The sequence below is a fragment of the Sphingobacterium ginsenosidimutans genome, assembly GCF_039536865.1.
Classification (GTDB): Bacteria; Bacteroidota; Bacteroidia; order Sphingobacteriales; family Sphingobacteriaceae; genus Sphingobacterium; species Sphingobacterium detergens.
Map to the genome: position 1 here is coordinate 880747 of NZ_BAAAZK010000007.1, position 57671 is coordinate 938417.

At 38.5% G+C, this 57671-nt stretch carries 56 protein-coding genes and 2 tRNA genes (2 of these 58 only partly in view); 31 read left to right on the forward strand and 27 right to left on the reverse strand.

The window, feature by feature from the left end; all coding sequences use genetic code 11:
- From gdhA to ABFX33_RS15990, 3 genes are all read left to right on the forward strand, one after another.
- Positions 1-74, forward strand: the 3' end of a protein-coding gene (gdhA, locus tag ABFX33_RS15980; protein WP_346086841.1) for an NADP-specific glutamate dehydrogenase. Its footprint begins 1258 nt before the window's first position; only the last 74 of its 1332 coding nucleotides appear in the window; its start codon lies off the left edge, out of view; the stop codon is at positions 72-74.
- A 101-nt stretch (positions 75-175) separates the two neighbouring features.
- Positions 176-421, forward strand: a complete 246-nt coding sequence (locus ABFX33_RS15985) for a hypothetical protein (protein WP_108634281.1) — start codon at positions 176-178, stop codon at positions 419-421.
- Positions 422-429: 8 nt separating this feature from the next.
- Positions 430-768 carry a hypothetical protein gene (locus ABFX33_RS15990; protein ID WP_257090853.1) on the forward strand — a complete coding sequence of 113 codons (339 nt, stop codon included), beginning with the start codon at positions 430-432 and terminating at the stop codon, positions 766-768.
- Between the two features lie 47 nt (positions 769-815).
- Here ABFX33_RS15990 and ABFX33_RS15995 read toward each other — a convergent pair whose 3' ends face one another.
- Positions 816-3188 (reverse strand): endonuclease MutS2, encoded by a 2373-nt coding sequence (locus tag ABFX33_RS15995; RefSeq protein WP_346086842.1) that lies wholly within the window; start codon positions 3186-3188, stop codon positions 816-818.
- A 20-nt stretch (positions 3189-3208) separates the two neighbouring features.
- Positions 3209-3967, reverse strand: coding sequence for a DUF4296 domain-containing protein (locus ABFX33_RS16000; RefSeq protein ID WP_346086843.1), 759 nt, complete (start codon positions 3965-3967; stop codon positions 3209-3211).
- A 72-nt stretch (positions 3968-4039) separates the two neighbouring features.
- Between ABFX33_RS16000 and ABFX33_RS16005 the strand changes: the two genes are divergently transcribed.
- The 10 genes from ABFX33_RS16005 to ABFX33_RS16050 all read left to right on the forward strand — a co-directional run bounded on the left by ABFX33_RS16005 (position 4040) and on the right by ABFX33_RS16050 (position 11987).
- Positions 4040-4732: a YggS family pyridoxal phosphate-dependent enzyme gene (locus tag ABFX33_RS16005; RefSeq protein ID WP_346086844.1), complete on the forward strand. Its 693-nt coding sequence runs from the start codon at positions 4040-4042 to the stop codon at positions 4730-4732.
- The gene (locus ABFX33_RS16010; RefSeq protein ID WP_120257494.1) at positions 4725-5177 is read left to right on the forward strand and encodes a GNAT family N-acetyltransferase; all 453 of its coding nucleotides are present in this window, start codon (positions 4725-4727) and stop codon (positions 5175-5177) included. Before ABFX33_RS16005 ends, ABFX33_RS16010 begins: the two co-directional genes overlap by 8 nt.
- A 144-nt stretch (positions 5178-5321) precedes the next feature.
- Positions 5322-5993 carry a DUF3298 and DUF4163 domain-containing protein gene (locus tag ABFX33_RS16015; protein ID WP_257090855.1) on the forward strand — a complete coding sequence of 224 codons (672 nt, stop codon included), beginning with the start codon at positions 5322-5324 and terminating at the stop codon, positions 5991-5993.
- A gap of 25 nt (positions 5994-6018) precedes the next feature.
- Positions 6019-7281: an aspartate kinase gene (locus tag ABFX33_RS16020; RefSeq protein ID WP_223583365.1), complete on the forward strand. Its 1263-nt coding sequence runs from the start codon at positions 6019-6021 to the stop codon at positions 7279-7281.
- Positions 7282-8469: a THUMP-like domain-containing protein gene (locus ABFX33_RS16025; RefSeq protein WP_346086845.1), complete on the forward strand. Its 1188-nt coding sequence runs from the start codon at positions 7282-7284 to the stop codon at positions 8467-8469.
- A 46-nt stretch (positions 8470-8515) separates the two neighbouring features.
- The gene (locus ABFX33_RS16030; protein WP_257090857.1) at positions 8516-9505 is read left to right on the forward strand and encodes an LLM class flavin-dependent oxidoreductase; all 990 of its coding nucleotides are present in this window, start codon (positions 8516-8518) and stop codon (positions 9503-9505) included.
- 60 nt (positions 9506-9565) lie between these two features.
- Entirely contained in the window at positions 9566-10375 is an 810-nt protein-coding gene (locus tag ABFX33_RS16035; protein WP_346086846.1) for a hypothetical protein, read from the forward strand.
- A gap of 39 nt (positions 10376-10414) precedes the next feature.
- Entirely contained in the window at positions 10415-11041 is a 627-nt protein-coding gene (locus ABFX33_RS16040) for a DUF1345 domain-containing protein (protein WP_346087904.1), read from the forward strand.
- A 43-nt stretch (positions 11042-11084) separates the two neighbouring features.
- Positions 11085-11477, forward strand: coding sequence for a hypothetical protein (locus ABFX33_RS16045; protein WP_346086847.1), 393 nt, complete (start codon positions 11085-11087; stop codon positions 11475-11477).
- 90 nt (positions 11478-11567) lie between these two features.
- Positions 11568-11987 (forward strand): c-type cytochrome, encoded by a 420-nt coding sequence (locus ABFX33_RS16050; protein ID WP_346086848.1) that lies wholly within the window; start codon positions 11568-11570, stop codon positions 11985-11987.
- Positions 11988-12399: 412 nt separating this feature from the next.
- On the opposite strand, the gene ABFX33_RS16055 is transcribed toward ABFX33_RS16050, so the two are convergent.
- Positions 12400-12479: transfer RNA gene (locus tag ABFX33_RS16055), tRNA-Leu, on the reverse strand.
- Between the two features lie 182 nt (positions 12480-12661).
- Here ABFX33_RS16055 and ABFX33_RS16060 point away from each other — a divergent pair.
- On the forward strand, positions 12662-13624 hold the full coding sequence (locus tag ABFX33_RS16060) for an aldo/keto reductase (protein WP_346086849.1): 963 nt from the start codon (positions 12662-12664) through the stop codon (positions 13622-13624).
- Between the two features lie 229 nt (positions 13625-13853).
- Here ABFX33_RS16060 and coaD read toward each other — a convergent pair whose 3' ends face one another.
- The 3 genes from coaD to ABFX33_RS16075 are packed head-to-tail and all read right to left on the reverse strand — an operon-like array spanning position 13854 to position 15668.
- Entirely contained in the window at positions 13854-14339 is a 486-nt protein-coding gene (gene coaD, locus ABFX33_RS16065; protein WP_346086850.1) for a pantetheine-phosphate adenylyltransferase, read from the reverse strand.
- A 1-nt stretch (position 14340) separates the two neighbouring features.
- A complete protein-coding gene (rsmD, locus tag ABFX33_RS16070) occupies positions 14341-14880 on the reverse strand; it encodes a 16S rRNA (guanine(966)-N(2))-methyltransferase RsmD (protein ID WP_346086851.1) in 540 nt (179 codons plus the stop codon).
- Positions 14871-15668 carry a DUF3822 family protein gene (locus ABFX33_RS16075; RefSeq protein WP_257090863.1) on the reverse strand — a complete coding sequence of 266 codons (798 nt, stop codon included), beginning with the start codon at positions 15666-15668 and terminating at the stop codon, positions 14871-14873. Before ABFX33_RS16075 ends, rsmD begins: the two co-directional genes overlap by 10 nt.
- An 85-nt stretch (positions 15669-15753) precedes the next feature.
- On the opposite strand from ABFX33_RS16075, the gene ABFX33_RS16080 reads away from it, so the two are divergent.
- From ABFX33_RS16080 to ABFX33_RS16090, 3 genes are all read left to right on the forward strand, one after another.
- On the forward strand, positions 15754-17178 hold the full coding sequence (locus ABFX33_RS16080) for an ATP-dependent DNA helicase (protein WP_346086852.1): 1425 nt from the start codon (positions 15754-15756) through the stop codon (positions 17176-17178).
- Positions 17179-17267: 89 nt separating this feature from the next.
- Positions 17268-19754, forward strand: a complete 2487-nt coding sequence (locus ABFX33_RS16085) for a S9 family peptidase (RefSeq protein ID WP_346086853.1) — start codon at positions 17268-17270, stop codon at positions 19752-19754.
- Between the two features lie 8 nt (positions 19755-19762).
- On the forward strand, positions 19763-20302 hold the full coding sequence (locus ABFX33_RS16090) for a hypothetical protein (RefSeq protein ID WP_346086854.1): 540 nt from the start codon (positions 19763-19765) through the stop codon (positions 20300-20302).
- A gap of 27 nt (positions 20303-20329) precedes the next feature.
- Here ABFX33_RS16090 and ruvB read toward each other — a convergent pair whose 3' ends face one another.
- The 5 genes from ruvB to pdxH form a co-directional block, all read right to left on the reverse strand.
- A complete protein-coding gene (gene ruvB, locus ABFX33_RS16095) occupies positions 20330-21352 on the reverse strand; it encodes a Holliday junction branch migration DNA helicase RuvB (protein WP_120257478.1) in 1023 nt (340 codons plus the stop codon).
- 12 nt (positions 21353-21364) lie between these two features.
- Positions 21365-22102: a polyprenol monophosphomannose synthase gene (locus ABFX33_RS16100; protein WP_346086855.1), complete on the reverse strand. Its 738-nt coding sequence runs from the start codon at positions 22100-22102 to the stop codon at positions 21365-21367.
- 291 nt (positions 22103-22393) lie between these two features.
- Positions 22394-23590, reverse strand: a complete 1197-nt coding sequence (locus tag ABFX33_RS16105; protein WP_428835649.1) for an NADH-quinone oxidoreductase subunit D — start codon at positions 23588-23590, stop codon at positions 22394-22396.
- Positions 23591-23595: 5 nt separating this feature from the next.
- Positions 23596-24084 (reverse strand): NADH-quinone oxidoreductase subunit C, encoded by a 489-nt coding sequence (locus ABFX33_RS16110; protein WP_346086856.1) that lies wholly within the window; start codon positions 24082-24084, stop codon positions 23596-23598.
- A gap of 6 nt (positions 24085-24090) precedes the next feature.
- Positions 24091-24744 (reverse strand): pyridoxamine 5'-phosphate oxidase, encoded by a 654-nt coding sequence (gene pdxH / locus ABFX33_RS16115; RefSeq protein WP_346086857.1) that lies wholly within the window; start codon positions 24742-24744, stop codon positions 24091-24093.
- A 154-nt stretch (positions 24745-24898) separates the two neighbouring features.
- Here pdxH and ABFX33_RS16120 point away from each other — a divergent pair, with 154 nt between their 5' ends.
- The 3 genes from ABFX33_RS16120 (at position 24899) to ABFX33_RS16130 (ending at position 27943) form a co-directional block, all read left to right on the forward strand.
- Positions 24899-25462: a YqgE/AlgH family protein gene (locus tag ABFX33_RS16120; RefSeq protein ID WP_346086858.1), complete on the forward strand. Its 564-nt coding sequence runs from the start codon at positions 24899-24901 to the stop codon at positions 25460-25462.
- Positions 25463-25716: 254 nt separating this feature from the next.
- A complete protein-coding gene (htpG, locus tag ABFX33_RS16125; RefSeq protein ID WP_346086859.1) occupies positions 25717-27609 on the forward strand; it encodes a molecular chaperone HtpG in 1893 nt (630 codons plus the stop codon).
- A 260-nt stretch (positions 27610-27869) separates the two neighbouring features.
- Positions 27870-27943, forward strand: a tRNA-His gene (locus ABFX33_RS16130).
- Between the two features lie 276 nt (positions 27944-28219).
- On the opposite strand, the gene ABFX33_RS16135 is transcribed toward ABFX33_RS16130, so the two are convergent.
- Entirely contained in the window at positions 28220-28495 is a 276-nt protein-coding gene (locus ABFX33_RS16135) for a transcriptional repressor (protein WP_167457179.1), read from the reverse strand.
- Between the two features lie 584 nt (positions 28496-29079).
- Here ABFX33_RS16135 and ABFX33_RS16140 point away from each other — a divergent pair.
- Positions 29080-30111, forward strand: a complete 1032-nt coding sequence (locus tag ABFX33_RS16140; RefSeq protein ID WP_346086860.1) for a Gfo/Idh/MocA family oxidoreductase — start codon at positions 29080-29082, stop codon at positions 30109-30111.
- 185 nt (positions 30112-30296) lie between these two features.
- On the opposite strand, the gene ABFX33_RS16145 is transcribed toward ABFX33_RS16140, so the two are convergent.
- Both ABFX33_RS16145 and ABFX33_RS16150 read right to left on the reverse strand, forming a co-directional pair.
- Positions 30297-30866 (reverse strand): outer membrane beta-barrel protein, encoded by a 570-nt coding sequence (locus ABFX33_RS16145; protein WP_346086861.1) that lies wholly within the window; start codon positions 30864-30866, stop codon positions 30297-30299.
- Between the two features lie 254 nt (positions 30867-31120).
- Positions 31121-32005, reverse strand: coding sequence for a cation diffusion facilitator family transporter (locus ABFX33_RS16150; protein WP_257090872.1), 885 nt, complete (start codon positions 32003-32005; stop codon positions 31121-31123).
- A gap of 144 nt (positions 32006-32149) precedes the next feature.
- Here ABFX33_RS16150 and ABFX33_RS16155 point away from each other — a divergent pair, with 144 nt between their 5' ends.
- Together ABFX33_RS16155 and ABFX33_RS16160 are read left to right on the forward strand one after the other, a co-directional pair.
- Positions 32150-32734: a Crp/Fnr family transcriptional regulator gene (locus ABFX33_RS16155; protein ID WP_120257469.1), complete on the forward strand. Its 585-nt coding sequence runs from the start codon at positions 32150-32152 to the stop codon at positions 32732-32734.
- Between the two features lie 61 nt (positions 32735-32795).
- Positions 32796-33491 (forward strand): alpha/beta fold hydrolase, encoded by a 696-nt coding sequence (locus tag ABFX33_RS16160; protein WP_223583343.1) that lies wholly within the window; start codon positions 32796-32798, stop codon positions 33489-33491.
- A gap of 87 nt (positions 33492-33578) precedes the next feature.
- Here the strand turns inward: ABFX33_RS16160 and ABFX33_RS16165 are convergent, their stop codons facing one another.
- The 5 genes from ABFX33_RS16165 to ABFX33_RS16185 form a co-directional block, all read right to left on the reverse strand.
- Positions 33579-34145 (reverse strand): TlpA family protein disulfide reductase, encoded by a 567-nt coding sequence (locus tag ABFX33_RS16165; RefSeq protein WP_346086862.1) that lies wholly within the window; start codon positions 34143-34145, stop codon positions 33579-33581.
- A gap of 159 nt (positions 34146-34304) precedes the next feature.
- Entirely contained in the window at positions 34305-34571 is a 267-nt protein-coding gene (locus ABFX33_RS16170) for a hypothetical protein (protein WP_346086863.1), read from the reverse strand.
- 440 nt (positions 34572-35011) lie between these two features.
- Complete coding sequence (locus ABFX33_RS16175; protein WP_120257465.1) at positions 35012-35233, reverse strand: hypothetical protein; 222 nt, start codon at positions 35231-35233, stop codon at positions 35012-35014.
- 37 nt (positions 35234-35270) lie between these two features.
- The gene (locus tag ABFX33_RS16180; RefSeq protein WP_346086864.1) at positions 35271-37688 is read right to left on the reverse strand and encodes a heavy metal translocating P-type ATPase; all 2418 of its coding nucleotides are present in this window, start codon (positions 37686-37688) and stop codon (positions 35271-35273) included.
- Between the two features lie 169 nt (positions 37689-37857).
- Positions 37858-40113 (reverse strand): ATP-binding cassette domain-containing protein, encoded by a 2256-nt coding sequence (locus tag ABFX33_RS16185; RefSeq protein WP_346086865.1) that lies wholly within the window; start codon positions 40111-40113, stop codon positions 37858-37860.
- 69 nt (positions 40114-40182) lie between these two features.
- Between ABFX33_RS16185 and ABFX33_RS16190 the strand changes: the two genes are divergently transcribed.
- The 7 genes from ABFX33_RS16190 to ABFX33_RS16220 all read left to right on the forward strand — a co-directional run bounded on the left by ABFX33_RS16190 (position 40183) and on the right by ABFX33_RS16220 (position 46120).
- Positions 40183-40605: a MarR family winged helix-turn-helix transcriptional regulator gene (locus ABFX33_RS16190; RefSeq protein WP_120257462.1), complete on the forward strand. Its 423-nt coding sequence runs from the start codon at positions 40183-40185 to the stop codon at positions 40603-40605.
- Positions 40606-40764: 159 nt separating this feature from the next.
- Positions 40765-41859 carry a DNA alkylation repair protein gene (locus tag ABFX33_RS16195; RefSeq protein ID WP_346086866.1) on the forward strand — a complete coding sequence of 365 codons (1095 nt, stop codon included), beginning with the start codon at positions 40765-40767 and terminating at the stop codon, positions 41857-41859.
- A 141-nt stretch (positions 41860-42000) separates the two neighbouring features.
- On the forward strand, positions 42001-42981 hold the full coding sequence (locus ABFX33_RS16200; protein ID WP_346086867.1) for a M20/M25/M40 family metallo-hydrolase: 981 nt from the start codon (positions 42001-42003) through the stop codon (positions 42979-42981).
- A gap of 27 nt (positions 42982-43008) precedes the next feature.
- Positions 43009-43551 (forward strand): M20/M25/M40 family metallo-hydrolase, encoded by a 543-nt coding sequence (locus ABFX33_RS16205; RefSeq protein ID WP_257097910.1) that lies wholly within the window; start codon positions 43009-43011, stop codon positions 43549-43551.
- 194 nt (positions 43552-43745) lie between these two features.
- Positions 43746-44639, forward strand: coding sequence for a metallophosphoesterase (locus ABFX33_RS16210; RefSeq protein ID WP_346086868.1), 894 nt, complete (start codon positions 43746-43748; stop codon positions 44637-44639).
- Positions 44640-44848: 209 nt separating this feature from the next.
- On the forward strand, positions 44849-45433 hold the full coding sequence (locus ABFX33_RS16215) for a hypothetical protein (protein WP_120257458.1): 585 nt from the start codon (positions 44849-44851) through the stop codon (positions 45431-45433).
- A 135-nt stretch (positions 45434-45568) separates the two neighbouring features.
- A complete protein-coding gene (locus ABFX33_RS16220; RefSeq protein ID WP_120259186.1) occupies positions 45569-46120 on the forward strand; it encodes a dihydrofolate reductase family protein in 552 nt (183 codons plus the stop codon).
- A 50-nt stretch (positions 46121-46170) separates the two neighbouring features.
- On the opposite strand, the gene eptA is transcribed toward ABFX33_RS16220, so the two are convergent.
- The 6 genes from eptA to ABFX33_RS16250 all read right to left on the reverse strand — a co-directional run bounded on the left by eptA (position 46171) and on the right by ABFX33_RS16250 (position 54171).
- Positions 46171-47697: a phosphoethanolamine--lipid A transferase EptA gene (eptA, locus tag ABFX33_RS16225; RefSeq protein ID WP_346086869.1), complete on the reverse strand. Its 1527-nt coding sequence runs from the start codon at positions 47695-47697 to the stop codon at positions 46171-46173.
- Between the two features lie 237 nt (positions 47698-47934).
- Positions 47935-48519, reverse strand: a complete 585-nt coding sequence (locus ABFX33_RS16230; RefSeq protein ID WP_120257456.1) for a hypothetical protein — start codon at positions 48517-48519, stop codon at positions 47935-47937.
- A 687-nt stretch (positions 48520-49206) separates the two neighbouring features.
- Entirely contained in the window at positions 49207-50478 is a 1272-nt protein-coding gene (locus tag ABFX33_RS16235; RefSeq protein ID WP_346086870.1) for a glucose-1-phosphate adenylyltransferase, read from the reverse strand.
- A 325-nt stretch (positions 50479-50803) separates the two neighbouring features.
- Positions 50804-51988, reverse strand: a complete 1185-nt coding sequence (locus ABFX33_RS16240; protein ID WP_346086871.1) for a metallophosphoesterase — start codon at positions 51986-51988, stop codon at positions 50804-50806.
- Positions 51989-52160: 172 nt separating this feature from the next.
- Complete coding sequence (locus ABFX33_RS16245; protein ID WP_120257453.1) at positions 52161-52811, reverse strand: TetR/AcrR family transcriptional regulator; 651 nt, start codon at positions 52809-52811, stop codon at positions 52161-52163.
- An 85-nt stretch (positions 52812-52896) separates the two neighbouring features.
- Entirely contained in the window at positions 52897-54171 is a 1275-nt protein-coding gene (locus tag ABFX33_RS16250) for an aminotransferase class I/II-fold pyridoxal phosphate-dependent enzyme (RefSeq protein ID WP_346086872.1), read from the reverse strand.
- Positions 54172-55156: 985 nt separating this feature from the next.
- On the opposite strand from ABFX33_RS16250, the gene ABFX33_RS16255 reads away from it, so the two are divergent.
- Positions 55157-55567, forward strand: a complete 411-nt coding sequence (locus tag ABFX33_RS16255) for a DUF6157 family protein (RefSeq protein WP_346086873.1) — start codon at positions 55157-55159, stop codon at positions 55565-55567.
- An 87-nt stretch (positions 55568-55654) separates the two neighbouring features.
- On the opposite strand, the gene ABFX33_RS16260 is transcribed toward ABFX33_RS16255, so the two are convergent.
- Both ABFX33_RS16260 and ABFX33_RS16265 read right to left on the reverse strand, forming a co-directional pair.
- A complete protein-coding gene (locus tag ABFX33_RS16260) occupies positions 55655-56305 on the reverse strand; it encodes a DedA family protein (RefSeq protein ID WP_346086874.1) in 651 nt (216 codons plus the stop codon).
- A 308-nt stretch (positions 56306-56613) separates the two neighbouring features.
- Positions 56614-57671, reverse strand: partial view of a redoxin domain-containing protein gene (locus ABFX33_RS16265; protein ID WP_346086875.1) — the 3' portion only. It continues 97 nt past the right edge of the window; 1058 of the gene's 1155 nt are visible here — the last part of the coding sequence; its start codon lies beyond the right edge, outside the window — the gene reads right to left on this strand; it ends in the stop codon at positions 56614-56616.

Here is a 57671-nt window from a genome sequence, read left to right on the forward strand (position 1 = left end):
ATTACTTAAAAGGTGCCAATATTGGCGGCTTTATTAAAGTGGCTAATGCCATGAAAGCTCAGGGAGTTGTATAATCAGCCTTTTTCTAATCATATCATAATCCTGAACGCTCAAATGTATTTCATTTGGGCGTTTTTTTATACTTTTATGGTAATTTTTAAAACAAGAGATTTACATGAGATTAATAGCGGAACTCCCCCATCCTGATTGCAAGATTTCCATCTTTGGAATGAACCAGAAATTCATCATCAAATTTGAACAAGGAAATCTGGAGCAATCTTATAAAATTGCAGAGGTTGACATCATAGGCGGCGTAAATGGTGTTTTTGAATTGCTCGATGAGGAATTTCTTAAAAGTGTAATAGACCAGTTCTCGTTAATGCGTCAATCTTTTAACGGTGCTTACAGTAGATACGAATAGCGACAATTATGTTAAATTACCTTTATTTTGCGGCATTTTGGGCTTGCCAAATTGTCTCCTCCATCCTATTTAAACTTGGCGGTATTCACCCCAAATATAAATGGGCGGCGTTGATTGTTGGGAATATTATTTTGCTTTCAGCAAGTTGGTTTCTGATTCAATTATTTAAGAATGTCTCTCAACCTATTGTTATCGCATTATGTTCAGGTGGGACTTTTCTGACGGTTCAATTGGCAATGGCATTTTATTTTAAAAGTCCACTGAGCTGGCAGCAGGTTGTCGGTATATTTGTTATTATTGTAGGTATGGTGATGATTACCTTTGGTGGCAAAGATCAAACGATCTAAAAAGGTAAAAAAGAACTCGCATTTTACATGTGCGAGTTCTTTTATTGCTATAAATAAGCGTAAGTTATTCCGTCTCCACCGCGGTCTTGATGTTCATCTTCAAACCGACTGACATGGCTGTATTTACGCAAGTAATCCCGAATGAATTTTCGTAAAATGCCGTCTCCTTTACCGTGGATAATTTTTAAAGATGGGTAGCCTACCATAACAGCCCTATCCAGTACTTTCTCCAATTCATTCAACGCATCTTCGGTGCGCATCCCTCTGAGGTCAAGTTCCGGATTAAAATCTGCGACAGTACCCGCAGACAATGATTTAGACAAGCTTTTTGCTGATCTCTTATTCTCTCGTCCTTCGAGCTTAATGACATTCTTTCGCTTCTGTACTGTTCTCAATTCTCCCATAGCAAGAATCAAATTGTTTTTGGCAATTTCAACAACCTGTGCTTCAGCACCATTATCAATAATCTGTACCCAGTCACCTATACTTAATTCGGAGGATTCCGTTATTTTTTCTTTAATGACATGCTTTACTGTTTGCTCTTTCGGCAAAACAGCTTTCAAAGCTTGATCCAGATTACTGCGCAATTCACGGGTTTTCTCCTTATCAGCTTTCGCTGATTTGATCTGTGCAACCGTATTTTCGATTAATTTATTGGAGTTTCTGATGATTTCCTGAGCCTCCTCTTTGGCTTTTTTCAGGATAACCCGCTTATTTTCTTCAAGATAACCTTGTAATTCCAAGTACTCCGATTTGAGAGATTCAAGTTCTTTCTCTCTTTTATTGATGGCAACTTTCGTGTCAAACACCTCTTTCTTCTCCCGTTCAAGATCGATCAACAAGGTATCTACCTTTTTCTGTTGTACACCAATTTTCCCTTTGGCGGCCTCTAGAATATCCTTGCCTAAGCCGATTTTCTGTGCAATTTCGAAGGCGTAAGAGCTTCCGGGTTTACCGATCTGGAGAATATACATTGGGCGCATCTCGCGGTTATCGAATAACATGGAAGCATTCTCCAGACCCGTTGTATTGCTCGCAAATACCTTTAAGTTTGAGTAATGGGTTGTTACAACGCCTCTAATTTGCTTTTTATTCAACGATTCCAATACGGCTTCGGCAATAGGTCCGCCAAATAGAGGGTCTGTTCCGGTTCCGAATTCATCAATGAGTACCAAGGTACGTCCATTGGCAAATTCCGTAAAATACTTCATTTTCGACAAGTGTGCACTGTAGGTACTGAGGTCACTCTCAATAGATTGATCGTCACCAATATCCGCAAATATTTGCTTGAATACACCTACTTTCGTCGTCGGTTCAGCTGGGATCAATAGACCTGATTGCACCATGATCTGCAGCAAGCCCACTGTCTTCATACATACTGACTTACCACCGGCATTTGGTCCAGAGACAACAATAACACGTTGCAACTGGTCGATTTGTATATTTAATGGAACTACAGTGCCTTTATGGTGTTCGTTAAGTATGAGCAATGGATGACGCGCATTGATGAGATTGATCTCCGCCTCTTTGGACAATTCAGGCATCTCGGCCTCAATATCCAAGGCAAACAATGCTTTGGCTCTAACAAAATCAACCTTGGTCAATAAGCCATGATAGGATAACAATAAAGGGAGATGCGGGCGCACTTTATCTGTGAGTTCCACAAGAATTCGGATGACCTCCCTCCTGCGTTCAAATTCAAGATCTCTAATTTTATTGTTGAGCTGAAAAACTTCTTCTGGCTCAATATAAGCCGTTTGACCTGTTGCAGACTCGTCATGAATCAATCCTTTAAGCTTTCTTTTATTTTCAGCCAAGATCGGAATACATAGACGTCCATCCCGTACAGTCAAATTCCCATCCGCAGTCCAGCCACTGTCCTGGGCATTTTTGAAGATACTATTTATACGTTTGAGCGCATCTTGTTCTGCCCGTTGTATTTGTTGAGTGATTTCGAGCAATAAGCGTGAAGCATTATTTTTGAGTTTTCCTCGCTCGTCAATCACTATTTCAATATCACGGATGATTCCCTTCTCGATAGGTAAATGCTCAAATAGCACTTCCAAATTCGGATAAAGTCCCTCTCTTTCGTTAAAATAGCGAATGATGGCATAAACAGTTTTCAAGGACAACAGGACACGAAAAAACTCTTCTTCAAGTAGAAAAGCACCTTCCACCCTCGCTTTTTCAATAATGGATTTTAAAGGAAAAAAATTCTCTACGGGAAATGCTCCATCATTGACAAGAAGATCTTTGAATTCACTTGTCTGTCTCAAAAAACGATCTATCTGATCAAAGCGAGTTTGTGGCTGAATTTTTTCGACCAGCTCACGGCCCGATTCACTCAGGCATTTTTGTTTTATTTTATCTTTTATCTCGGAAAAGCCGAGTTTATCTATCGCATTTAATGGATATACCATAAAATTATATTCTTTGATGGTTAAAGTTTTGATACAGGCTTCAATGCCTGTGGTGGAGTAAGAATAGGTTTTTCAAGCCTTTGCTCCATTTGTTTTGGTAACGTTGCTGTGTCCTTTGCCGAAACGCCAGGTGTTGTTGCTGGGGACGCAGGATTTCCAGAGGAAGTAGGTGGCGGTGATCCAGCTGGAGTAATTGAACTACCATTAGTTAGCTGGTTCATTAAATAGCTGTCCAAGCTAACACCTGTTTTCTGTTGGAAATTTTTGTTAAACAACGAAGACGCTTCTTTAAAACTGAATTTCTCCTTACTTGGTTTGTAGTGGATAAGCGCAGCAATACGTTCTTGATACTGTTGCTGTTGTCGCATCACACGACTTGTACTATCCTGAATCCTTGCATTGACAATCGAATCCCTTGTTCGGATAGAATCTTGCTTTTTACGTTCGATATCCGTATAAAACTTATTTTCCTTCGTCAAGTTATCTTCCACTTTCTTGTAAATGGCTGACATGACCTCAGCATCTTTACCGTAATAGTCCAGGTTCTTTTTAAAAGAAACGGAATCCAGTCCGTATTTATCAAAAGTCACCTGGTACAAAGGCACCATCACTTTGCGTGCACTATCAATGGGCAAAATATTGAGATATGAATCTGTCAATTGGATTTCTGTCAAAGCATTTACAAATTTGCTTTGTGAGATAATATCCTTCTCCTCTGGTCTGACACAGGAACCAAATAAAAAAATCACCGCAAGTAGATTCAGTATTAATCGTAGCATTTCGTAGTTTTGTACAAATTTACAAAAAGCACCGACATTTGGCACTTTTTACATCATCAAACTATATCGGAAATGAGTATTGCGAGTAATTTAGAAGCTTTAAGATTGGAAACCGAAGCAAAGGGCGTTCAGCTTGTAGCAGTTTCAAAGACAAAGTCCAATTCAGAAATCATGGAAGCCTATGAGGCTGGACAACGTATTTTTGGTGAAAATCATGTTCAAGAATTAATTGAGAAAGCAGAGCTTTTACCCAAAGATATTCAATGGCATATGATCGGACACCTACAGACGAACAAAGTAAAATATATTGCGCCATTTATTAGTCTAATTGCTTCTATTGACTCCCTAAAACTGCTAAAAGAAGTTAATAAACATGCGATAAAAGCGAATCGTAACATCGATTGTTTATTGCAAATATATATTGCTGACGAGGATACCAAGTTCGGTTTGGATCATGCCGAATTGATCGAGCTGCTTCGTGATGAAGAATTCCTGGAACTAAAAAATATCCGAATTTGTGGGCTAATGGGGATTGCGTCCAATACAGACAATGAAAAGGTGATCAAAGCAGAGTTCTACGAACTAAAGATGTTATTTGATGGAGTTAAAGCCAGCTTCTACCGTAAAGACGACTATTTTAATATCCTTTCTATGGGGATGTCATCGGACTATAAATTAGCAATTGAAGAAGGATCTACCATGGTCCGTATTGGAAGTACAATCTTTGGTAAAAGAGTAATTAAACATTATAAAAACAATGACTAAACCAATTATACGCGCAGCAATTAAATCAGATTGCCCACAAATGTTTGAGCTAATCAAAGAATTGGCTATCTATGAGAAAGCACCGGATGAGGTGACCGTTTCTCTCGCGGAGTTTGAAGAAGCTGGATTTGGACATAACCCTATTTGGGGTGCATTTGTAGCGGAAGTTGGCGACGAAATTGTTGGAATTTCATTATATTACGTCAGATACTCCACCTGGAAAGGAAGAAGGCTTTATCTGGAAGATTTAATCGTCACCGAAAAAATGCGTGGACTGGGAATGGGCAAACAACTCTTTGACAGAACACTGGCTTACGGCAAAGAATGCGGTTATCATGGCATGGTATGGCAAGTTTTGGACTGGAACGAGTCGGCCATAAAATTCTACGAGCGGTATAAAGCTGATTTTGATTCAGAGTGGATTAATGTATCAATCACATATTAAATTAGAGGGGAAGCAATCAATTCAATGCGGTTTTATCTTTTTTTGAAAATTTTATTTATAGGTAGCTTGTTGTATTCATGTCAAAACAAAAGTGCCACACCTTCTCTTGCGAAAACAGGAGATACGCTCTCATATCATAAAAAAATGGTTGATGAGCATAGTAATTATTTTCTAAAAGGAGATGATCAGTTGGATACCACATACTTTCGGGCAAGCTACCCTGTATTCGATGAAGTAAAAATCAATGATCTTGTTTCATCTATTGTTCATCTTGAAGGGGATACAAGCATGGAGGAAGCTGCTCATCGTTTTATCAGTGCTTACAATGAATATGTGGATGATAACAACGGCAAATCTACTGCAACCTGGAATCGCGATCTTCAGGTAGATGTAGTTGCTAACACACCGGTCTATCTTGCTTTACGAACGAAACAGGAAGAATATACTGGCGGAGCTCATGGCGACCATGTAACGTTATATTCAAACTTTGATAGGCAGTCTAATCGTTCTATCACGATTGACGATATTATTCGCAAAGAAAATAAAGGCAGATTTACAACAATAGTCGAACAATGCTTTCGTAAACAAGAAGGGTTAAATAAGGATGATTCCTTAAATGGAAAGTATTTTTTTGAAGAGGGCAAGTTTTCACTCGCAGATAATTTTACGTTTGAAAAAAACGAATTATTATTCTACTATAATATCTATGAAATTAAATCCTATGCGGAAGGTAGTACAGAATTACGCATCCCTTACACCGCTATTAAAGATCTAATGTCAGAAAAAGGGTTACATTATATCAATAGTATCAATTAGCAATCAACTAAACTCAATAAAATAAATGCAGGTTTTTAAATTTGGAGGTGCATCAGTAAAGGATGCGGAAAGTGTCAGAAATTCAGCAAAGATTATTTCGAAATACAAAGGTGAAGCTTTGTTGGTCGTTATATCTGCCATGGGTAAGACGACAAACCTTCTGGAGAAATTGACCAGAGAATATTATAACAATACAGGGTTGCAGCTTCAAACCCTTGAAGATGCCAAAGCATTCCATTTTCAAATTCTTCAGGACCTATTTCCTGATGGTGAACACCCAATATTCGATGAAATTGCCAATTGTTTCGTCGAGATCGAATGGATTTTGGAAGAGGATCCACAAGATTCCTATGACTATCTATTTGACCAAATTGTATCCATGGGTGAATTGATATCGACTAAAATTGTCGCTGCCTATGTTGCTTTTATCGGAGAGAAAGTAAAATGGTTAGATGCCCGCGATTATATTCTAACTGATAACACCTATCGCGAGGCTGCAGTTGACTGGAACAAAACAGAAGAAAAAATCCGTGCTGAACTTCCATCCATATTAGACGAATATATTGTCATTACACAAGGTTTTCTTGGATCCACATCTGAGAATTTCACAACGACCTTGGGTCGTGAAGGATCTGATTATTCTGCAGCGATATTTGCGTCTTGTTTAAATGCCGAAAATGTAACAATCTGGAAAGACGTCCCGGGTGTACTCAATGCTGATCCTAAATGGTTTGAAAAAACTGAATTGATCCCTGAACTATCTTATACGGATGCGATCGAACTGACCTATTATGGTGCGACCGTAATTCATCCGAAAACGATCAAACCACTGCAGAATAAGAAAATTGCCTTAAATGTGCGTTCTTTTGTTGATCCGGAGTCTCCCGGAACGATAATTCGAAGTACAAATCAGACATTACCGGTTCCCTCGTTTATATTTAAAGTAAATCAGATTTTTATTTCCATTTCGCCCAGGGATTTTTCTTTCATCGTGGAAGATAACCTCAGAGACATCTTTAATCTATTCCATGAACATCGTATCAAAATAAATATGATGCACAACACAGCGATCAATTTTACGGTCTCCGTGGATGACACTGGAAAGAATTTGGTGGATTTAATTAACGATCTTGAACAACGATTTAAAGTTACCTATGAGTCTGGTCTTGAGTTAATCACGATCCGTTATTATAACCAGGAAACGATCGATCGTGTTCTGGTTGATAAAGAGGTGATCAGTGAATTAAAAGATAGATATACGTGCCAGCTTCTTGTTAAGAAAATATAAATGAATAGATTGATTCTTCAAAAGGAGGTACAGCTGTTTTTGGAAAAAAACCTGAGCGAGTCTCCTACTAAAATAGCTTTAAAGAAATCTCCTTTTGAAGGAATATCGTCTTCTGAATTAGCTGCACAACTCGATGGTAAGCAGCGTACACGGATTAAAATACCTTTGTGGGCAGGGACTCCAGGAGTCTATTTTCCTGCTAAACTAAATCTAGAACAGTGTTCATCAGAAAAAACAGCATTATTCAAAAGTTCCCTTATTAAGGAAGGTACAAATTTAGTTGATGCGACAAGCGGTTTTGGTGTCGACAGCTTTTATTTTTCAAGGCGGGCAAAGCAAGTGATTTCATGTGAACTCAATCCTGATCTTGCACAAATTTCTGCATATAATGCCAGGATATTGTCTGCCACAAATGTTGAGGTTATTGCCACAAATGGTGTAGATTACATACTTAACAATCCACAGGCGCATTTTGATTATATCTATCTGGATCCTTCGCGTAGAGTTCAAAATAAGAAAGTATTTTTACTGGACGAATGTGAACCCAATTTGGTGGCTCTGCAAAACGATTTTTTCGAACGATCAGATGTCATTATCAGCAAGCTTGCGCCATTGTTGGATATCTCCTCAGCATTGAGCATGTTAGTCCATGTAAAGGATGTTTATGTCGTTTCCTTGCAAAATGATTGTAAAGAACTTATTTTTATTCAAGAGAAAGGATATATAGGCGAGCCGGTCATTCATGCTGTCCGACTGTTCAAAGAGGAACAACAGATCATCTCTTTTACTTATGAGGAGGAACGCGCTACCCTTGTCGATTATAGTGCACCTCTATCCTATCTTTATGAGCCGGATGTTGCCCTGACCAAAGCCGGTGCGTTTAAAACAATCGTTGATCGGTTTGATGTAAAAAAACTACACAAAAGCACCCATTTATATACATCGGATCAGAAAATCCCTGATTTTCCGGGCAAAATATTTGTGATAAAGCAGGTTGAATCTTTCACAGAATTTAAGAAAAGGAAAAGCCCTCTAATTGCGGATATTATCGCCAAAAATTTTCCATTAAAAACGGAGGAGATAAAAAAGAAGTTTAAGATCAAAGATTCCGGTGACACCTTCAGCTTCTTCACGACAACATTGAATGATCAGCTGATTGTCATACATACACAGCGAATCCTAGAATAGACAATTTTATTACAATTGTCCTATTTCTTCTCCGTAATTTTAATGCATGGATAAAATCGTATTATCAGCATTAGATTTAGCTCCTGTCAAAAAGGGAGAAAATGCAGCTAGTGCTATCGCTCGCAGTGTAAAAGTTGCCCAACATATCGAAAAACTAGATTTTAAAAGAATCTGGGTAGCTGAACACCATAATATGGAGTATATCGCAAGTTCGGCAACCTCACTACTTATACAACATATTGCTTCAAATACTGACCGGATCAGAGTAGGTTCGGGTGGTATCATGTTGCCTAATCATGCTCCCCTAGTGATTGCCGAACAATTTGGCACATTGGAAACGTTATTTCCCGGTCGAATTGATCTTGGCTTAGGTCGCGCACCAGGTACCGATCAATTAACAGCAATGGCATTGCGAAGAAATAATATGAATACTGCCTTTCAGTTTCCGCAGGAGGTCAAAGATCTTCAGCGTTATTTCAGCACCGATAATTATGATGCAAAGGTGCGGGCATTCCCCGGTGAAGGACTGGAAATCCCTCTTTATATTCTGGGTTCTAGTACGGATAGCGCTTATTTAGCGGCTAGTTTAGGGCTTCCCTACGCCTTTGCGACACATTTTGCGCCGGCTCAATTTGCCTCAGCAAGCATGATCTATCATCAAAACTTTGTACCATCGGAGGTCTTGGATAAACCTTATTTTATTTCTTGTGTCAATGTTATTGCTGCAGACAGCACAGAAGAGGCTGAGTTTTTGTCAACCAGCTTCTATAATTTATTTGCTGGTATAGTAACCAATACAAGGAGACCATTGTCTCCTCCGACGGAAGAGGTGATTTATAAAGGCATTCCGGCCATCGAACAAGCTGTACACAGCATGGCATCCTGCGCTTTTGTGGGAGATAAAAATAAGATCACCCCAGAGATAGAAAAATTTGTCAAAGATCATAAAGTCGATGAAATTATGGCGACCTCCTATATCTTTGATGATGAAAAATGCCTGAAATCATTTTCCTTACTTAAGGAAGCACTCTCCTAACAAAGCTAAAGGGTTTATATATTGTGAATTTTTATATATTTAAATAAAAATTCACAATATATGAACAGCTATTCTGCTTTGACCTTATTGTTTGGGCTATTATTCATCCAAGCTTGTCACAGTCCCACGACGAAAAAGAATGATACTCCGATAGACACAATTGCCACAAAAGATAGTTCATCTTTGACGTCAAAAGACAGTACAGCCTTGTCAATTTCGGCAGCAGCCGATAGTTCAAAAGGGCAGATTTTCTTGGTTCGCAGTTATCGCATCTGGGAAAAAGAGGATCCGACCGCTGTATTGAATAAGGATTGGTTTGATCTCTATGAGCGTGAGGGAAAATATTATCTGGAGAAAGTGGATTATGAAATTAAGGATAGTTACGATGAATGTGCTCAGGTTCCGTCAAAAAGTGTCGAGTCTAAAAGGAACTCGCTTTTGTTTCTGAATATAAAGGGATTAAAACCGGGCGCCGTGGAAAATATGAAGATAAACCATTCGGAAATCTGGCCCAAAGAATCCGTAGAATATACCTTTAGAAAACAACATATTATTCTGAAAGGATTTGGAGACATCAAATCCACTGAAGTGCAGACGGATGAAAAAGGACATGAAAAACTATTTCACGAAGTCGCACATTACAAGCTTAATGCCACCTTTGGGGGAGCCAAAGAAATAACTTTATTTCAAAAAGATCAATATGATCATATATTTATGTCTACACAGTTTGTTGGTGACATAGATCGTGATGGGCAGTTGGATTTTATCTTTTCCAATCCAAGTCACTATGAGGAAGAAACTACACTATTATTTCTTTCCAACGGCGGAAAACCGTTGATTTTTGAGGCGAGCGAACAGTTCGATTGTTAATTTATGATCATGGAAAAAATAAGGACAGTCCTGCATCAAATGAAGTCCATTCACCGGGCTCTAATCGCAATTTGTGTTTTTATACTTGTATATATCTTTTCCCCGATTAAAACCTTCACATTGTTAAGTCTGGTTTTATGTTGGCTTGGCTTTTGTATTTCCTATATATTGGTTTCTTGGTATACGTTTTACAGCATGCAGGTAAACACAATTGCTAAGAAAGCACAACAGGAAGACGGTAGCCGACTTTTTGTATCCCTATTTATAATATTAGTTACGGTTAGCTGCTTTATTTCTGTACTGATGATCATTATATCGACTAAGGATAAACAGCTTGATAATTCATTTATTATCATTATCTGTATGCTTGCTATACTTGCTTCGTGGTGTCTAGTCCATACTATTTATACATTCCATTATGCACGTTTATATTATGAAAATGGTTCCAAGGGTAGTGGATTGGAATTTCCAGGGGACGACAAACCGGACTATTTGGATTTTGCCTATTTTTCTTTTGTCATGGGCTGTACATTTCAAGTATCTGATGTGGGTATTTCATCGAAAAAGATAAGACGGGTTGCGCTATTTCATGGCCTCCTCTCCTTTGCACTTAACACATTCGTGGTGGCATTGACTATCAATATCATTTCCGGTTTGATAAATTGAGTTTTTCATCTAAAAACCGTATTTTAGCACAAAATTTACACATATGAAGTTGTTCAAACCATTAGTCGTACTCATTTTATGCCTTATCACTTTTTTTTCGTGTAAGAAGAATGAAAATACGGATGGTGAAGGATCTGCTGGAATTACCGGAAGTTATATTGGCCGGGTTCAATTTCAGGGCAACTCATTGTCTGTTGATCGATCCAATAGATTGATCCGCATTCTACGTGAAGGAGGCGCCGAATCGTTTAAAATAGAATTCTTTACTGGCGTACCAAATATTACAGGGGTTCGGTTCCAACAGATTAATGATAGTACTTGGGTTTCTAGCGACACAGTAAAGCTAAAAGATGTGAGAATCAAGGGGAAATTATTGACTATCAACTACCAGCTAGATAGCCAAAACTGGATTGTAGATGACGGGATCCGTAAATAATAATCAATCTAAATTGTCATAATAACTTCATTTTTCGTTGCTAAAGTATTTTCTTATCGCTATATTTAGTCAAGCATAAGGAAAAGAGAAATGAAACACATCAAAAAAATTGGAGCAATTGCTTCTGTATTTGCTATAGTCATTGCCTTGAGTGCATTTAACTTCCAACAGGAAAAACCTCAGGAAGAACCTAAACCAACTAATTTAAAGGTCTTACCAAAGAATATCTCGCATGATGAGTTGATCTCAACAATGAAAGAGTTTAATGTCGCATTAGGTGTAAAATGTGGCTTTTGTCATGCTCCTTCAAAAGAGGATCCTAAAAAGCTGGATTTTGCGAGTGATGAGAACCATAAAAAGGAAATTGGCCGAGCAATGATCAAGATGACCCAAAAGATTAACAAAAAATATTTTAATCGTAGCTGGGATAGCTCACCGGCCAAAGCAATTTCTTGTAAAACTTGTCATGGCGGCAAAGAAGAACCAGAAATGGTCATAGCGAAAAACTAATCAAACTATATATTTATGTAACACCATAGGGCTTCTCTTATGGTGTTTTTTATTGCCTATTCTTTTATTTGTTGCTGTTTCTTTGCTTATTTATTGGCGTTTGTTTGGTTATTCTTTGCCTTTCTAGGCTATTTCTTTGGACTTTCCTTGGTATTGGTTTGCCATTCCTTTGCTATTTCTCTGCTTATTCTTCGGTATAATAGCAATAAAACAGCAGAGAAATACCAATAAAATGGCATAAAAATAGCAAACGAAGTGGTATGTTGTGTCGAACCTAGTGATAAGAATGTCCAACCTAATAGATATAGCCAGATCTTTTCATGTGTAAGGAAGCTGGGAACTTTACTTATAAGAGATCCCTACTGGCCGTGAGCAATAAAAAGGCCCTTCAAATTGAAGAGCCTTTTTATTGTACCCGGAGCCGGAGTCGAACCGGCACGGTTTCCCACTGGTGTTTGAGACCAGCGCGTCTACCAATTCCGCCATCCGGGCATATCCGTTTGGGATGATGCAAAAGTAAGGAAAGTTTTTATTTTTCCAAACTCTCTCCCACTTCTTTTCCTAAACTACCTGAAAATGAATTAGAAATTTTTTATAAAACTATTTGCAAAGCCTCTTCAAAGGCTTAACTGGCATTTTTTTCTTAATTTTAAGCTGAAAATATTAGGTAAATCATGGAAAAGGTAAAGTTAGGAAATTGTGAAATTGAATTTAGACCGATTGTTTTTGGCGGAAATGTATTTGGTTGGACTGTTGATGAGCAACAGTCATTTGCTCTTTTAGATGCATTTGTCGATATGGGCTTTAGTTTTATAGACACCTCTAACAACTACTCCCATTGGGTGCCCGGTCATACAGGATCAGAATCCGAATCCATTATTGGTAAATGGATCAGTAAACGGGATGTGCGAGATAAAATTCAGATTGCGACGAAAGTGGGCGGACGTCGGCTCGGCAATGACAAACCCAATTTGAAAAAAGAACATATTATAAAGTCTGTTGACGAATCACTCATGAGATTACAAATAGACACAATAGATCTTTATCAGTCCCATCACGATGACCTTTCAACAGCCATAGATGAGACGCTTGAGGCTTACCAGGAATTGGTCCATGCCGGTAAAGTAAAATGGATTGGAGCGTCTAATTTAAGCCCTGAACGCCTAAAGGAATCATTAGTTGTCGCAGAGAAGCATAATCTCCCTGCCTATATTGCTATCCAGCCCGAGTATAATTTGTACGACCGTTCAAAATATGAGAAAGATTATGAGCAACTCGCGCTCGAAAATCACTTGGGCGTGATCACCTATTACTCTCTTGCAAGCGGATTTCTCTCAGGCAAGTATAGATCGATAGATGACATTAAAGAAGCAAAACGATCTGACGCCTTAAAAGGCAGATTTGATACCCGCGGACTTCGTATTCTGGACGCTTTAGCTCAAGTAGCACACAATCAACAAGCCGCTATGCCAACAATTGCACTTGCTTGGATTCTTCATCGACCTTCTGTCACCGCTCCCATTGTAAGTGCCACATCTCTGCAACAACTTGAGGAGCTAACTAGAGCAACCAAAATAAATTTGTCAACTGAAGAAATGTCTCTATTAAATACAGCGAGCGCATATGAAGAAAATTGATTTTGAATCAATATCAAAGTATTGATAATAAGGTACTTAAGATTATATTAAATACTAATCAGAATATTATTTGGCAAGTATGCTTATAAAAAGGTTTTATACCTGATCTTACAATAAAGATACACTTTACATATTACATCATAATAAACTGTATTTCAATATATAAAATATCCCGACAAAATTATATTTTGTCGGGATATTTTATATTTCGTACTGGTAAATTGAGCGATTAGCCTTTTGGTGATCTCTTCTCATCCAATAAGGTTAGAACTTCCATAGGTACCATCTCGCTAACATCTCCCCCGTTAAACCAGACATCTCGTACGATAGTTGACGATATATGGCCCTTTCCAGATCTACTCATCAAAAAATAACTTTCCACAGCGGGATTCAATAATAAATTATTTTGCGCTATGGCATTTTCGAATTCAAAATCTCCCGTATTTCGTAAACCACGCAATATAAAATTCGCACCCACGTTCTGACAGAAGTCTACTGTCAAACCACTATACTTCACAGCTTCAATCGCCTCTGTACCTCGAAAAACATCCTGTATAGCATTGACTCGCTCGTCATGATCTAACATCCCCTTTTTGTTCGCATTATAGCCTACAGCGATAATGATTTTATCAAATAATGGCAATGCCCTTTCAACCAGATCCTGATGGGCTAAGGTAAAGGGATCAAATGAGCCGGGAAAAACAGCAATTTTCATATTATAAGGGATTTGCGTAGAATGAAAAAGATGAATAACCGTATTTTCTGGTTTCTATGAAATTCGGATGGTCTTCCATTTGTCTTGTAGAAGGATGTTCGACAATAAGAAGCCCATTATTATTCAATAGATTGTTATCAAAAACCAATTTTGGCAATTGGGGCAGTTTTGGAATATCGTAAGGCGGATCTGCAAAAATTAAATCATAGGTACTTTTACAGCTGGTAATAAATTTAAAAACGTCTGCTTTCCTGGCATTGATCTGTTCGAGCTTCATTTTTTTAGCAGTGTCCGTAATGTATTGTACACATTTAAAATGTAAATCGACAGAATCAACATGCTCCACCCCCCGAGATGCTAGCTCAAAGCTAATATTTCCGGTTCCTGCAAAAAGATCAAGGCAATTTAAGCCATCAAATTCCAAACGATTCTGCAGAATATTAAACAAGGCTTCTTTAGCGATATCTGTGGTTGGCCTAACCGGCAAATTGGTTGGTGGATTCAGCCTTAAGCCACCAATTTTACCTCCTATTATTCGCATAATATTGAATCAAATAATATGTTGTATGGTGTCAAGTTACTATTCACGTCCTGATCCGCCAAGACAACCTTTGTTTTTAAATCCAATACTTCGATATCTCCGGCATAGGACGCTATGCGCTTATAAAAAGATTCGTTGGGAACTTCACCAGAAAGTAGAACTTTATCGATAGAATCGCCCAAGCCAAATTGTGTTAATATGTTCAATATGTAATAACTAACATCATCAAGATTATGAATTTCAAAGCTGTTGTAAAGTTGAAAAACACCATTCTTGAACAAATAAAAGTCTACAATGTTATCAGCTACAAAGTGCAACCCCAATACACTACCCCGAATAGATATACGTTCTTGTGCACGATCCAACACAACGGCAAATTCAGGAAGAATAACAGCATCCGGAAACAACCTGCGCCAGCGATTTAAAAGAAGCTTATCAAATTGATACAAAGCCACCAAACCAAGATTATCTAAATAATAAATAAATGTATTTTCAAGGTCTGATGTGCCCAAAAATTGTAGATATTGCGCAATATTATCCTGCTGAAAAACTTCCTTTGGTATAAATGTAAAGCTTTGATGTGGGATCACAATCCGAACGAATCGAAATGGCAAACTCATTATTCTTGTTGCATCTAAAATTGGCTCCTCCGAGGAATATTCAATCAATATAGGTGCTACTGACTTCTTATCAACTACTGCTAATACATCCTTTTGGAAGCCAGCTTTTACCAAAAGATTATACTCGGGTAAGTAATGAATGTTAAATTGTTTTGAAATATAATTCATTCGCTGAATTGTAAAAATAAAAACTTGTTAAAGCAAAAATAGCTTTTTCTAGAGGATAAGACAAACCTTTTAAATAACTTTGGGAGTGTTCATCAAAAATCTGCTAATACAACAATTTCCCTGGCAACCAACCACACAGCAGTTGGAAGCATTCGAGCTATTGGAAGAATTTCTGCTTGCTTTTGACAGGCAGTCTTGTTTTGTCCTCAAAGGCTATGCCGGGACCGGTAAAACAACATTAATTGCGGCATTGGTCAAAGTATTGCCTGCATTGAAAAAAAGGGCTGTACTCCTAGCGCCAACCGGTAGAGCGGCTAAGGTAATGAGTTATTATTCCGGACGAAAGGCACTGACCATCCACAAGAAGATCTACCGAAAAAAATCTGCCATTTCCTTTCAGCTGGACTTCACCTTAGCGGAGAATTTGCACGAAGATACCTTGTTTATCATAGATGAAGCCTCTATGATTTCCAATGAATCAGTAAATGTATTTTCAAAAAGTCTTTTAAATGACCTCTTTCGCTATGTCCAATCTGGCAAGAATTGTAGCCTCTTATTTGTCGGTGATACCGCTCAGTTGCCCCCTGTTGGTTTATTAGACAGCCCAGCATTGAATCCGGGCTACCTTGAAAATGAATTTCACCTTTGTGTCTATCCTTTTGAACTGACCACCGTGGTTCGGCAGTCCCAAGATTCGGGCATACTGTACAATGCGACCAAAATACGAAATGAAATCATATCGGCTGAGGAAGGGCAACATGACTTCCCATTTCCAAAATTCATAACAAAAGGATTTAAAGACCTTTATAGAATGACAGGTGAACGGTTAATAGAGGGAATAAATTATGCCTATGATAAATATGGCGTAGAGAACACCATGATCATATGCCGTTCGAACCGTTCAGCAAACTTATATAATCAGAACATCCGCAACAGGATTCTTTTTAGGGATGAAGAACTAACAGGTGGAGACTATATCATGGTTGTGAAGAACAACTACTTCTGGCTACAGGAAAACAATATGGGCGATGGCTTTATCGCGAATGGTGATATGGCCAAAGTCCGGAAGGTGAGCAATATCCACGAGCAACATGGCTATAGATTTGCCGACGTTACACTGGAATTTATGGATATTGATGAAATCGAACCGATCACTTGTCGCGTTATTTTAGATAGTCTCTATACAGAAGGTCCCAACCTTTCCTATGAAAGTCAGAAGAACCTGTACGAAGAGATCGGTATGGATTATGCAGATATATTAGACAGGAAAGATCGGCTTGAAGCCATTAAAAAGGACCCCTATTACAATGCCCTGCAAATTAAATTTGCATTTGCGATCACCTGTCACAAAGCCCAGGGGGGACAATGGCCTATTGTATTTGTCGATCAGGGTTATATTAACGATGAAATGCTCGATCTTGAGTTTCTTCGCTGGTTATATACTGGTGTTACCCGAGCCACGCAGGAACTTTTTTTGGTAAATTTTAATGAAAACTTCTATCCATCATAGTATTATTACACGAATCATTCGTACGACTGTACAATAATGAATATTTTAGTGGTCAAAACCAAGATTACACAATTATCTATATTTATTTAATGCATAAGTTCTATTTTATTTTTGCAGCCAGTCTATTACCCTATTTCGGCTCTGGACAGCAGATTCAAGAACCTCCGGTAAAAGCAAATTATCAGTTGGCCGCCAAATTTTCCCCAGAGAAATTAAAAAAAATGATTTTCTCTACAAGCATCAAACCAAACTGGATCAACTTTTCGGATCGTTTCTGGTATGATTACGCAAGTCCACAAGGCAAAAACTGGTATATAGTCAATCCAGCGCTTAAAAAGAAAGAAACCCTGTTTGACAGTGAGAGCGTAGCCGCCCAAATAACCAAGATTGTTAAAAATCCTGTTGATGCACAGCACCTGGAATTACAAGGGCTAAGATTCACAAAAGATGAAAAAAAGATTAGATTTCAGATCCAGAGTACCAAAGACACGGTGAAGTCTAAAGATGAGATCGAAAAGCTTAAAAACAAATCAGACACAACAAAGAAAAAGCTTTTTTATCTAGAATATGATTTTGCGTCAAAGACAGTAACTGAAATCAGCGATTCTACTAAGGTTAAAGCGCCGCTAGCTTGGGCAAGTTTTTCACCCGACACCAATACCGTCTACTTCGCCAAAGACTTTAATCTCTATTGGATGGACAAAGCCAACTATCTCAAAGCGGTCAAAAATGAAAAAGATAGCACCATTGTCGAACATCAGATTACAAAAGACGGCGTACAATACTATGCTTGGGGCGGTGATGAATATAGCACGACCACAGGTGACGAAAAGGATAAAGACAGTGAAACGAAACGCAAACGTGTATGGATCAGCTGGTCACCAGACGGTCGCTATTTTACCCTGACAAGAAAAGATAACAGATCATTAAAACCTTTGTGGGTGATCAATAATGTAGGTTCTGCTCGCCCTACCCTGGAAACTTATAAATACCAAATGCCAGGTGAGGTTGACTCGACCGAAACTGAATTCTATATCTTTGAAGCGGCAACAAAGGCACCACGTAGGATAAATATCGCAGCTTTTAAAAACCAAACTATCTCCAACTGGACCAAAACGCCAGACAGAAATTCATACAAAGAGGATTATTACATTAACTACTGGCTAGGAAATAACGAAGAGTTCTATATCTCCCGTTCCAGCCGTGACTTAAAAAGAATAGACTTATTAAAGGTGAATGTAAATGGAACGGTCAATCCTATTATTCAGGAACGCTCCAACGTATATCTTGATGTCCAAAAACCACTCCTGACCGAAAATGGAAAGCATTTGGTTCATTGGTCCGAAAGAGATGGATGGGGACATTACTACCACTACGATACCAACGGTAAACTAATTAACCAAATTACCAAAGGAAGTTTTCATTGTGAGGAAATTACGGGGATAGATCCAACAACACAGACTTTGTTTTTTACAGCATCCGGTCGTGAGAAGAATGAAGATCCTTATTACCTTCATCATTACAGTGTTAATCTCAACGGCAATGGAATTAAACTGCTGAATCCAGGAAACTTTGATCATCAGATTGAGATGAGCGAATCCTCCAAGTATTTTGTCAACAACTCCTCGAGAGTAAATACAACACCAGAATCTGTATTATTAAGTAGCAATGGGCAGAAGGTTATGACACTTGAAAAGGCAGATCTGTCGTTACTATTTGCTGCAGGTTATAAATTCCCTGAACCGTTTAAAGTAAAGGCTGGCGACGGTACCACAGACCTCTATGGTGTCATGTACAAACCTTTTGATTTTGATAGTACAAGAACCTATCCTATTGTAGAATATGTCTATCCAGGCCCACAAACAGAAGCTGTCAATAAATCTTTTGGACGGAGCATGGATCGGATAGATCGATTGGCCCAATTTGGCTTTATCGTTGTTACCGTGGGAAATAGAGGCGGACATCCATCCCGTTCACAATGGTACCATACCTATGGTTATGGCAATCTACGTGATTATGGATTGGAAGACAAAAAGGTAACAGCAGAGCAGCTTGCTGACCGTTATAAATTTATTGACATCAATCGCGTAGGTATCACCGGGCACTCTGGTGGTGGTTTTATGTCAACTGCAGCAATGCTTGTTTACCCTGACTTCTTTAAAGTAGCGGTATCGGGAGCTGGAAACCATGAAAATCAAATCTACAACCGCTGGTGGAGCGAACGCCACCATGGTGTGACAGAAAAAGTGTCGGCAAAAGGTGATACAACTTTTTCATACCAGATCAACAAGAATACCGAATTAGCCAAAAATCTAAAAGGAAGGTTATTGATTGCCACGGGTGATATAGACAACAATGTTCACCCTGCAAATTCGATCCGGATGGTCGAGGCATTGATCAAAGCTAATAAACGATTCGATTTCCTACTCTTACCTGGGCAACGGCATGGATTTGGTGATATGACGGAATATTTCTTCTGGAAAATGGGCGATTATTTCAGCCAATATCTCTTGGGTGATTCCAAAATGAATGAAGTCGATATGACCGAAATGAATAGAGAAAAACCTCAAAAATAATAGGTTTTATGACCTACATCGAAAAAATAAAGTTTTTATCCGTTACCTTAAGATCATTTGAGGTAACGGATTTTTCTTTGAATATGCTTGGGGATATTAGCCTTCGGGACCTACTAGACATCTCACTAGAGAAAGATAAAACCGTTTCTTTCCGGGCTGCCTGGGTATTTGAAACCATTGTATTAAAGGACACGGCGTTGCTTGATGGATTGTTACCACAATTTTTTGAGAATTTGAAAAAACAAAAAAACTGGAGCGGTCTTAGGAGTTATAGCAAAGTTTTGATGTATTTGACCTCAAAGAAGAATAAACGCTATGATCTCGATGAAAAGACCGAAGAAGAACTTATTGAACAGGCTTTTCAATGGATGATCGAACAACAATGCCCTGTAGCTGTTTTGGTCAACTGTTTAGACATATTAAATAATCTGAGCAAGAAACATTCGTGGGTAAAAGAAGAGCTTTTTGCTCAGATAGATCATTTTCAGAAAATAAAACCTAGTCCAGCTTTATTGAGCCGAACGAAGCGGATCCTTCGAAACAATTGAAGATAGCCTCTAGGAGGCTATTTAGAATTAAAACAATGTATTTCCTTTTGGATTATGCGCCCGACCAAGGTGTCTATAGGCAGCTTCAGTGCATTCACGCCCCCTCGAGGTACGCATAATATAACCTTCCTGAATCAAAAAGGGTTCATACACCTCTTCGATTGTACCCTCGTCTTCTCCTACTGCAGTAGCAACAGTTTTAAGTCCTACTGGCCCACCTTTGAATTTATCAATAATTGTAGTCAAGATTTTATTATCCATCTCATCCAAGCCATTTTCATCCACGTTCAGCGCTTGTAGCGCATATTTTGCAATTTCTTGATCGATACTTCCATTTCCCTTTATCTGAGCAAAATCCCGCGTACGACGCAATAAAGCATTTGCGATCCGTGGGGTCCCTCTACTCCTACGTGCTATCTCGTAAGCACCCTCATCAGAAATAGGTGTATTCAGAATATGTGCAGACCGAAGTACGATCGTTGTCAATAGTTTTGCATCATAATATTGAAGCCGTGAATTGATCCCAAAACGTGCGCGCAGCGGAGCCGTTAACAAACCAGATCGTGTCGTCGCGCCAATCAGTGTAAAAGGATTTAATGAGATCTGCACAGAACGGGCGTTAGGACCTGTTTCCAGCATGATATCGATCTTAAAATCTTCCATGGCCGAATAGAGATACTCTTCCACCAAAGGGCTTAAACGATGGATTTCGTCAATAAACAGCACATCACCCTCCTCCAAGTTTGTTAATAAGCCCGCAAGATCTCCTGGTTTGTCCAAGACCGGGCCTGAGGTAATTTTTATACCTACCCCCATTTCATTGGCAATAATATGCGAAAGTGTCGTTTTACCTAATCCTGGAGGGCCATGTAACAAAACGTGATCCAAAGCTTCTCCTCTCAATCGTGCAGCTTTCACAAAAATATTTAGATTCTCCAATATTTTTGCCTGCCCTGTAAAATCTTCAAATGCTTGAGGTCGCAACGCCCGTTCGATGTCACGATCTGTATTGTTCAAACGTTCCGGATTTGGATCTAAATTTTCGTTCATTGACCAAGATTATTAATTTCTCTTATAGCTTTTTCCGATACTCCCCAGTTTCAACTGGATCACACCAAAAAAAGCCTCCTTAAAGATACTCGTACTCATTTTAGATGTGCCTTCGGTTCTATCCGTAAATATGATAGGTACCTCCACAACTTTAAAACCATATTGTATGGCCGTAAATTTCATCTCAATTTGGAAAGCATAGCCAACAAATTTAATCTTGTCCAAAGGAATAGTCTTCAACACCTCCCGTGTAAAGCAGACAAAACCAGCCGTAGCATCCTGAATTTTAATTCCTGTGATAAAACGGACATATACAGACGCAAAATATGACATCAAGACCCGGCTCATCGGCCAGTTGACAACATTTACGCCTTTTATATACCGAGAACCAATACTCATATCAGCACCATCCACACAGGCTTGTCTCAGACGGACCAAATCCTCCGGATTGTGACTAAAATCAGCATCCATTTCAAAGATATATTGATAATGTTCTCTGGCAAGCCCCCATTTAAACCCATGAATATAAGCGGTCCCCAAGCCCAGCTTCCCTTTCCGTTCTTCTATAAATAAGCGGTCAGCGAACTCGTTCAATTGTAAATTTTTTACGATATCTGCTGTGCCATCAGGCGACCCGTCATCCACAATTAGGATATCAAATGCATGTGATAAGGAAAAAACTTTACGAATAATCTTTTCAATATTTTCCTTCTCATTATATGTTGGAATAATTACTAAACTCTCCGCCACTTTTCTTTTATTTAAGACCCGTAAAGGTAATAATTTAAGCCAAATTCTATACTAGGAATTTCGATGAAATCTTCACAAATGGGATATTTTGTATAATAACTAAAAAAAGAAAAGCCCGCTACTATGGGAGTAACGAGCTTTCATTAACCAATTATAAACTTAAATTATGAGACTGCAAATATGATGAATATTGCTTACATATGCAAATTTTTATGCGTTTTCATGCAACATTTTCAATACAATATCCCATTTTTTATCAAAACATCTTCATAATGTGCAGAATACTGCAATTTATCGATCTACTTCACCCAAAACAATGTCAATCGACCCCAGTATAGCAATGAGATCAGCAATCAACACTCCTTTTCCCAATTCGGAAATAACAGAAAGGTTATTGAAACTTGGCCCCCTCGATTTTACCCGTAATGGAATATCGGATTTCTCTTTCGTCACAAAATAAAAACCGAGCTCGCCTTTCGGGTTTTCCGCACGCACATAGTAATCTTGCGCTTTCAGATTCACCTTTTTGGGCACGAGTGCACGTGGATCAAAATCAGCTGTACGCTTAAAATCTTTCTGCAGCCGCTCAAGGCACTGCTCAACGATACGAACAGATTCATGCACCTCATCTACCCTAACTTTATAGCGATCCCAGCAATCTCCGATATTCCCCATAGTTCCCTTCCCCACTGGAATCTCAAAATCTATTTCTGGGTAGACGGAGTATCCATCAATCCGCCTCAAATCCCATTTAATACCTGATGCGCGTAACATAGGACCCGAAACACCATAATTGATTGCAACATCCGCCGGTAGGACACCTATATTCGCTGTCCTAGATATAAATATCTGATTCTGGGTCAATATCTCATCCAATTCAATCAATTTGGGTTTAAAATAGTTGATGAATTCTGCGCAACGCGCTTCAAAACCAACAGGCAAATCATAGAAAAGACCACCGACCCAGATGTAATTATATAACATACGCGAACCGGATGCCCATTCCAACATATTCATAATATGTTCACGATCTCTAAAACACCATAGAAAAGGAGTTGTGGCACCGATATCGATGCCGTAGGTACCAATAGCAATTAGGTGTGATGCAATGCGATTGAGTTCGCAGACCAGTACCCGAATATATTCTATTCTTTTGGGGATTTTACTATCCAACCCCAACATACGTTCCACCCCCATCACAAATGCATGGCTATTATTCATGGATGCCAAGTAATCTAGACGATCGGTAAAGGGAATTGTCTTCCCATAGTTTAAAGATTCCGCATGTTTATCAAAACATCGGTGCAGGTACCCCAAATGCGGAACGACTTCCTTGACAATTTCCCCATCCGTAATCAACTGCAAACGCAATACACCATGTGTTGAAGGGTGTTGCGGACCCATATTCAAGACCATCTCTTGCGTAGAAATTTCCGTGAGATGCCTTTCATAACGATCTAACGCTTCTTTATATTTTGGATTCGCCATACAGATCAATTAATGTTAATGCCATGATATTTTTCAGCCTCCTGATAATCCTTTCGTAGTGGATAACCCTCCCAATCATCCGGCAGGAGTATTCTTCTTAGATCCGGATGTCCTGAAAAATAAATTCCCATCAGATCAAAAGCTTCCCTTTCATGCCAATTTGCTGTACGCCAAATGGGAGTAACAGACGGGATTTCTGGCAGCTCATCCAACGAGCGATTGCCCTCCAGTTCCACTTTCAATACGACTGTATGTTGATAAGGCAATGAACTCAGATGATAGACGATCGTAAAGTGATCTTCGTAATCTACAGCAGTTATATTGCTCAAAAAATCAAAATATAGACCCTCGGTATCCCTAAGAAAAGAGCAAACAGGAACTAGATCTTCAACATGGATAAACAAAGCGGCTTGTAAGCCAGTCATCTCCTCTTTCTGGATTACTGAATCTCCAAATGCGGAAACTAGTTTTAATTTAATTTCTTCAAATGTCATATTATGTTATGGAGCTAGACGCGTGATTTTCCAAGAATCCGAAACCTTTTTATAGACGATCCGATCATGAAGACGGCTAGCACGTCCCTGCCAAAATTCAAAATAGATTGGTTTTAGAATATAACCACCCCAATGCGCTGGACGAGGTATAGTCACATCATCCAAATATTGCTTCTGAAGCTCTTCTACTCTACTCTCTAAAAAATTTCGGTTTGGAATCTCACGGCTTTGGGGGGATGCCAAGGCACCTATGCGACTACCCTTAGGACGCGATTGAAAATATTCATCCGAATCTGATTCATTCACTAGCTCGATAATACCCTCAATACGGATTTGCCGTTGTAGCTCAGGCCAGAAAAATAAAAGCGCAGCATGCGGATTATCTTTCATGTCTTCCCCTTTTCGGCTCTCATAATTTGTAAAGAATACCAACCCTCCTTCTGAAATATCTTTTAATAAAACAATCCTTGAAGAAGGTAAATGCTGTGACGAGACAGTGGACAACACCATCGCATTGGGCTCGATCACCTCACTATGAGTAGCCTCATCAAACCATTTTTTAAACTGATGGATGGGATCATGATCCACATCCGATTCAGATAGGTTACCCAATACGTAATCTTGTCTGATCGCTGCAATATCTTTATGTTGAATGGACATAGAAACCTATTTTTATATTCCTACAAACTTACTAAAATCATTGCTTTTTCTCTATAAACTTAGTAGAAATTGCCAAAAACGTTTTTTTGGCACAAATCTCGCATGAGTTAAACAAAAAAGGATTAATTTCGACATATACTTAATTTTGCGTCCTATGTTTAATGAATTAGACCCACAAAAAGGAAGCCTGCTGATTTCAGAGCCATTCATGTTAGACCCTCGATTCCTAAGGTCTGTTATCCTATTATGTGATCATAACCAAGAAGGTAGCTTAGGCTTTGTATTGAATAATAAAACGAATGTCTATATTGGTCAATTATTGGAATCAATAGCGCAATGTCATTTCCCGATCTATATAGGTGGACCTGTGGCACAGGAGAGCCTATTTTTTGTACATAGTCGGTTTGATCTTCTACTAAGTGGTGAAGAGGTTGGTCCAAACCTCTATTTTGGCGGTGATGAAGAAAAACTTATTGACGCGATTCAACAGGATCAGCTTAAATCTGATGAAATTAAGTTTTTCATCGGCTATTCAGGTTGGTCAAGCGGACAATTGGATAAGGAAATAAACGAAAACAGCTGGGCTGTTCAAAATAAATACCATCATCAGATTATTTTTGAGGGTAATGGTGAATTGCTTTGGAAGGATGCTATTATCGGACTAGGTCCAAAATATGCGCATGTCGCCAACTTCCCACAGAGCCCTGAATTAAATTAAGATTATTCGCAGAGCTAAATCTTCTACAGGATTACCGATCGACCGATTCAAACATTTGCTTGCTTCCATCCCGAGCCTCTATATTTTTTGTCTAAGCTATCCTGACATAGGTTCAAATACGATTACTAGGGTACATTGAACGATTATGACAAAATGAATGAATTTCTGCCATCCTGTCCTACAATCGCTATTTGGAACACAGATTGTTCATTAATCACCAAAATCATAAAATTAAATATAGCAACATACAAATTATGAATCCAGAAAAAGGTAGTATTTCAATCCACACGGAGAACATATTTCCCGTAATCAAAAAATTCTTATACTCAGATAATGAAATTTTCTTGCGCGAACTGGTATCTAATGCAGTTGATGCTTCCCAAAAGATTAAACGTTTAGCATCTTTGGGGCAATACAATGGCGAAACAGGTGAGTTAATCGTAGATGTGAAGTTTGATGAGGCGGCCAAAACCATTACGATTTCAGACAATGGTATTGGTATGACTGCCGAAGAAATCAAAAAATATATTAATCAAATCGCATTTTCGGGAGCAACAGAATTCATGGAGAAATTCAAGGAAGCTAACGATGCAAATGAAATTATTGGTCGCTTTGGATTAGGATTCTATTCTGCATTTATGGTGGCAGACACCGTAGAAATTCAATCATTATCCTACCAAGATGGAGCCGAACCAGCGCATTGGACATGTGACGGTAGTACTTCTTACGAAATTTCAACAGGGACTAGAACAACACGTGGTACAGACATCATTTTGCATATCAATGACGAGTCCACAGAGTTTTTGAGTCAAGCTCGTCTACAGGACATCTTGGACAAATATGCAAAGTTCCTTCCTATCCCAATTCGTTTTGGCACGAAGACAAGCTCTGAGCCAGATGGAGAAGATGAGGAAGGTAAACCAAAATATAAATCTGTAGAAGTTGACAATATCATCAACAATACAAATCCAGCCTGGACAAAGTCCCCTTCAGAGTTAAAAGACGAGGATTATTTAGCCTTCTATCGCGAACTATATCCTTATTCGATGGATGAGCCATTGTTTTGGATCCACCTTAACGTAGATTATCCATTTAACTTGACTGGTATTCTTTACTTCCCTAAAGTGAAAAACGAGCTGGAAATCCAACGCAACAAAATCAAGCTTTACTCTAGACAGGTATTCATTACTGATGAAGTAAAGGATATTGTACCGGAATTCCTGATGTTACTTCATGGGGTAATTGATTCTCCAGATATTCCATTGAATGTCTCACGCTCTTTCTTACAGGCAGATAGCAATGTTAAGAAGATCAACAGCTATATTACCAAAAAAGTTGCGGATAAATTAAATGAAATATTCAAAACTGACCGCAAAGGTTTTGAAGAAAAATGGACAGACATTGGCTTGTTTATCAAGTATGGCATGCTAAGCGATGAAAAGTTCGCGGAAAAAGCGAGTGATTTCTGCTTGGTAAAAAACACCAACAACGCGAGCTTTACAATCAAGGAATACTATGAAAAGGTAAAAGATATTCAAGTCGATAAAGATGGTAATATTGTTTACTTATATACACATGATGCTGCTCAGCAAGATGGTTTTATCCAAACAGCGTTAAACAAAGGTTACGATGTTTTGGTACTTGATGGCCCACTTGACACACATTTCACCTCCTATTTGGAACAAAAAGGAGGCGAAAAGGTACAGCTTAAACGTGTAGACGCAGATGTGATCGACAAGCTAATTCAAAAAGATGAGAAGATCGAACTTTCATTATCCGAAGAGGAATCAAAAAAAACTTTGGAAGTTTTCGAAAAAGCGATTTCGCGTCAGGATATGAAAGTTGAGGTAGATGCCCTTCGTGAGAGTGACTTACCCGTATCCGTTACTATAGATGAGTTTATGCGTCGTATGAAAGATATGGCCAAAACTGGCGGTGGTGGTATGAACTTTTATGGTTCATTGCCGGATAATTACAAAGTAACGGTTAACGGTAATCACCCGTTGATCAAAAGAATATTATCTTCTTCTGATGAAGAAAGTGCGAAACTGGCGAAACAAGCCTTTGATCTAGCACTTTTGTCAAGAGGCCTGTTATCTGGTGCAGATCTAACATCTTTTGTAAAAAGAAGTGTTGAGATGATCTAATATCACAATAACTGTATAAAAAAAGCGATCACTCTAGTCGGGTGATCGCTTTTTTTATACTTTTTGATTCAATTACCTAACAAAAATCGACCTGATTTTAAGTAAAAATCTCAAATCACGTCCTACGGGCTATTACAATCGTTTTTTATTAAAATTTAATAAACTAATCTTCACCTAGTTGACTTTAATACCTGTTTTTTTTCATTTAAATATTTGGAGGGAAGAGGGTTTAATCGTACTTTTGTATCATCAAAATCACGGTAGGTATAGCTCAGTTGGTTAGAGCACTAGATTGTGGTTCTAGGGGTCGTCGGTTCGAGCCCGATTACTTACCCAAAAAGGGCAAATCAAAACAAATTGGTTTGCCCTTTTTCCATTTTATATCGGCTATATTTTTACTCAACAACACGACAATTTACTTTCCCTATCCATAACTTGCAACATGAAACACTTTTCAGTAGTCATGCGAGTTTGTTTGCAATAGATCTGTGCCAATAGCCACTTTTTATTTGCGAACAATCAAAATAGCTGTTATGGAGAGATTAAGGACAATTTTAGATTCCCAAGGCCAGATCTCGTCGATAAAAATATGATCATGAATCTGCCGCGATTAGCACAGGTCCACAGCTTTGAAATCTTTCCTGATCCAACGATAATATCGTCCTCTAGGACCATTCCCACGCAGTTCGAGCCAACCAAGAGCATGCAGCAATTTAATTGTGGAGTACAAAGTTGCCCAACTGATATGCTGTATTGTTCGCAACTCAACATAAAGGTCGTCAATGTTGTCGATAATAACTTTGCGCCACAAATGCTTGATAATATGTAGGCGTTGAGGTGTTAATTTGTGTCCATTACTTGTTAATGAGCTGATTAAAACTTCCATATCTCTTATACTATAAATAGTAGAGTCCGATGACCTGGTTTCGCTCCCATATCTTACCATCCAACTCTATATTATATATTGCATAACTTGTAAAATACCGAAGGCAAAAAACTATCCCTCCAATGAATAATACACAATAAACTAATAATCAACCTAATAAAATTCATCAAACTATTACACATAGCTCATCGTTTTTCAAGAATTATCTTGTCTTTGATCATATTAAGTGATACTACATGAAGTCCTTCTTAAGAATGAAAACAACTGGATATATTTACTTGAGTAAGAATTGTAGTTCTTTAGATCTTCTAAACCCGGCGTATTTCGCTGGCCTATTGTTATCATAGATTTGTAATAAACAATGATGGTATATAGGTATGGATAGGCAAAATCCAGATAAAGTGGACAAAAAATGTGATTTTCCCAAAGAAAAATCAATCCAAATATGTAAGGATCGATCTAAAATAAGACAAGATATACTTATATTTATATCCAGACCCTACTTCGGTCCAACAGTTCGTAGATGTAATTACAAAAAGAATACTCAACAGCAAATAACCTTGCTTCAACAAGATCATATAAAAATGAAAAATACCAAGATCAATACCGGAATTCTAAGCTTTGGTATGTCGGGTCGCGTCTTCCACGCACCTTTCATCCATAGCAATCCACATTTTAACTTTGTCGCCGTTGTCGAACGGTCACAGAAAATAGCACAAGACCTTTATCCCGAAATCAAAAGCTATGATACCGTAGATCAGTTATTGGCAGACGATAAGATAGCACTGGTGATTGTAAACACGCCAAATCATACACACTTTGAGTTCGCGACAGAGGCCCTAAAAGCAGGAAAACATGTTCTGATCGAAAAACCAGCCGTGGAAAATATAACGCAGTTCAACGAACTTTCCGAGGTCAGCAAAAAAAGTGGGAAGCGGATTTTCTTTTATCAAAACAGACGTTATGACAGCCATTTTCTCGATGTAAAAAAAGTTATTGAAAGTGGCAATCTTGGTAAATTAACTGAAGTATCTTTCCGCTTCGACCGCTATAAAATGGAATTAGGTCAAAAATATTTCAAGGAAAACAACCAATATATCTCCAGTGGTCTCACCTATGATCTGGGGCCTCATATTATAGATCAGGCTATTTCGCTCTTCGGAAAACCATTGAAATTTAGTAAAACAACTTCAATTAACCGACCCAACTCCCAAGTAGCAGACTACTTCCATTATCATTTACGCTACCCCAATGAACTGAATGTATTTCTAACGGGGAGCCTTGCTGTGGCCGATCCTTTGCCCGCTTTTGTGGTACATGGTACCAAAGGAAGCTTCATAAAAACGATGGCTGATGTGCAAGAACAGCAATTGATAGATGGCATGCTTCCCGATAATCCAGCTTATGGTGTAGAACCGAATGGCAGTGAGGGTAAATTGGTGACTATCGACAACACAAATCAAAAGCATATTTCTTATCCGCTTCCACATAGAGGAGATTATAATCTATTATTCAACGACATCTATGAGAATCTTGTCAATGAGGTCGAATATCCAATTACAATGGACCATATCAGATGGCAAATTGAAATGTTATCTGCCGATAATAACCTCTAGCATATAGCATTGATAAGGCAATCGTAAAGACTCAAGCACAAAAGTAGTAGCTTTTAACACAAAAAACCATCCCAATTAAATTGGGATGGTCCTCTCCTGTTTATATTGCCAATATCAATTTTTATGCATTAAAAACCAATAGTTTAGCAAAGTCTTTCACAAATGGATTTTGCACTGAAATCGATTTAAAACAGCTCGAATTTGAGTCCCAGTTGATATTGTTCAATATCCGCAGTCCAATTGTCTATGATATCATTTGTTCTATTAAATTTTCGATACCGAAAATAAACCTTACCCAATTCTGCACCTAAACTGTAACCTGTTCTGGGCTTACTTCGAAATGCATTCGCTCCATTGTTCAGTTTATAACGGTCATCATTGAGCAAAAAATTGAAATCCAGTCCCCCCATAATCGCAATTGTACGGGTAAAATTTACCTTTAGATACAACGGCACACTCATATATTCCAATTTTCTGGTTCCGGCTCCTATCCCATATTCACTTTCTGCAGTCTGATCGTTATTACGGATCCGCATTAAATTATAGACCGGTTCGGCCTGCAATGCTAGATTTTTGTTAAAATGATAGCTAAGATCCCCTCCGATATGAAAACCGATTCTTTTACCGGAACGAAAAGCCGAACCATTTGTACCAGATAGATTCCCGCCGGCTCTAAGCCCCATTCCAAATTGCGCTAACGCATCATGTGTACACAACATTCCAAAAATTACTGTTACGGCAAATACTATTTTCATTCTTTTGTTGACTAGCATACAATGTTATTTACGATATAAGCTTCTCCCAACAATCCATCCAACATAACTGCATGTATATTTAACAAAGCACCCTCATCGTGAACAGGAGGAGAAAACTTACAGACAATCTATTTCCAGAGAAATAAATTGTTATTTAGAATAAAGCTAAAGGAAAAATAAATACAAATTGACAAAATTATACGAACATCGCTATTTGATATACGAACAGGCTAATTCTTGCCAAACAGGGCCGTTTAGTCTATATATGTACTCGGTTCGATGTGGATCATAACATGACCAAGGTCGGGTATATGTTCGATCAGATAATCTTTGAGTTCGTGAGCCAGTGCATGACCTTCTTTCACCGTGATCTCACTATCCACAATCGCATGTAGGTCGACGTGATATTTTGTTCCCGACTTTCGAACATAGCATTTCTCCGTCGCTTTTATACCCGCTACCTCCAAAGCATATTTTCTGATTTCCTCGATCACTTCCTCGTAAACATTTTCATCCATGATTTCACCAAGAGCAGGTCTAAAAATATGGTAACAATTATACAAAATAAATCCAGCTGCAAATAACGCGGCATAATCATCCGCATTCTCGTATCCCTTACCCAATACTAAAGCGATAGATATACCAATAAAAGCCGCCACCGATGTAATTGCATCACTTCGATGATGCCACGCGTCCGCTTTCAGTGAAGAGCTATTGGTCTCTCGACTCTTTTTCATGACAATTCTGTAAGAACTTTCTTTCCAGATAATGATTCCTCCGAGAACGAATAATGTCCAGGACTTCGGCAGTTCATGGGGTGTCCCAATATTTTCTATACTTTCATAGGCAATGATCGTAGCTGATACGATGAGAAAGCCAACAACGATAAACGTAATAAGTGGCTCTACCCTTCCATGACCATAGGGATGATTTTCATCGGCAGGCCGCTGGGCATATTTTAAGCCAAGAAGAACTAAAAAGGAAGAAAAAATATCAGCGGTGGACTCAATCGCATCTGCTATAAGTGCGTATGAATTCCCAAAAAAACCCGCCAGCCACTTCAGCAAAGCCAACATTGTATTTCCTATAATACTGAAATAGGTGGTTTTTATCGCTGTTTGCTCTTTAATTTGGGACATATCATTATTGCTGTGATGTATTACGAAGGTAATATTTTTATAGTCAACTGTAAAGAAAGTATATGATTCAATGTTGTGACATACTATCAAAAGTTTTCAATAATTTTAATACAAAATTATTTTGGCTTAATATTTTTACCAGCTATGTCTGAGATTGTAAACGAATACACTAAGTTTGGCCCTCTGTTTTTGGTCGATGAAGAACACTATCCTGAATTTTGTAGTTATCTCAAATCGGCAACCTATAAAAAGTCCGATTTCTTTTTGAAAGAGGGCGAGAAATGTCAATACCTTGGTTTTCTAAAAACCGGTTTTATGCGAACGTATTATATCAATGATAACGGTGAAGATGTAACTTTCAATTTCCATTTTGACAATTACTTTTTTACCGATTACGAAAGTATCCTTTGTAACACGAAGTCGCGTATGAATATTAAAGCGGTATCCGATGCCGAGGTATTACTTCTACACAAAGATGACCTTCAAAAACTCTATCAAAAGGATGTTTACTGGCAAGAATTTGGGCGAAAGATGACCGAGGTCATTTATCTCGGAGCTAAAAAGAGAATCGAAGAGTTGTTATATTACTCGCCGGAAATACGGTATAATAATCTACTCGCCGAGAATGCACAAATTTTTCAGCTCGTAGCCCAAAAACATATCGCCAGCTACCTCGGCGTTAAACCACCTTCGCTAAGTAGAATCCGTCGACGAATTTTAAAACGTTAACTTAAGTTAATATGTTTAATAGCAACTTAAACATATATTTGATCTATAAACTTCAACGAATATGGGAAATCAAAATGTAACAATTATTTTAGTCCATGGAGCCTGGGGAGACGGGTCTCATTGGAGACATGTTATCACGAATCTTCATGCAGAAGGATATACAGTACGAAGCGTACAAAATCCATTGACATCTGCTGAAGACGATATCCAAAAGACCAAAGATTTGATCGACCTACAAGCTGGTAAGGTTATTTTGGTTGGTCACTCTTATGGTGGAGCAGTAATATCCGCCGCTGGACATCATGAAAAAGTTGCAGGCTTAGTATATATCGCTGCCTTTGCCCCGGACAAGGGTGAAAGTTTGGGCGGTATCTTCGGCCGTAGAGAACCACCATCCGGTGCTGCCAACCTTGTTCCTGATGAAAAAGGGTTTCTATGGATCAAATACGATAAATTCCACGAAAGCTTCGCTCAAGATTTAGATGAAAAAGATGCGATCGCAATGTCCTTGGCGCAGAAACCAACACATGGAAGTATTTTTGCGGCAGAGGCGGGAGAGCCAGCTTGGAAAACAAAACCCAGCTGGTATCAAGTATCAGACAATGATCATATGATACCGCCAGTGACTCAACAAGAAATGGCGGAACGAATTAATGCTCGTAAAATTATTCATTTGGAAGCCAGCCATGCTTCACTAGCAACCCATCCAAACGAAATTACAGCATTGATCAAAGAGGCGGTTGAAGCAGTATCTTAGGTTAAAAAGTATAAAAAGAGCTAAATAGGTTAACACCTATTTAGCTCTTTTTAGTCCGCGCGACTTTCGCTATGCTCTAGAGTGATGCTAATTTGCCTTTGTCAGTTCCTCTAAGGCCTTTGCAATCTCAGGAGCTGCATAGTCTCTGCTCCCCTCCAAACGTTCTACAATTTGTCCATTTTTGTCCAAAATCACTGTGGTAGGAATGGATCCACCCAAAAATTCTGGTGGAATTTCTCCCGTTGCAGTATATAGTGGCAAATCATATTTGTTCTCCTCCATAAACGCCGCCGATTGCTCAATATCATTGTCGACATCAACCATTAGAAATACTATATTTTTGTTGTCTTTGAATCCCTGTCTTAAGGTATTAATGGACGGCATTTCATGTATACACGGCGGACACCAAGTAGCCCAGAAATTGATAAAGACAACCTTCCCTTTTAAATCACTTAGTTTAACAACATTACCGGCTTTATCTTTGAAGGAAACATCGGCCACTTTTGGCTCTTCAACTTCTTTAACAGCTTGAGCTTGCTCTTTTTCTGCTTTGAGTTTGTTACCATCTGCCGAGTTTCCACAGGCTGTCAAAACACTTGCTGTAATAATAAAAAGTCCAAAACCTGTTATAATCCTATTAAATTTTATATTCATTATTATATATGTAAATTGCTGTATTTTAATTATTTATAAACTATCACTAAAACCCACCTACAGTTTGCTTTTGTTTTATCTTAATAGCTCCCCATCGTATAAAAACAGATGAATATCAGGGCTGTTCTATAACGAAGGTGGGCTAGTCAAAAAAGAATTCTAAATGCGTAATGTTCGATATTGCAGAAAAATAGGTAAAGTATGTGCAATCTTCTGACGCCGGTTTCGGCTAGCCGACAGTTGCAGAGGCTCCCATATGCTAAAAGGGTAAGACGACCTCAGGATTAGCACAGCATCTGGCAAAAGAAGAGTTTCTTTTACAAAGCTTAATCGGGCATTTTCGCTCTCTACCAACTCACTACAGCGCTCAAATCCGTTAACAAGGGGTATGGCCCGATCCGCTATTCTCTCCTGTTCCGTATTCATTGGTGTCCCTATGAGACTTTTGATTCCATTTTTTATTGGACAGGATGTGAGCAATACAAGAATAAACATTACCAAAATAGTAATGTATTGTCCATAGCTTCTGAGAATATTAGATTTAATGCTGCCCATTAATGGCTAAAATAAGCTTATTTGCCCAAGCACACAAATCGCTTGGGCTATTTTTATTTATTTTTAGAGGCTATTGCTCTTCTTCAACAGATAGCCTATAAAACGAGACTTCTTCATAGAAAGATTGGCCTTGTAATTAAAAAAACCAATTCCGCTACGCTTGTTGTTACTCATATCAGTCGGTCAATATAGGCAAGATAATAGTGGTTTTCAAGTGTTCATAGGATCCTATGGCCTTGTAACAACTTATGCAAAAAAAATAAAAGTCGTCCCGGATAAAGGACGACTTTTTCTTGGTTTCCGCATTCAATTTATGCAGAATGTGATGTAGCAATGAAGCCTTTTCTTTTGATAATTTCAATGACTTCTTCCTCAGAGATACCGTTCGATTTCACTGTAAGAATTTTGTCGCTATTTGATGTATCGACGCTCCATTCACAGATGCCTGCAGCATTGTCTAAATCAGCACTTACTTTGGATACACAGCCACCACAGTTAAGGTTTGTTTTGAATTGAATATTTTTGCTTTCCATGTTATTTAATTTTAAAGTTATTGTTTACTATTACGATCTATTTTTTCCATTTTAAACGCAAGCTATTGCTCACGACACTAACACTACTCAAGGCCATTGCCGCTCCAGCAAGCATGGGATTCAAAAGAAAACCATTGATTGGGAAGAGTATACCTGCAGCGACAGGAATACCGATCACATTGTAAATAAAAGCCCAAAACAGATTTTGCTTGATGGTGGCCACCGTCTGTTTCGACAAGCGGATTGCTTGTGGTATTTTAGTCAAGTCCGAGGAAATAATGGTCATTTTTGCTACATCCATAGCAATATCACTCCCTTTACCCATCGCTATACTGACATCTGCAGTTGCCAAGGCGGTACTGTCGTTGATACCATCACCGACCATCGCCACCACCTTTCCGCGTTGTTGAAGTGCTTTTACGAAGTCAGCTTTATGTTGCGGCATCACTTCTGCTTTATAATGTTTAATGCCTGTCTGTTCTGCAATAGCTTTGGCAGTCGATTCATTATCACCGGTAAGCATATAAAGCTCAATACCCATGGCCTGCATTTCTTGAATGGCCAATACAGAGGTTTCCTTAATCTTGTCGGCAATAGCGATCACTGCTAATGCCTGACTACTGTTGGCAAACCAAATGACAGTTTTTGACTCCTCACTCCATTGTTCTGCCCGATCCTGCAATTGCTCTGCGATAGCGATGCTATTTTCAATCAATAGTTTCCTGTTACCAACGTAGTAAGTCTCCAGACCATGATTGGCTTTCGCTCCTTTTCCCGTAATACTGTCAAATGCCGATATTGTCGTCACTGCTACACCTTCAAGGTAATTGACTACAGCTTCCGCAAGCGGATGTTCAGATTGCTTTTCTATACTTAATAATATGGCATTTGTCGTATCATCGCTGTCCAACCATTGGATACCTGTTACCTGCGGTCTCCCCTCGGTAATTGTTCCAGTCTTATCCAAGACAATTGCATTGACACGTTTGGCAAGTTCCAAGCTTTCCGCATCTTTGATCAGGATGCCTTGCTCAGCCCCTTTTCCAACACCCACCATAATTGCTGTGGGTGTCGCTAAGCCAAGCGCGCAGGGACAGGCTATAACTAATACAGTTACAGCAGCCAGCAGACCTTGCACCACACCATTTTCACCGCCTAGAATAAACCACAATACGAAGGTAAATAGGGCGATACCAATCACCACCGGAACAAATATTCCGGCAATCTTATCGACCATCTTTTGCACTGGAGCCTTGCTACCCTGGGCGTCTTGCACCATTTTAATGATCTGCGCCAACATCGTCTCCTTGCCTACTTTGACCGCTTTGAATTGAAAGCTGCCTTTCTGGTTAATCGTACCCGCAAAGACCTTTTCGTTTTCTTTTTTTAACACTGGAACCGGTTCACCACTCAACATGCTTTCATCAACATAGGAATCGCCCAAAATAACCATACCATCCACAGCAATCTTCTCCCCTGGTTTTACCAGGATAATATCACCTGCTTTTACGGCTTCTATTGCAACTTGTATTTCAGATCCATCAGGTTGTATGACCGTGACCGTTTTGGGCTGTAGCCCCATTAATTTTTTTATAGCCGAAGAGGTATTACCTTTCGCTTTTTCTTCCAATAATTTCCCAAGCAGGATAAAAGCAATAACAACCGCTGCAGCTTCGAAATACACATGCGCATGCAGTCCCCGCTGATGCCAGAAATCGGCAAATAACATATTGAAAACACTAAATATATAGGCGATCCCCGTGCTTAATGCAACCAGTGTATCCATATTTGCTGAACGATGTTTTGCTTGCTTCCATGCATTAATAAAAAAGTCCTTACCCAACCAGAGTACAACAGGTGTTGCAAAGAACCACATGATTGGATCTGCATATGGGATATCCATAAAAAACATACCGATCGCCACGACAGGAAGTGATAGGATAATTGCCCATATCGTTTTGCTTTTGAGTGTCCGGAACTTTTCGGCATGGATTGATTCCAACGTTTCTTGTTGGGTTGATTCGTCTTCCACTAATAGATCATAACCGCCGGCTTGTACAGCTTTTTGGATTTTAACGGCATCAGTGATATTCGGAAGATATTCAACGGTCAAGTTTCCGGTAGCAAAATTTACGGAAGCATTCACTACACCAGATTCGTATTTTACCATACTTTCTGCACTCCCTGCACAGGAAGCACAAGTCATTCCCAGTACAGGAAATGTTTTGACTACGGTCGACACGCCATAGCCAAGATCCTTAACAGCTTTCACAGCATTGGCTACAACCTCATTATTTTTGACCGTAATAGCCGCCCTACGATTGTTCAGTTCAACTTTTTGGCTCTCTATCCCCTTTACCAAGGCCAACTCTTTTTCAACAATTAATGCGCAATGTTCGCTTTCCACATCCTCTAAAGGAATATAAATTGTTTCGTTATAATTATTTGTAGCCATATCTGTATGTATTAATCTTACATTACAAATTTGGCCACAAACGGGGAGTAAATCCTTACAGAATTACGGAATTGATTTGTAATATTATGGCTTGTTTTCTATCCTAGGATTCCTAAATGTAAGATCAAATTTTTAGTCTGATCTAAGAATACATCCTGTTTATGATATACTAAGTCATTTTTAAGTGCCCTCTTAAATATACAGCAGTGAGTGATATCTTATCTTCTAAAAGATCAGCCACTGTTCCTTCAAAGAGCAGCTCACCACCATATTTGCCAGCTCCGGGACCAATATCTATTACCCAGTCCGCCTGAGCAATGATGTCAAGATTATGTTCAATCACAATAACAGTATTCCTATTTTTCACAAGTTCATCTATAAAGTTCAGTAGTTTTTGTGTATCTGATGGATGTAATCCCGTACTTGGCTCATCGAGGACTATAATACCATTACTTTGGTTGAGTTCCCTCGTAAGCTTCAGGCGTTGTCGTTCGCCACCTGAAAAGCTATCCAGCCGCTGTCCTAAACTGAGATAACCTAGGCCAAGGTTAGATAACATGTTAAAAACACTATGAAAGGGATCATCGGGAAAGAATACAGCTGCCTCTGTGACAGTCATATTCATGACATCAACGATATTTTTATTCTTGTAATGATAATCTAGTACCTGTGCTGTGAATCCTGAGCCATCACATCGCTCACAAGGTTGCTCAATATCATCCATAAAAGCCAGATCAATTTTCTCAACCCCCAATCCGTTGCAATTTTCACAGGCCCCTAAACTATTTCTACTGAATAGTTTATCAGAGACCTTATTTGCTTTTGAAAAAAGCTTCCTGATCATATCTGATAAATTAAGATAAGTGAGCAGATTGGAACGTACACTGGCCGCAAATAGCGCCTGATCAACAACTTTGATCTCTGGATAAAACATGGGCAATATTTTGTTGATCAGCGTACTCTTACCTGAACCGGCAACACCTGTAACAACAGAAAGCACCTGTTTGGGTATTCTTACATGGATATTTTTCAAATTATGTAAGCTCGCATTCTTTATCTCCAGATAACCTTCCGCCTGTCGTGGAGTGTGATTGAAATCGAAGCGTCGTCCAAAGTAAGATCCTGTTTTTCCCTTGGCATATTGCAGTCCTTCAAATTTGCCTTCGTAGACAATTTCACCGCCTAATTTTCCTGATCCCGGCCCCATATCGACAACCCAATCCGCAATCCTAATTAAATCTGGATCGTGTTCTACAATAATCACCGTATTACCCTTCTCCTTGATCTGTTGAATAATCGTTGCGATATTTTGCAAATCTTTAGGATGGAGACCGATACTCGGTTCATCAAAAATATAGAGCAAGTCAGTTAGACTATTACCGAGATTACGTACCATCTTGATACGTTGGGATTCTCCGCCAGATAAGGTATCTGTGCGCCTGTCCAACGTCAGGTATTGAAGGCCAATAGTGACTATATCATGTAATTTCTTGCTCAGTTCATTTAACAATACCTGATAGGTCTTAGTATTTATAGCGCCTATGAATTCGAGTAACTCATCCACGGAGAGTGATGCACAATCCGCTATGCTTTTTCCCAATATTTTACACGATAGAACCTTTCTATTTAGCCTTGTGCCATTACATACAGGGCATTTTTTTGTGATTATGATAGTTTTGAGAGCCTCTTTTCGGGTTATATTCTCCTTCGAATCTTTTTTTAAGAATGCCTTTTCGATACGAGGAATTAAGCCTTCGTATTTCACAGTCTTTCCCCATTGTTTGTCAGGGTGTCTGGGCTTATGTTCTGCAGCGTTCAAAAGCATCTCCCATTCCGATTTGCTATAATTTTTTAATTTCTTATCATTGTCAAAATATCCAGATAAAGTATATCGCGTTAACCGCCATCCTCCGGGCTGAAATGTCGGAAATGCGATTGCACCTTCATTCAAAGATTTTTCCATATCCAAAAGTCGTGTAATGTCAAGGGTCTGCACAAAACCAAGTCCCTCGCATTCCGGGCACATGCCCAGTGGATTGTTAAATGAAAATACATTGGAATATCCCACAAACGGAGTACCCATTCTAGAAAAAAGCAATCGCAATGAACTATAGATATCTGTAGCTGTACCTACCGTGGAACGGGCATTCCCACCTAGTCTTTTTTGATTGATAATAATAGGTACATTTAAGTGTTCAATCTTATCTACTTCTGGAACCCCGATGTGCTGCAAACGATTTCTGATAAAACTCGTCTGGGTCTCATTAAACTGCCGCTGTGCTTCCGCTCCGATCGTTTCAAATACCAAAGACGATTTTCCAGAACCGGAAACGCCCGTGAAAACAGTGATCTCTTTTTTGGGAATACGGAGCGAAATATTCTTCAGATTGTTTTGCCTTGCATTTACTATGACGATATAATTCATTTCTTTATCTTTGATATGATTAACTTAGTTAACCATAATACTTAACAAAGTTAACTAAACTATTGTTTTATGAATAAGAGCGAAACTGATTTTTATCAGGTCTTTACCGACCTACAGTGTTTTATACTAGCCAATATGAACCGAGGAAATATACATGGGGTGACGGCTACACATTACAATATCATGGAATATATTTATAGAGGTCATCAGGTTACCGGTAAACAGATTGCTGAAGCCTTCCAGATCAGCCAGGCGGCTATTTCCAAGCAGCTTAAATTTTTGACCGAAAACAGGCTTATCAAGCAACAGCAATCGACAAGAGATCGTAGATTTTTTGATCTGTCCCTGACTGATGAAGGTCGATATATCATTGATAACTCGGAAAACTTTAGGGAAAGTATTGCAAAAAAAGCCTCACGCTCCTTGACAAAGGATGAATTAAAGACACTTACTGTACTTCTTCATAAGCTTATGCAACAGGTAAAAGATTAATACTGTTTATTTGTGATTCAACATATTTGGCTAGTGACAAACAGTTGTCAGTTCCATCATCTAGTTTTGTCTCTAACGAACAACTTGGCACGATAGAATTTTGGTCAATTTGTGGCCACATCTTGTTTTAAATATATATTTGAACTATATACAATATTTATGAGTCTTATCAAAGATATCTATTCGCTCAATTTCTATCAACACATTGCAGATCAGTTTAGTCAGGTAAATCCCGATTTCAATAAAGAGCAATTTATTACGAGAATCTTTAGCCCTGATTTCAACACTATGGAATGGAAGCAAAGGATCAAACATACCACACAAACCTTGCACGAATTTATGCCATCCAATTTTCCCGAAGCAATCGCCTTAATCACCCAAGTTGTTGAGAATTTAATTGCGGCAGGGTATCCCGGTGGACTTGAATATGTTATATTCCCCGACTACATCGAAACTTATGGTGTTGAGCATTTTGAAACCGCCGTGCAATCCCTTGAAATAATTACACAGTTCATCACTTGTGAATTTGCTGTTCGCCCTTTTATTATCAAATATAAAGGGCAGATGATCAGCATAATGGAACAATGGGCACGAAGCCCGAATGCACAAGTTCGCCGTTTGGCAAGCGAAGGTATTCGTCCACGGCTACCATGGGCTATGGCTATCCCCTTTCTGAAGAAAGATCCGAGCCCTATTTTGCCTATTTTGGATTTACTAAAAAATGATGTGTCGGAAACTGTAAGAAGAAGTGTCGCCAACAATTTAAACGATATCTCCAAAGATCACCCCGATATTTTGCTGGCCATTGCGAAAAATTGGAAAGGGATCAGTAAAAATACGGATGGAATCATTAAACATGGCTGCCGCACACTACTTAAACAGGGGCATCCAGAGATTTTACACTACTATGGTTTGGATGGAACAGATTTTGAGGTTTCCGATCTACACATTGCGACACCGTATGTAAAAGTTGGTGAATATGTCTTTTTTTCATTCCAGATCGAAAATACACATGCGCAATCCAAACCACTCCGATTGGAGTATGGATTATATTATCAAAAATCAAATGGTTTAATGTCCCGTAAAGTCTTTAAAATTAGCGAGAAGATCTATCTATCCGCTGAAAAAAACCGGATTGAACGCAGGCAATCATTTAAAGTAATCACCACCAGAAAATTCTATATCGGTAAACATAAAATTTCCATTATTGTCAATGGCAGGGAAACATCGGAAATGGAATTTGACTTGATTTGATAATTTTTAAATAACATTTGCGACGCTTGATTCTGGCTCCAAGTCTCAAGCTAAAACAAAGTGGGCAGTATGATGTTTTTATCCGTAGGTCTCTATTTGAGATGGTATTGATATAAACGTTCCACCACAAACAACGCTGTTATGAAGAAGCTACTTTTGGTACTATTGCTATTGCTGATTGTGATTTTTATTGGTTTAGTGATCAACACATTGCTCTTCCCTTTTGCCAAGATAAAAAAATCCGATGCACAAGCATTTCAGCCCATAAGCAATGATAGCATCTTATCCCGATTAGCGGGGGGAATTAAGATACCATCCGTTTCCAATGGGGATCCTAATTTATTTGTATACGCCCCTTTTGATACTTTTAAACAGTATATCGCAGCAAGTTATCCGCTTATTCACCAACAACTGGAGATCTATACCGTGCATTCCTATGGTTTAGTTTTTAAACTTAAAGGTAGCAATAGCAATTTATTGCCACTCCTATTTTTGTCCCATTATGATGTTGTTCCTCCGGGTTCAGCTGAAATTAAAAACAAATCCGAACATGTTTTCCGTCCTTCAGACAAACCACTCCCTCCAGTTTCCACAATAGCAGAAGATTGGAATTATGCCCCTTTTTCGGGTGCAGTAGCCGATGGACGGATTTACGGGCGCGGAACATTGGATATGAAAGGAATGCTCTTTTCATTACTCGAAGCCATGCAGAAAATACTGCTTGATAAGGAAAGACCTGAACGTGATATCTACCTGGCATTTGGCTTTGATGAGGAAGTAGGTGGCGAACTTGGGGCAAGCAAAATTGCTGCAGATTTCAAGCGTAAGGGACTTCGATTTGAAGCTGTCTACGATGAAGGTGGACTCATTCTCGAGAAAGGATCTGTTAAAGGAATACATTCGGATGTCGCATTAATTGGCTGTGCCGAAAAGGGGTTTCTGTCTTTAAAGGTCAAAGTTAAAGGCTTAGGAGGACATTCTTCAATGCCACCGTCTGAAACGGCCATGGGCAAAGCTGCGGTGATCATGCAGCGGCTCGAAGAGCAGCAGATGAAACCGATGATCAGTCCACTTATTCAGCGTTTTTTCCAACAGATAGGCGGTTCAATGCCTTTTGTTTAGCTCTTTGCAATAGCAAATAGATGGTTGATGGAACCTATGCTACTTGCCCAGTTGACCAAAAATCATTCGACCAACGCCTTGGTACGCAGCACGACAGCACTGACGATGATGAAAGGTAGCGATGCCCCCAACGTGCTGTCTCCAGAAGTCGAATTTGTTGTCAATTTTAGACTATTGCCTGAAAATACAATTCAGGAAGTCCAAGCACACGTTAAGAAAGCAACAGCGGGTTTTGATGTCGAAATAGAACAGGTTGATAATGCCCGGGAGGCCTCCAATGTATCTCCTAGTGATACAAAAGCCTATCAGATGATGGAAGCCTCCATCCGAAAGTTATACCCAGATCTTATTGTCACACCATACCTGACCGTTGGCGGTACAGATGCCGTCAAATACCAAGAACTCAGCAAGAATATCTACCGATTTATGCCAATCAAAATCAATCATTCCGAACAGCAGAGCATGCACAGTACCAATGAATATATCAGTATCGAAAACTATATGAAAATGATTGCGTATTTCTATTATATCATGCGAAATTATGACGAACAAATACCAGCATCTAAATAACATATATCCGGTGTAGCATTTTGGTTTTCTGAATTTTATGCAATCGATTGCTATTAATTTCAGCTTTTAAACGTCAAAAAATCATGTATGTTTGTATGGACCAGCGATTGAGCTAATAGAACCAAAATTAAAATCGGTAGCCTCGTCGGTTTGTTTTCGAGCCCGGTGGCATTCAAAATCTAAAATTACCCAGAATGAAAATTAAAATTATAGTTTTCTCCCTTTTATTTGTCCTCTTACATGGTAAGAGCATTAGCCAACAAAAGAACACTCCATTGAAAATAGGTTTAATTGCAGACCCACAATATGCTGATCAGGACACCAAAGGAAGTCGATTTTACCGCAATTCACTTTCCAAATTAGATTCAGCAACGACAGCAATAAATGCAGCTGGCGTGGATTTTACGGTGATGGTAGGAGATTTAGTCGATGTAGGTGCAAAAGATTTGACTCCAGCCTTGCAGCATCTGGACAAACTCAAGGCACCAGTTTACAATTTACTGGGTAACCATGATTATGTCGATGTGAAAAACGGTGCCACACTCTACAAGGCCTATCGCATGTCCGCCCCCTACTATACCGTAGAAAAAGGTCATTGGTTATTTATTCTCCTCAACACCAATGAACTCAGCGAATACGCAACATCAGCAACATCAGCGGAGCGCGCTGCTTGGCAAGCATTAAATAACCAGCTAAAATTCGAGGCACGGAAAAATACACAGCCATGGAATGGTGGCATCAGCAGACAACAACTTGCATGGATGGAAAAACAGCTAAAAAAAGCAGAAAAAGAGGCTAAGAATGTGATCATCTTTTCTCATCATCCCTTATTTCCAGAAAACGGACTTGAAACACTCAACAATAGGGATATATTGGCAGCAATCGAAAAATATCCTCGTGTGAAAGCTGTTATCTCAGGGCATCATCATCCCGGTAACTTCGCTAACTATAAAGGGATTCCCATGATTACACTTGAGGGGATGATCGAAACCAGCAATGAAAATGCTTATGGGGTTTTGGAACTATTCCCCAACCGAATAAACCTGAAAGGTCAGGGTCGTATGACCTCCAGAAAATTTGATTTTTAATAGCAGAACCTGCGTTTGGCTACTGTTCGATCTCAGGTTCTGCATTCCAAAAAACGATACATTTCTCCTTTGAAGACTTAACTTGTTACCTAAGCGTTAGCGTACTGTTAAATTAGATTCGATTCAAATTGCAATTAGATGCCTGTAAAGCGGTTGAAAGCAAAGTTTTAAAATTATCTTTAAAGTGCTAAATATAACGAGCAACGGATATGGAAAAAATAAGGACTTTTCAGCAATATGAGCTAAATAAAATCAGGAAAAATGTCAAAGATAGCGGACTGCAATTCGAAAAGTTTGGTAGATCTTCAAATATAATGGATTATTCCGATAGAGAAATCAACGAGATGATCCTAGGTATCTATAAAGATAGTAAACATCTATTGGTCGATGGAGATTATTTTATTGATGTCTCAACGGTTCAGAAGGCAACCTGCATTTTAACCGATATATCCTATTCCCGGAGAATCAAGCTGGATAAAAGCTCCCCGATCAAATTGAAAAATATAAGAAATTTTTATATTCAGGATTATTTCCTGGAAACAAGTGAAGAGTTTTCAAATTCCTCTAAACACAAAATAACTGGCTACCTAAAAAAAATAGGCGGTATCAGTCTTGGCAAAGGAAAATATAGTCATGCTTACTCTATTCCAAACGATTTCAAAACCTTCTATAAAGGCATTCCGATAGACCTTTTTTACCCAATCCAACATTATATCAATGGATTATTTTTTGGAGATGATTACCATGTGTCAACTTTCGAAGTAATCAGTAACTTAACTATTATAGACGAATAGCCCCCCAATTTCTCATAAAGAGCCTGTCTATCTCAATCTTCAGTAATGAGTTTAGTAGCTCCTATTATTTTCTCTCTAAGGTCAACCGTCCCTTACTTTTTCGTAAATTCAATGCATAGAAATATTATGCGCGCTATGAGAAAAGTAATTGCAGCGATTAATATGAGCCTAGACGGCTTTTGTGATCATACTTTAATGCTTCCAGATGATGAAATTCATCAGCATTATACAGACTTATTGCGTGAGTCTGATACAATATTATATGGTAGAATAACTTATCAGCTTATGGAATATTGGCGGGCCTTCTTGACAACCTCCAGTGGTAATAAATCCTCAGACGAATTTGCGCATGTCATGAACACGATACCAAAAGTCGTCTTTTCGCAAACACTAAAAAATCTGGATTGGGACAGTGCAAGGCTGGCAAACCGAACTATCGTTGACGAACTTCAGGCACTTAAACAGTTACCGGGCAAAGATATTTTGATAGGTAGTCCTAGTCTAATTGTCGCATTAACAAACAGCGACCTTATAGACGAGTATCAAATTTGTATTCATCCCGTTATTGCTGGAAATGGCTTACCATTGTTCAACAACATAAACAGAAAAATACAGCTGACATACCTAAAGACAAAAACCTTTGCTGGCGGTGCTACAATTCTATATTACAAACCCGCTCACCAATAAACAACCGTATACAGCTCCTCTCGTAAACGATTCCCATTGGTTTCTGTATACTATTTAAAGATGTCCATACTTTCATCATAAATAGGACTCTGTATATTTAAGAAGTTCAGAACACTGTGAAATACATGGTTCTGGGTCAATATTTTATTGGGTTTTAGCTCTTTCGCTGGATCAGAAACCCAAACGATAAAAGGAATATCATATTGCTCTTTAGGTGCGATACTCATTGGTAGTCCATGCATATATAAATTGTTTTCACCTAAAGATTCACCATGATCAGATACAAAAAGCATCGCACTTTGGTATTGCTTCAATTCTTTTAAATCTTCTATCAAGCGGTTTAAAATATAATCTGTATACACAATTGTATTGTCATAAGCGTTGACAAGTTCCTCCTTAGAACATTTCCCCAGCTCTACACTATTACAAACAGGCTTAAACATTTCAAATTGCGCCGGATATTTTTTGCTATAAGTCGGTCCATGGCTAGTACTTGTGTGTAACACAATAAATATTTTATCCTTTTTACTGGCTAGTATCTGCTCTTTTAATCCCGCCAGAAGAGCCTCATCATAGCTACAGCCCTCCCCTTGGCAATTCGATGTTAGCTGTTCTGTTTTTTTGTAATCCTTGATGTGGACCGGAGGTTCGCCCCAGTTGGAAGTTCTCCAGACAACATCAACATCATTCCTGAACAGATAATTTGGTAATATTTCATATAAATCCCCGCTATTTTTATGTTCCAAAATACATTTCACACCCGCGGTTGTATAAGTGGAACAGGAGGTCGCTTCAAAATGATGTAGATTCGGGATCTTGGATAGTAAGGGATTTGTATTTTTCTTATAACCGTATAACGAAAAATTCTGACTTCTTGCAGATTCACCTATTACCAAAACAACAACGGCCTTTTTGTTATCCATTATTTTGGCATCAGGAAGTAAGATTTCCTTTTTATTTTCCTGCTGCTGATGAATATAAAAACGTGTGAAGTTTACCGTATAAGACCAAGGCATCGCTAGCCCGCCTAAAGTCTTTGAATTTTTATCGATCCATAACCAATTACTCGCATTCGCAAAAATCAGTATGATTATAAACAATAGGCTGAGCGCAGAAGTAATAAGAAAACGCTTTAATTTCACATTCTCTATTTTCACTTTCGCAATATATATACTAGGCAGGATACCCAATAAAACGACATATAAAATTAGTTTAATCGAGAAAAAACTACTCGACTCCGAGTAATTGGTATTGAGGATATTCCCCACCATCGTTTCATCTATGATGACACTATAGGTATTGATAAAGTAAACCGCGATAGAACTGCCGATGAAAAAGAAGATCAGCAAGATTTTGCCAACTAGACGTGATAGAAAAAATATTAAATAGAGTACAAAGGCGTTTAAGACCAACATTAAGATCACTAAGCTTAGGACCAGAACAATGCCATTCAGGCTTTTATAATCAATATTTTTAAAAACAAAGGAAAAGAAAGGGAGATGGAAAAATAAAAAATTAAGAACACTCATCAATAACACGAATTGAGTTATCTTTAGATAATTTTTTAGCTTAAACATTGTAGTTTTATAAAGTGAAATAACTATGCCAGCCAACGAAAAAGCAAGAAAAACATCCAATTTCCGTCAACTATTCTGCTGATTAATATCGTGCCGAAAATAAGAAATAATAAAATAAAAAACGGATAATTTTTCCTGCTATTAATCTATTTCAAGTTTCATGATTCACAGAAAAACAAAGAGCCCCAACCTATTCCTTGGATTACGGAATAAGCTAGGGCGCTCTTTGTTTTATTTTTATAAACTAAAACTGTTCAAAAAATTTTCAAGTTCTTCTATCGGAACCTGGTTTGCCGAAGCAACAACAGCATAACGATTGCCCTCTAAGTATTGTATACTCGTCAAGCCATCATTTTCGAACATACTCCAGTCAAATGAGACTAACCAGCCCTTATAATTTTTAACTGCTGACTTGTCTTCCGGTGTATAAATGTCTTTCAGTTCTAAATAATTCAATAAATTAGCTTTCACCTGCTCCGATCCAGGTCCCGCACCATCTGTTATCATGAGATAAATATTCCCCCCATCCTTTGCATAGTTGGCCGAGGCAAAGGAGCCCGTTTCTTGGTCTTCAAATGCCTGAGCTTCGGTCAGTTTAAAACCGTTGATCTCTTTTTTAAACTTTGCTTCGAAATCGGCCTTAGGAATAGGTTTAAGCTTCTTCAATTCCTTCACCAGATTCTCGACTTTTGTCGAATCAGAATTAACCCGCACGTTTCCAAAAGAATGAACAGCTTGTTGATTGCCAGAAGCAGTATTATGACGCGCCATAAGCGCTAATCCGACACTTAATGTTGCCATCCCTAAATAAAAAGATTTCATATTGATATAAATATTTTAAATGTCAGACCGAACAAAAAACGCACCAATTCATGCCTTGTAAATAGTCTTTGGCAATTATTTGAACAACATTTTATACAATCCAATTAGTATAAATAACTTATGAATCTCAACTCTTGTCCGAGCGAATTCCTTTTTTAATTCGGACCATCTTATCTTATCTTATCTTATCTTATCTTATCTTATCTTATCGCATGACTGAAATTTTAGAATTATCGTCACAGGATACTTTGACAATAGCATTTTCCGCAGTGATGCTTATAGAGATTTTACAACTATATTGATTATTAAGAAATAATAAGGGAGTAAAATGCGTATTTTTTGAAAGCTACCGTCTAGCCTAAATAGATTTTAAATATTTCGCACAAAACCAATAAAACCAATCGGTTGTAGATTTAAAACTACAGTTTCAACGAGCAGGATTGAGGTTACTATAATGGGCATGACTTTTGCGAAATTAAATTTATAAGTAATAAATAAAAAAAATCATGAGAAGAACCCCTTATACTACAACAGTCATCGTTTTATTGATACTATGTGTGATCGTATTGATGACAACTTGCGCTAGAATTGTATAAATGTTAGTGCAAATTCGGATCAGGCAAACAATTCAATAAAAGACCAGGCGCATACAGTCCTAGTCCTTTACTACTTTATGTCTGAAAATAGCTAGCAGCCTATACTTACACCATTCGAGATTACGGCATTTTTCTTTACAACAACGATGCCATCGCAGATTGCATGTGTCTGAAAATCGCCATCCTCCAGATGTGGTCCTCCTTTTATTCTGACATCATTTCCTATCCTGCAATTTTTATCCAAAATAGCATTTTCAATATAACAACGCTCCCCCACACCAACAGGTGGCGGTTTTTGGGTATTCCCCAATTCAATGACTTCCTCAAGTTGTTCGTAATGATCTGATCCCATCATGTAGGTTGATTTAATTACTGTCCCCTCACCAATACGGGAACGTATACCGATCACAGAACGTTCGAGCTTATCTGCATTGAGGATACAGCCATCAGCAATAACCGTATTATTGAGTGTTGTTCCCGAAACCTTAGACGGAGGTAACATACGCGCTCTCGTAAATACAGTTTCATCGAACAAATTAAAATCAGGAACATCTGCAGTCAATCCAATATTGGCATCGAAAAATGATTTTATCGTTCCAATATCTGTCCAATAGCCATCGAACTGGTAACTCAGTACTTTGTACTTGTTGATCGCATCTGGTAGTATTTCCTTCCCAAAGTCCATACCTGGATTGGCAAGCAGTAAATTGAGCAAAACACCTTTTGAAAAAACATAAATCCCCATCGATGCCAGATAATTCCGCCCACATTTGGCCATCTCACTGGAGACTTCTGAAGACCAATTCAAGACCTCCTCTTTATTGGGTTTTTCGGTGAACGCTGTAATTACATTTGCCTCATTGGCTTTGAGAATGCCAAACCCAGTCGCATCGGCTACATTGACAGGAATGGTTGCAATTGTGATGTGCCCGCCGTTCTGCACATGAAAGTCTACCAAAGCAGAATAGTCCATTTGATAGAGCTGGTCGCCCGATAAAACCAATACATAATCGTAGTCAACATTCAATAGGTGCTTATGTGTACGTCTCACGGCATCAGCTGTTCCCTGAAACCATCGATCTCCCTCGTTCGTTTGTTCAGCAGCCAAAATGTCAACAAAACCTTTACTGAAAATGCTGAAATTATAAGCGTTTTTGATGTGCGTATTCAAAGAAGCTGAATTGAACTGTGTTAAAACGAATATCTTATTATATCCAGAATTTAAACAATTCGAAATAGGAATATCGACCAATCGATATTTCCCAGCAATAGGAACAGCCGGCTTAGAGCGCTGTTGTGTCAATGGATAAAGTCGAGCCCCTCTACCCCCTCCCAAAATAAGGGAAACTACTTTGTGTGCCATACCTCAAATTAAATAATTGGTTTATAAATCTAATTAACTATCGAACGCATCCATCCCTGGATCTATATGACAATCCGCTTGTTCATTTTTACCTATAGTATGTCAAGCAATGGATATTCTTCTTTTGTTTAATTTGATGCAATTGGTTAATACTAATAGCACTAGCTTACCATCTTTTTTAGACCAAGCTACGCTAACTAAATATAATAAAATTAATCTTCGAAACAAAAAAATATTGCCCAACCTGATCTATTTATATCGTTAAAAATAGATATGAAAAATAAGCCTGACATCCGAACGGTATCATCCTGGCGCCATCCAAAGATTATGAAATAGATTTTTTCAACGTGATGACGGTAATCTCCGGCCATATACCTATCCTACCCTTGAGTCCATGATAGCCAAAGCCACGGTTGACATACAAGTATTTCCCTTTTTTTTGATATAATCCAGCCCACTGTTCATAGAAATATTTTATCGGGCTCCATTTAAATCCGAACAGCTCTATACCAAATTGCATCCCGTGCGTATGCCCGGCCAATGTAAGATGTACATGTTTTTCATGATCTAAAGTGACATGATCCCAATGAGAAGGATCGTGCGACATCAATATGTTAAAAGAGTCCGTCGCCAGATCCGACGTCGCTTTGCTCAGGTCTCCATATTGATGAAAACCACCCTTTCCCCAGTTTTCCACCCCGATCAATGCGATGCTAGCCCCATTCTTTTGAATGGCAATAGATTCATTCATCAACAGCTTAAATCCCATTTCCCGATGAATCTCCTTCAACCTAATAAGATTAGATGCCTTTAATTCAGCACTATCCCAGTGCGTATAATCTCCATAATCGTGATTTCCGAGTACAGAAAATTTACCAAACGGGGCCTTTAGCGAAGTGAAATCTGAAATCCAGGATTCCATCTCAGCCGCTTTGTTATTGACAAGGTCTCCGGTAAACAGCAGAAGATCACTATCCTGCGCATTCGCCAGTGCGATACCCTTTCGGACTCCATAAACATCAGATAAGCTTCCGGAATGAATATCCGAAATCTGTGTAATCTTAAATCCATCAAATGCATCTGGCAGATCCGGAAAGCTTAGGACTTCCTCCCTTACCCGATATAAATGCCGCCCTCTGGTGAGGCCAAAAACAATAATTAAAACAATCAGTAAAGCCAGTGCAAGCACAAATTCACTTATATAAATACTTCGTGGGGGAAATCCCTGTAATAGCCGTACCAAATCCTCAGCCAATAAGATTGGAAAGGCCGGCAATTTTGGGATAAATACAATTAAAAAAGAAGTGACCAGACCTGCCGCCAGTCGCTGAATATCTTTACCCTGTTGCCGGAGAAAAATCAGGGTAAACACCCCAATAAGCAACAATACATCTAAATACCAATAAATCTTATGTAAAAATGGAGTATGGATAATGGTCGTAAATGCTTGAAAGAAATAAGCATCAGCAATCACAAACAACATTAATATGAGCAATAATCTCTTCGCCATGTTTCGAATCGTTTAAATCTAAACAGGCGAATGATATGCCAAAAAATGGTGATGACCAATTGGACGATCCTTTAAATAGAATATTGATACCTGTATGACAATATCAGTGTTAATCAGCTGATTTCCTTTGTTATAATTGACAGATTGGCATAGTGCGCCATCAATCCTTTCGTCAAACTTCGACCGGTTTTTTTTCGTTCTCTCCATAAGCCCAGGAGAGTATTGTTCTGACCGCATTGCGGATTCTGTCTAAACCATCCGCGTTAAGCTCAATTTCACAAAAAGTACTTTCCGTATTTATTGAGTGTAACACCAAGTAATAGATCCCCGCAGTCAAAATACTACTTATAGCCCGCAAATCAACATCTTTACCTTCCATTTCCTTATCGGCAAAGGCAAAAAACAAAGCACTCATCTTCTCCCGCTCCCTCGTGATTTGCGACATAATCTCAGACTTTTCACTGATCTGCCAAAGAACTGCTTTTTGCATTTCGGTATTCTCCAGAAAGCTATCCATTTGATTCAGTAACAACGATTCAAGAAAGCCCTTTGACCCCTCGGTTGGAGCAGTACCAAAATATTCAACAGCACCCAGCGTAGCAGACACCCAGTAGTCCTTACTCCTGATGTATGTTTCAACTAAATTGTCAACGGAGCCAAAATAAAGTGAAATGAGCTTCCTGTCAACACCTGCCGTTTTAGAAATATTGGCAATTGTTAAGCCCGTATACCCTTTATCGCGAAGAACCTTACCAACAGACAAAACAAGTTTGTTCATGGTGCGTTCTTTATCATTCTTTTCTCCCTTATAAGTTTTACGCATGTGTTATTGATATGCTATTGATCTGAATGCCTAAAAATAAGGATTCAGATCAATATAATAAATAATTAAATATTATAAGATTAATTTATCTTGATTTTTTCAAACTTACAACCTTACTGATATCTTCCAATGTATTTAAGACCTTATCCAAATGTTCCTTTGTATGTGTGGCCATCAGGCTTGTGCGGATACGGGCATCTTTTTTCGCCACTCCGGGATAGACAATGCAATTTGCATAAACACCGTTTTGCAATAACATGCGCGAGATCTGAGCGGTTCGAATTGGATCACCGATCTTTATCGGAATAATTGGGGACGAGGATGTGCCAATATCAACACCCAGAGATAGCAATCCCGCCTTAAAATAAGTCACATTATCACTGAGCCTTGTTCGCCAATAAGGCTCTTCATCAATTAAATCAATAGCTTTCAATAAACCGAAACTTGCGGGGGTCGATGTAGAGGAAAATACCTGCTGCCTCGATTGATAACGAAGGTAATTAATGATTTCTGGCGACGAAACTATAAAACCTCCAATATGACCAAACGCTTTGCTCAAAGTACCAGCTATAATATCTACTTTATCCAGAAGATTATAGGCTTCAATGGCCCCCCTTCCATTCTCGCCCATTACACCTATTCCATGCGCATCATCCACCATTAAATAGGCACCATACTTCCTGGTTAACGTATAAATTTCATCCATTGTCGCTAAATCTCCATTTTGGGAATATACTCCATCAATGATAACCAACTTGGTTCTGAACTTATTTTCTGCGTCTGCCAATGCCCTTTCAAGGTGAATCATACTGTTATGTGGAAAGCGTTTCACATTGGTATTTAATAAGCCCTCATAAACACTTGCATGTACTTCCATATCGACAATAGCACAATCCTCCTGTTTCAACAAACTTAATAAAGTAGAACTGTTTGCTGTATATCCGGTGGTAAAAACGATACTCGATCCCTCTGGTCGGTTGAAAAATTTACAAATCTTCTCCTCCAACGCAACATGATATTCATGGTGCCCCCCTATTAAAGGTGAGGCTCCAGCCCCTGTGCCATATTTCTCTATTCCAGCTATGGCCGCTGCTTTTACTTTTGGATGTTGGGAAAAATTAAGATAATCATTTGACACAAGACTTATGCATTCGGTTGGTTGCTCTAAAAATGGTGAACTTACGATAGCAGTAGGCCCACATCCCTGTGTTACAAATCTAAAGTTAAGATGTTGATTTTCTTTCATGTAATTGATATAGGAATGGAAATACTTTGCAGTATCCATCATATCAAAACCAGCAATATTCTCAAATTCTTTGAAACTTGCTGTCGCAAAATCAATGTGTTCGTTAATTTCCATAGATATTTTTTTAGGTATTCATAATAATACCATAAATATAAAGTAAAAAACAGACCGCTCATCTGAACAGTAAACCATTTGCAAGAAATTTTTGATGAAATATTTAAAACGCCCCAAAAAGACCGATCTATAAAAACCGGCTTGCAGCGTAAGTAACAGCATGAAGAATAGCTGAGACACTCCATGAAGATATAAAACAGTTTATAACATTATCCCTACGAGACTGCTATAGAAAACAACAGGGGTAGCCCCTACAGCTACCACTGTTAAATTATACACCTACCTACAGTATACATATCATAATTACATTTCTATATGGAAATATGCCCATACAAAACTTTACTCGGATCAAGCATTAAAGCTGAACAAGTAAGAAAGTCTCAATGATGTACAAATATAAACAAATAAATTTTCCCTTGTATGTCAAAATTAAAAAAAATAATAAAAACACCTATTATAGTCCTTCTAAGCCAATTTTCATACAAAAAAAAATAACGGGTTTGACCTTTGTAACTATAGCTACTATTTTTTTTCATTCCCATAAGAAAATAACACAGCGAGCATATACTCGAACAATAAATTTTCTCAAAACAAGGAATATTATAAATTATTGTTATAAATTTGAACAGCAAAAGGAGTTAAAATAACCAAATGTTACTTTATGCTATATTAGCTCAGGAATAAGCAAATGGAATAATCATAGGTGCCCTATACCACACTAAAAGAAAAATGGCTAATAATCTGTTGATTAGTAGCCACTTATGATAGGTATACTGTAGGGTGCTGCGTAATAATTTCTGTAAAGCTAAGAAAAATACTGCAAAACATTTCTTTTTCGTAAAAAAAAATGTTTAAAACACAGATGAAATTAGTAATAATACAGATAATAATTTCCTTAAAAACTTTTGACAAATCCATAGGAATACCTATTTTGCTCCCATCTTATTTCTTGAATTATTGTGACAATACGCCTAAAAAATAACACATGAAATTTCATTCCACCAACTATATTGACACATTTATTGAAGTCGCTGAGGATACACAAGTGTCCAAAGGAACAGTTCCGCCTATAAGAAATAAAAAGACAATAGCCGAAATGCAATATGAGCTAATCACACAATTTCCATACCGATATACTTCCGATGAATTGCTTTTTCAGATCTATGCAGACCGTAACGCGCTTAATGAATCGGATTATAAAGAGGTCAGGAATATATTCTTTTCCAAAGGACATGACTGTCTACGTGCATCCCCGCTGACAAAAACCTATGGTTTTGGCATCCATAGTAATCACGAGAGCAAAATAGCAGGCTATGGGATGGAAACTAAAGAGTACCGCAATTTTATCAATGACACCACCATAAAAAAAGTGAAGGCAATGAAATCAAACAAATAGTGGATCAAACCCCACAAAGTGGACCAACATCTTAATTGTTGTCACATCATTTAGTCTTCCTATTGATTTCAGTAGATGATCAATGTTTTATTGGACAATCTTTGCTTTATCTTTCGAAGTAAATGCTTTTATAATGACTGGTGCCGTTGCAATCAAAACGATTACAATAATAACAAGCTCCAGATTCTCCTTCACCCATATGTTTTCACCTAACAAATAACCAAGGGTAACCAAGCTCCCCGCCCAGACAACTGCACCAATCACATTGTACAATACAAATTTTCTGAACTCCATCCCAACAATACCAGCAACAATTGGTGCAAAAGTCCGAACAATAGGAAGAAACCTTGCAAGCACAATAGCAGCTCCGCCCCTTTTTTCGTAAAACTCTTGTGCTTTGAAGATATAGCTCTTTTTGAAAAACCAACTGTCATCCATGCTCATGATTTTTTTCCCAAAGACCTTCCCACACCAATATCCAACAAAATTACCCAAAATTGCAGCCAACGATACAAGCACGATCCAATAAAGTAAGGTAGGAACCTGCTCGGAAGGTGAAATACTCATGTTGGAAACAATCATTCCAGCAATGAATAGAATAGGATCTCCGGGAAGGAAAAAGCCAATGAGTATACCTGTCTCAGCAAAAATAATAAACAACAGCAGATATAAACCTCCATGAGACACGATCCAGTCTGGATTGGTGAGGTTATTTAGAAATTCAAAAAAAACATCCATCAAATAAGTCGAATAATATCTAAAACAAAAATAATCGTCCGCTCTTTCACCGACGACCTGACGCGCTTATTCTACCAGCTGTATCAAAATAAGATACAATTGAAAAAATAAATTTTTAAAGCATCCAGCCCTCAGTTAAACCTGCTTACAGCCCGAATATCTTATAGCCATGTGATCTCTAATTAAAGGCGCAAGATAGAAAATCGCTTGCAATTGTAGGCAATTTTTCATACTTATTTTTGGAACAAAATGTCATGTTTTATAAAAGTCAAATTCACAGGGATGTTTTGGATAGGAAGATAGCTATCTTACGGAGTCGGCAGGTCTGCAAAGATCCTTTTCAACATATTTTGTAAATCCTCAGCCCTTAGGTTACGAGCGATTATTTTACCTTCCGGATCGAGCAGAAAATTGGCAGGAATACCATTGATTCCATAAATTTTTGCGGCATAGCTGTCCCAGCCTTTTAGATCAGAAACCTGAGTCCATAATAGGCTATCTCCTTTTATGGCATCGACCCAGGCATCTTTCCGTGCCGCATCGTCCAGGGAGATTCCCAATATTTCAAATCCTTTATCATGATATTTTTGATATGCTTTTACGAGGTTGGGATTTTCCGCACGACAAGGACCACACCAGCTCGCCCAAAAATCTAAGAGTAAATACTTTCCCGAAAAATCCGAAATCCTGATGGCTTTCCCCTCCGGGTTTTTAAGCGTTAGATCCGGTGCCTGCTGGCCGACTTTCGTCTTGGACTGGGCTTCCAACTGCAACGGAATTACCTTGCCTAATGGACTTTCTTTTAGTCTACCCGAAAGACCATCAAACGCTGACTTGGCCGATGTATAAAATTTCTCCTGACCTGCAACAAAACTTAAACCAATTACGCTGAGGTATGAATCGGGATGGCTCTTAGCGAAATCCAGATAGGCACTGTAATTTTCATCCATAAGATTCATTTCCCGAGCGACAAACTGAGCAAATATCACAGAATCTTTCTGTTGTTCTGGTGGAAGTTTGGCAAATTCCTTATTTAATGCGTCAAATTTATTGTCAACAGTTTTTTTCATCTCTAGGAGTTCCGCATTTTCCGCATTGAGCTTGGAACCATTCAATACAATATTTTTGAGTGAATCCTTCGCATTCATCCCCATCTGAGCAGCTTCCAAATAAAAGCGGAAGTAATCCAGCTTTTCATTCGGCTGTAGCTTGTTCACATAGGGGTTTTTATGGAGATAAAGCGCGGAATAAACCGGATACGTGAGCTGCCCCTTAAAGGTAAAGCGCCCCCCTTTCGTTTCTGTGGAATCCACAAACGAGACACCATCACTGTTATAAACCAGAAAAAGCCTACTGCCATCTTTCA

Coding starts and splice junctions, on each gene's coding strand:
- ABFX33_RS16210 (WP_346086868.1), top strand. CDS start 43,746: ATGAAAATTAAAATTATAGTTTTCTCCCTTTTATTTGTCCTCTTACAT.
- ABFX33_RS16120 (WP_346086858.1), top strand. CDS start 24,899: ATGTTTAATGAATTAGACCCACAAAAAGGAAGCCTGCTGATTTCAGAG.
- ABFX33_RS16260 (WP_346086874.1), bottom strand. CDS start 56,305: ATGGATGTTTTTTTTGAATTTCTAAATAACCTCACCAATCCAGACTGG.
- rsmD (WP_346086851.1), bottom strand. CDS start 14,880: ATGCGAATAATAGGAGGTAAAATTGGTGGCTTAAGGCTGAATCCACCA.
- ABFX33_RS16005 (WP_346086844.1), top strand. CDS start 4,040: ATGAGTATTGCGAGTAATTTAGAAGCTTTAAGATTGGAAACCGAAGCA.
- ABFX33_RS16000 (WP_346086843.1), bottom strand. CDS start 3,967: ATGCTACGATTAATACTGAATCTACTTGCGGTGATTTTTTTATTTGGT.
- ABFX33_RS16140 (WP_346086860.1), top strand. CDS start 29,080: ATGAAAAATACCAAGATCAATACCGGAATTCTAAGCTTTGGTATGTCG.
- ABFX33_RS16200 (WP_346086867.1), top strand. CDS start 42,001: ATGAAGAAGCTACTTTTGGTACTATTGCTATTGCTGATTGTGATTTTT.
- ABFX33_RS16040 (WP_346087904.1), top strand. CDS start 10,415: ATGAAGTCCATTCACCGGGCTCTAATCGCAATTTGTGTTTTTATACTT.
- ABFX33_RS16250 (WP_346086872.1), bottom strand. CDS start 54,171: ATGGAAATTAACGAACACATTGATTTTGCGACAGCAAGTTTCAAAGAA.
- ABFX33_RS16245 (WP_120257453.1), bottom strand. CDS start 52,811: ATGCGTAAAACTTATAAGGGAGAAAAGAATGATAAAGAACGCACCATG.
- ABFX33_RS16060 (WP_346086849.1), top strand. CDS start 12,662: ATGGAAAAGGTAAAGTTAGGAAATTGTGAAATTGAATTTAGACCGATT.
- ABFX33_RS16010 (WP_120257494.1), top strand. CDS start 4,725: ATGACTAAACCAATTATACGCGCAGCAATTAAATCAGATTGCCCACAA.
- ABFX33_RS16045 (WP_346086847.1), top strand. CDS start 11,085: ATGAAGTTGTTCAAACCATTAGTCGTACTCATTTTATGCCTTATCACT.
- ABFX33_RS15990 (WP_257090853.1), top strand. CDS start 430: ATGTTAAATTACCTTTATTTTGCGGCATTTTGGGCTTGCCAAATTGTC.
- pdxH (WP_346086857.1), bottom strand. CDS start 24,744: ATGTCCATTCAACATAAAGATATTGCAGCGATCAGACAAGATTACGTA.
- ABFX33_RS16135 (WP_167457179.1), bottom strand. CDS start 28,495: ATGGAAGTTTTAATCAGCTCATTAACAAGTAATGGACACAAATTAACA.
- eptA (WP_346086869.1), bottom strand. CDS start 47,697: ATGTTTAAGCTAAAAAATTATCTAAAGATAACTCAATTCGTGTTATTG.
- ABFX33_RS16075 (WP_257090863.1), bottom strand. CDS start 15,668: ATGAATTATATTTCAAAACAATTTAACATTCATTACTTACCCGAGTAT.
- ABFX33_RS16155 (WP_120257469.1), top strand. CDS start 32,150: ATGTCTGAGATTGTAAACGAATACACTAAGTTTGGCCCTCTGTTTTTG.
- ABFX33_RS16015 (WP_257090855.1), top strand. CDS start 5,322: ATGGTTGATGAGCATAGTAATTATTTTCTAAAAGGAGATGATCAGTTG.
- ruvB (WP_120257478.1), bottom strand. CDS start 21,352: ATGAACGAAAATTTAGATCCAAATCCGGAACGTTTGAACAATACAGAT.
- ABFX33_RS16020 (WP_223583365.1), top strand. CDS start 6,019: ATGCAGGTTTTTAAATTTGGAGGTGCATCAGTAAAGGATGCGGAAAGT.
- ABFX33_RS16030 (WP_257090857.1), top strand. CDS start 8,516: ATGGATAAAATCGTATTATCAGCATTAGATTTAGCTCCTGTCAAAAAG.
- ABFX33_RS16150 (WP_257090872.1), bottom strand. CDS start 32,005: ATGTCCCAAATTAAAGAGCAAACAGCGATAAAAACCACCTATTTCAGT.
- ABFX33_RS16185 (WP_346086865.1), bottom strand. CDS start 40,113: ATGAATTATATCGTCATAGTAAATGCAAGGCAAAACAATCTGAAGAAT.
- ABFX33_RS15985 (WP_108634281.1), top strand. CDS start 176: ATGAGATTAATAGCGGAACTCCCCCATCCTGATTGCAAGATTTCCATC.
- ABFX33_RS16050 (WP_346086848.1), top strand. CDS start 11,568: ATGAAACACATCAAAAAAATTGGAGCAATTGCTTCTGTATTTGCTATA.
- ABFX33_RS16145 (WP_346086861.1), bottom strand. CDS start 30,866: ATGAAAATAGTATTTGCCGTAACAGTAATTTTTGGAATGTTGTGTACA.
- ABFX33_RS16165 (WP_346086862.1), bottom strand. CDS start 34,145: ATGAATATAAAATTTAATAGGATTATAACAGGTTTTGGACTTTTTATT.
- htpG (WP_346086859.1), top strand. CDS start 25,717: ATGAATCCAGAAAAAGGTAGTATTTCAATCCACACGGAGAACATATTT.
- ABFX33_RS16240 (WP_346086871.1), bottom strand. CDS start 51,988: ATGGCGAAGAGATTATTGCTCATATTAATGTTGTTTGTGATTGCTGAT.
- ABFX33_RS16175 (WP_120257465.1), bottom strand. CDS start 35,233: ATGGAAAGCAAAAATATTCAATTCAAAACAAACCTTAACTGTGGTGGC.
- ABFX33_RS16180 (WP_346086864.1), bottom strand. CDS start 37,688: ATGGCTACAAATAATTATAACGAAACAATTTATATTCCTTTAGAGGAT.
- ABFX33_RS16110 (WP_346086856.1), bottom strand. CDS start 24,084: ATGACATTTGAAGAAATTAAATTAAAACTAGTTTCCGCATTTGGAGAT.
- ABFX33_RS16170 (WP_346086863.1), bottom strand. CDS start 34,571: ATGAATACGGAACAGGAGAGAATAGCGGATCGGGCCATACCCCTTGTT.
- ABFX33_RS16205 (WP_257097910.1), top strand. CDS start 43,009: ATGGAACCTATGCTACTTGCCCAGTTGACCAAAAATCATTCGACCAAC.
- ABFX33_RS16190 (WP_120257462.1), top strand. CDS start 40,183: ATGAATAAGAGCGAAACTGATTTTTATCAGGTCTTTACCGACCTACAG.
- ABFX33_RS16105 (WP_428835649.1), bottom strand. CDS start 23,590: ATGGCGAATCCAAAATATAAAGAAGCGTTAGATCGTTATGAAAGGCAT.
- ABFX33_RS16025 (WP_346086845.1), top strand. CDS start 7,282: ATGAATAGATTGATTCTTCAAAAGGAGGTACAGCTGTTTTTGGAAAAA.
- ABFX33_RS16215 (WP_120257458.1), top strand. CDS start 44,849: ATGGAAAAAATAAGGACTTTTCAGCAATATGAGCTAAATAAAATCAGG.
- ABFX33_RS16085 (WP_346086853.1), top strand. CDS start 17,268: ATGCATAAGTTCTATTTTATTTTTGCAGCCAGTCTATTACCCTATTTC.
- ABFX33_RS16160 (WP_223583343.1), top strand. CDS start 32,796: ATGGGAAATCAAAATGTAACAATTATTTTAGTCCATGGAGCCTGGGGA.
- ABFX33_RS15995 (WP_346086842.1), bottom strand. CDS start 3,188: ATGGTATATCCATTAAATGCGATAGATAAACTCGGCTTTTCCGAGATA.
- ABFX33_RS16220 (WP_120259186.1), top strand. CDS start 45,569: ATGAGAAAAGTAATTGCAGCGATTAATATGAGCCTAGACGGCTTTTGT.
- ABFX33_RS16195 (WP_346086866.1), top strand. CDS start 40,765: ATGAGTCTTATCAAAGATATCTATTCGCTCAATTTCTATCAACACATT.
- ABFX33_RS16235 (WP_346086870.1), bottom strand. CDS start 50,478: ATGGCACACAAAGTAGTTTCCCTTATTTTGGGAGGGGGTAGAGGGGCT.
- ABFX33_RS16090 (WP_346086854.1), top strand. CDS start 19,763: ATGACCTACATCGAAAAAATAAAGTTTTTATCCGTTACCTTAAGATCA.
- ABFX33_RS16255 (WP_346086873.1), top strand. CDS start 55,157: ATGAAATTTCATTCCACCAACTATATTGACACATTTATTGAAGTCGCT.
- ABFX33_RS16035 (WP_346086846.1), top strand. CDS start 9,566: ATGAACAGCTATTCTGCTTTGACCTTATTGTTTGGGCTATTATTCATC.
- coaD (WP_346086850.1), bottom strand. CDS start 14,339: ATGAAAATTGCTGTTTTTCCCGGCTCATTTGATCCCTTTACCTTAGCC.
- ABFX33_RS16230 (WP_120257456.1), bottom strand. CDS start 48,519: ATGAAATCTTTTTATTTAGGGATGGCAACATTAAGTGTCGGATTAGCG.